The sequence below is a fragment of the Gordonia soli NBRC 108243 genome, from assembly GCF_000334455.1.
GTDB classification, from domain to species: Bacteria; Actinomycetota; Actinomycetes; order Mycobacteriales; family Mycobacteriaceae; genus Gordonia; species Gordonia soli.
In genome coordinates this window covers 1-57671 of sequence record NZ_BANX01000035.1, presented here as the reverse complement: position 1 = coordinate 57671, position 57671 = coordinate 1, and the positions used below count along the sequence as shown (strand labels likewise).

General features: G+C 67.1%; 50 protein-coding genes, 1 tRNA gene and 1 riboswitch (1 of these 52 running past the window's edge). Of the genes, 23 read left to right on the top strand and 28 right to left on the bottom strand.

Annotated features, from left to right (window positions below):
- From GS4_RS21450 to GS4_RS21430, 5 genes are all read right to left on the bottom strand, one after another.
- Nucleotides 1-574, bottom strand: the 5' portion of a protein-coding gene (locus GS4_RS21450; protein ID WP_040511394.1) for a L,D-transpeptidase family protein. The gene continues 386 nt to the left of window position 1, outside the view; only the first 574 of its 960 coding nucleotides appear in the window; the start codon lies at nt 572-574; its stop codon lies beyond the left edge, outside the window.
- 253 nt (nt 575-827) lie between these two features.
- The gene (gene phoH2, locus GS4_RS21445) at nt 828-2126 is read right to left on the bottom strand and encodes an RNA 5'-3' helicase PhoH2 (protein ID WP_007624528.1); all 1299 of its coding nucleotides are present in this window, start codon (nt 2124-2126) and stop codon (nt 828-830) included.
- Nucleotides 2127-2397: 271 nt separating this feature from the next.
- Nucleotides 2398-3264, bottom strand: coding sequence for an acyl-ACP desaturase (locus GS4_RS21440; RefSeq protein ID WP_007624527.1), 867 nt, complete (start codon nt 3262-3264; stop codon nt 2398-2400).
- Between the two features lie 55 nt (nt 3265-3319).
- Entirely contained in the window at nt 3320-4627 is a 1308-nt protein-coding gene (gene glyA, locus GS4_RS21435) for a serine hydroxymethyltransferase (protein ID WP_007624526.1), read from the bottom strand.
- A 10-nt stretch (nt 4628-4637) separates the two neighbouring features.
- Entirely contained in the window at nt 4638-5846 is a 1209-nt protein-coding gene (locus tag GS4_RS21430; RefSeq protein ID WP_007624525.1) for a hypothetical protein, read from the bottom strand.
- Between the two features lie 101 nt (nt 5847-5947).
- Here GS4_RS21430 and coaA point away from each other — a divergent pair, with 101 nt between their 5' ends.
- Complete coding sequence (coaA, locus tag GS4_RS21425) at nt 5948-6886, top strand: type I pantothenate kinase (protein WP_007624524.1); 939 nt, start codon at nt 5948-5950, stop codon at nt 6884-6886.
- 18 nt (nt 6887-6904) lie between these two features.
- On the opposite strand, the gene GS4_RS21420 is transcribed toward coaA, so the two are convergent.
- Nucleotides 6905-7687: an isoprenyl transferase gene (locus tag GS4_RS21420; protein WP_007624523.1), complete on the bottom strand. Its 783-nt coding sequence runs from the start codon at nt 7685-7687 to the stop codon at nt 6905-6907.
- A gap of 129 nt (nt 7688-7816) precedes the next feature.
- On the opposite strand from GS4_RS21420, the gene trhA reads away from it, so the two are divergent.
- A complete protein-coding gene (gene trhA, locus GS4_RS21415) occupies nt 7817-8488 on the top strand; it encodes a PAQR family membrane homeostasis protein TrhA (RefSeq protein WP_007624522.1) in 672 nt (223 codons plus the stop codon).
- 46 nt (nt 8489-8534) lie between these two features.
- On the opposite strand, the gene GS4_RS21410 is transcribed toward trhA, so the two are convergent.
- The 4 genes from GS4_RS21410 to GS4_RS21395 all read right to left on the bottom strand — a co-directional run bounded on the left by GS4_RS21410 (nt 8535) and on the right by GS4_RS21395 (nt 12842).
- The gene (locus tag GS4_RS21410; protein ID WP_007624521.1) at nt 8535-9347 is read right to left on the bottom strand and encodes an ankyrin repeat domain-containing protein; all 813 of its coding nucleotides are present in this window, start codon (nt 9345-9347) and stop codon (nt 8535-8537) included.
- Nucleotides 9348-9949: 602 nt separating this feature from the next.
- Nucleotides 9950-10960 carry an ABC transporter substrate-binding protein gene (locus GS4_RS21405; protein ID WP_040511392.1) on the bottom strand — a complete coding sequence of 337 codons (1011 nt, stop codon included), beginning with the start codon at nt 10958-10960 and terminating at the stop codon, nt 9950-9952.
- On the bottom strand, nt 10957-11730 hold the full coding sequence (locus tag GS4_RS21400) for an ABC transporter ATP-binding protein (protein ID WP_007624519.1): 774 nt from the start codon (nt 11728-11730) through the stop codon (nt 10957-10959). Before GS4_RS21400 ends, GS4_RS21405 begins: the two co-directional genes overlap by 4 nt.
- Nucleotides 11727-12842 (bottom strand): FecCD family ABC transporter permease, encoded by a 1116-nt coding sequence (locus tag GS4_RS21395; protein ID WP_083862822.1) that lies wholly within the window; start codon nt 12840-12842, stop codon nt 11727-11729. The genes GS4_RS21400 and GS4_RS21395 overlap by 4 nt, the downstream gene beginning before the upstream one ends.
- Nucleotides 12843-12873: 31 nt before the next feature.
- A riboswitch (cobalamin riboswitch) is annotated at nt 12874-13096 on the bottom strand.
- 46 nt (nt 13097-13142) lie between these two features.
- On the opposite strand from GS4_RS21395, the gene GS4_RS21390 reads away from it, so the two are divergent.
- Nucleotides 13143-13673, top strand: coding sequence for a hypothetical protein (locus tag GS4_RS21390; RefSeq protein ID WP_007624517.1), 531 nt, complete (start codon nt 13143-13145; stop codon nt 13671-13673).
- 119 nt (nt 13674-13792) lie between these two features.
- Nucleotides 13793-15271: a PepSY-associated TM helix domain-containing protein gene (locus GS4_RS21385; protein WP_007624516.1), complete on the top strand. Its 1479-nt coding sequence runs from the start codon at nt 13793-13795 to the stop codon at nt 15269-15271.
- Nucleotides 15272-15345: 74 nt separating this feature from the next.
- On the opposite strand, the gene GS4_RS21380 is transcribed toward GS4_RS21385, so the two are convergent.
- Nucleotides 15346-16443: a 3-deoxy-7-phosphoheptulonate synthase gene (locus GS4_RS21380; RefSeq protein WP_007624515.1), complete on the bottom strand. Its 1098-nt coding sequence runs from the start codon at nt 16441-16443 to the stop codon at nt 15346-15348.
- A 276-nt stretch (nt 16444-16719) separates the two neighbouring features.
- On the opposite strand from GS4_RS21380, the gene GS4_RS21375 reads away from it, so the two are divergent.
- Nucleotides 16720-17301 carry a histidine phosphatase family protein gene (locus GS4_RS21375; RefSeq protein ID WP_007624513.1) on the top strand — a complete coding sequence of 194 codons (582 nt, stop codon included), beginning with the start codon at nt 16720-16722 and terminating at the stop codon, nt 17299-17301.
- 2 nt (nt 17302-17303) lie between these two features.
- On the opposite strand, the gene GS4_RS21370 is transcribed toward GS4_RS21375, so the two are convergent.
- Genes GS4_RS21370 through mca form a run of 3 tightly spaced genes read right to left on the bottom strand, consistent with a single transcriptional unit; the run spans nt 17304 to nt 20492 of the window.
- Entirely contained in the window at nt 17304-19322 is a 2019-nt protein-coding gene (locus GS4_RS21370) for a thioredoxin domain-containing protein (RefSeq protein ID WP_007624511.1), read from the bottom strand.
- Nucleotides 19297-19644 carry a hypothetical protein gene (locus GS4_RS21365; RefSeq protein ID WP_007624510.1) on the bottom strand — a complete coding sequence of 116 codons (348 nt, stop codon included), beginning with the start codon at nt 19642-19644 and terminating at the stop codon, nt 19297-19299. The genes GS4_RS21370 and GS4_RS21365 overlap by 26 nt, the downstream gene beginning before the upstream one ends.
- Nucleotides 19641-20492 (bottom strand): mycothiol conjugate amidase Mca, encoded by an 852-nt coding sequence (gene mca / locus GS4_RS21360; protein ID WP_051989812.1) that lies wholly within the window; start codon nt 20490-20492, stop codon nt 19641-19643. The genes GS4_RS21365 and mca overlap by 4 nt, the downstream gene beginning before the upstream one ends.
- A gap of 111 nt (nt 20493-20603) precedes the next feature.
- Here mca and GS4_RS21355 point away from each other — a divergent pair, with 111 nt between their 5' ends.
- From GS4_RS21355 to greA, 3 genes are all read left to right on the top strand, one after another.
- On the top strand, nt 20604-21062 hold the full coding sequence (locus GS4_RS21355) for a DUF4307 domain-containing protein (protein WP_007624508.1): 459 nt from the start codon (nt 20604-20606) through the stop codon (nt 21060-21062).
- A 7-nt stretch (nt 21063-21069) separates the two neighbouring features.
- A complete protein-coding gene (locus tag GS4_RS21350) occupies nt 21070-21864 on the top strand; it encodes a queuosine precursor transporter (RefSeq protein ID WP_007624504.1) in 795 nt (264 codons plus the stop codon).
- 127 nt (nt 21865-21991) lie between these two features.
- Nucleotides 21992-22486, top strand: coding sequence for a transcription elongation factor GreA (gene greA, locus GS4_RS21345; RefSeq protein ID WP_007624502.1), 495 nt, complete (start codon nt 21992-21994; stop codon nt 22484-22486).
- Between the two features lie 75 nt (nt 22487-22561).
- Here greA and lppU read toward each other — a convergent pair whose 3' ends face one another.
- Complete coding sequence (gene lppU / locus GS4_RS21340) at nt 22562-23140, bottom strand: LppU family putative lipoprotein (RefSeq protein ID WP_245555795.1); 579 nt, start codon at nt 23138-23140, stop codon at nt 22562-22564.
- Between the two features lie 388 nt (nt 23141-23528).
- On the opposite strand from lppU, the gene GS4_RS21335 reads away from it, so the two are divergent.
- The 3 genes from GS4_RS21335 to GS4_RS21325 all read left to right on the top strand — a co-directional run bounded on the left by GS4_RS21335 (nt 23529) and on the right by GS4_RS21325 (nt 25856).
- Entirely contained in the window at nt 23529-23846 is a 318-nt protein-coding gene (locus GS4_RS21335) for a hypothetical protein (RefSeq protein ID WP_007624499.1), read from the top strand.
- Between the two features lie 112 nt (nt 23847-23958).
- The gene (locus tag GS4_RS21330; protein ID WP_040511404.1) at nt 23959-25017 is read left to right on the top strand and encodes a daunorubicin resistance protein DrrA family ABC transporter ATP-binding protein; all 1059 of its coding nucleotides are present in this window, start codon (nt 23959-23961) and stop codon (nt 25015-25017) included.
- Nucleotides 25014-25856, top strand: coding sequence for an ABC transporter permease (locus GS4_RS21325; protein ID WP_007624496.1), 843 nt, complete (start codon nt 25014-25016; stop codon nt 25854-25856). Before GS4_RS21330 ends, GS4_RS21325 begins: the two co-directional genes overlap by 4 nt.
- On the opposite strand, the gene GS4_RS21320 is transcribed toward GS4_RS21325, so the two are convergent.
- Genes GS4_RS21320 through GS4_RS21300 form a run of 5 tightly spaced genes read right to left on the bottom strand, consistent with a single transcriptional unit; the run spans nt 25838 to nt 34128 of the window.
- Entirely contained in the window at nt 25838-29158 is a 3321-nt protein-coding gene (locus tag GS4_RS21320; protein ID WP_040511386.1) for an AfsR/SARP family transcriptional regulator, read from the bottom strand. The two genes, GS4_RS21325 and GS4_RS21320, sit on opposite strands and share 19 nt — an antisense overlap.
- 39 nt (nt 29159-29197) lie before the next feature.
- The gene (locus GS4_RS21315; RefSeq protein ID WP_007624494.1) at nt 29198-30769 is read right to left on the bottom strand and encodes an ABC transporter substrate-binding protein; all 1572 of its coding nucleotides are present in this window, start codon (nt 30767-30769) and stop codon (nt 29198-29200) included.
- The gene (locus GS4_RS21310) at nt 30766-32313 is read right to left on the bottom strand and encodes an ATP-binding cassette domain-containing protein (RefSeq protein ID WP_007624493.1); all 1548 of its coding nucleotides are present in this window, start codon (nt 32311-32313) and stop codon (nt 30766-30768) included. The genes GS4_RS21315 and GS4_RS21310 overlap by 4 nt, the downstream gene beginning before the upstream one ends.
- Nucleotides 32306-33130, bottom strand: coding sequence for an ABC transporter permease (locus GS4_RS21305; protein ID WP_007624492.1), 825 nt, complete (start codon nt 33128-33130; stop codon nt 32306-32308). Before GS4_RS21305 ends, GS4_RS21310 begins: the two co-directional genes overlap by 8 nt.
- Nucleotides 33127-34128, bottom strand: a complete 1002-nt coding sequence (locus GS4_RS21300; RefSeq protein WP_007624490.1) for an ABC transporter permease — start codon at nt 34126-34128, stop codon at nt 33127-33129. The genes GS4_RS21305 and GS4_RS21300 overlap by 4 nt, the downstream gene beginning before the upstream one ends.
- A gap of 126 nt (nt 34129-34254) precedes the next feature.
- On the opposite strand from GS4_RS21300, the gene GS4_RS21295 reads away from it, so the two are divergent.
- Nucleotides 34255-34773 carry an SRPBCC family protein gene (locus GS4_RS21295; protein WP_007624489.1) on the top strand — a complete coding sequence of 173 codons (519 nt, stop codon included), beginning with the start codon at nt 34255-34257 and terminating at the stop codon, nt 34771-34773.
- 27 nt (nt 34774-34800) lie between these two features.
- Here GS4_RS21295 and ilvA read toward each other — a convergent pair whose 3' ends face one another.
- From ilvA to GS4_RS21280, 3 genes are all read right to left on the bottom strand, one after another.
- On the bottom strand, nt 34801-35946 hold the full coding sequence (ilvA, locus tag GS4_RS21290; protein ID WP_439644635.1) for a threonine ammonia-lyase: 1146 nt from the start codon (nt 35944-35946) through the stop codon (nt 34801-34803).
- Nucleotides 35947-36028: 82 nt separating this feature from the next.
- Nucleotides 36029-37201, bottom strand: coding sequence for a cystathionine gamma-synthase (locus GS4_RS21285; RefSeq protein WP_007624487.1), 1173 nt, complete (start codon nt 37199-37201; stop codon nt 36029-36031).
- 75 nt (nt 37202-37276) lie between these two features.
- Nucleotides 37277-38674: a cystathionine beta-synthase gene (locus GS4_RS21280; protein WP_007624486.1), complete on the bottom strand. Its 1398-nt coding sequence runs from the start codon at nt 38672-38674 to the stop codon at nt 37277-37279.
- A 119-nt stretch (nt 38675-38793) separates the two neighbouring features.
- Between GS4_RS21280 and GS4_RS21275 the strand changes: the two genes are divergently transcribed.
- The gene (locus tag GS4_RS21275) at nt 38794-39744 is read left to right on the top strand and encodes an SGNH/GDSL hydrolase family protein (RefSeq protein ID WP_439644634.1); all 951 of its coding nucleotides are present in this window, start codon (nt 38794-38796) and stop codon (nt 39742-39744) included.
- A gap of 10 nt (nt 39745-39754) precedes the next feature.
- Nucleotides 39755-40978: an acetyl-CoA C-acetyltransferase gene (locus GS4_RS21270; RefSeq protein ID WP_007624483.1), complete on the top strand. Its 1224-nt coding sequence runs from the start codon at nt 39755-39757 to the stop codon at nt 40976-40978.
- 88 nt (nt 40979-41066) lie between these two features.
- Here the strand turns inward: GS4_RS21270 and GS4_RS21265 are convergent, their stop codons facing one another.
- The 5 genes from GS4_RS21265 to GS4_RS21245 all read right to left on the bottom strand — a co-directional run bounded on the left by GS4_RS21265 (nt 41067) and on the right by GS4_RS21245 (nt 48167).
- Nucleotides 41067-42701: an MDR family MFS transporter gene (locus GS4_RS21265; RefSeq protein WP_007624481.1), complete on the bottom strand. Its 1635-nt coding sequence runs from the start codon at nt 42699-42701 to the stop codon at nt 41067-41069.
- Between the two features lie 257 nt (nt 42702-42958).
- On the bottom strand, nt 42959-43825 hold the full coding sequence (locus GS4_RS21260; RefSeq protein ID WP_007624479.1) for a Bax inhibitor-1/YccA family protein: 867 nt from the start codon (nt 43823-43825) through the stop codon (nt 42959-42961).
- A gap of 31 nt (nt 43826-43856) precedes the next feature.
- Nucleotides 43857-46148 (bottom strand): MMPL family transporter, encoded by a 2292-nt coding sequence (locus GS4_RS21255; RefSeq protein ID WP_007624476.1) that lies wholly within the window; start codon nt 46146-46148, stop codon nt 43857-43859.
- 166 nt (nt 46149-46314) lie between these two features.
- Entirely contained in the window at nt 46315-47562 is a 1248-nt protein-coding gene (locus GS4_RS21250) for an oxygenase MpaB family protein (RefSeq protein WP_157226723.1), read from the bottom strand.
- 32 nt (nt 47563-47594) lie between these two features.
- Nucleotides 47595-48167 carry a TetR/AcrR family transcriptional regulator gene (locus GS4_RS21245; RefSeq protein WP_083862819.1) on the bottom strand — a complete coding sequence of 191 codons (573 nt, stop codon included), beginning with the start codon at nt 48165-48167 and terminating at the stop codon, nt 47595-47597.
- A gap of 125 nt (nt 48168-48292) precedes the next feature.
- Between GS4_RS21245 and GS4_RS21240 the strand changes: the two genes are divergently transcribed.
- The 9 genes from GS4_RS21240 to GS4_RS21200 all read left to right on the top strand — a co-directional run bounded on the left by GS4_RS21240 (nt 48293) and on the right by GS4_RS21200 (nt 57665).
- On the top strand, nt 48293-49828 hold the full coding sequence (locus GS4_RS21240; RefSeq protein WP_007624473.1) for a phospholipase C: 1536 nt from the start codon (nt 48293-48295) through the stop codon (nt 49826-49828).
- Between the two features lie 133 nt (nt 49829-49961).
- Nucleotides 49962-50035 (top strand) — tRNA-Leu (locus GS4_RS21235).
- A 153-nt stretch (nt 50036-50188) separates the two neighbouring features.
- On the top strand, nt 50189-50908 hold the full coding sequence (locus GS4_RS21230; protein WP_007624472.1) for a class I SAM-dependent DNA methyltransferase: 720 nt from the start codon (nt 50189-50191) through the stop codon (nt 50906-50908).
- Complete coding sequence (locus tag GS4_RS21225) at nt 50901-51734, top strand: hypothetical protein (protein WP_007624471.1); 834 nt, start codon at nt 50901-50903, stop codon at nt 51732-51734. Before GS4_RS21230 ends, GS4_RS21225 begins: the two co-directional genes overlap by 8 nt.
- The gene (locus tag GS4_RS21220) at nt 51731-53602 is read left to right on the top strand and encodes a KAP family P-loop NTPase fold protein (protein WP_007624470.1); all 1872 of its coding nucleotides are present in this window, start codon (nt 51731-51733) and stop codon (nt 53600-53602) included. Before GS4_RS21225 ends, GS4_RS21220 begins: the two co-directional genes overlap by 4 nt.
- Before the next feature lie 334 nt (nt 53603-53936).
- Nucleotides 53937-54413: a hypothetical protein gene (locus GS4_RS26025; RefSeq protein ID WP_217997702.1), complete on the top strand. Its 477-nt coding sequence runs from the start codon at nt 53937-53939 to the stop codon at nt 54411-54413.
- A complete protein-coding gene (locus tag GS4_RS21210) occupies nt 54410-55702 on the top strand; it encodes a hypothetical protein (RefSeq protein WP_007624467.1) in 1293 nt (430 codons plus the stop codon). Before GS4_RS26025 ends, GS4_RS21210 begins: the two co-directional genes overlap by 4 nt.
- Complete coding sequence (locus tag GS4_RS21205) at nt 55699-56475, top strand: TatD family hydrolase (protein ID WP_007624464.1); 777 nt, start codon at nt 55699-55701, stop codon at nt 56473-56475. The genes GS4_RS21210 and GS4_RS21205 overlap by 4 nt, the downstream gene beginning before the upstream one ends.
- Nucleotides 56476-57173: 698 nt before the next feature.
- Complete coding sequence (locus tag GS4_RS21200) at nt 57174-57665, top strand: FBP domain-containing protein (protein ID WP_007624462.1); 492 nt, start codon at nt 57174-57176, stop codon at nt 57663-57665.
- Nucleotides 57666-57671: the final 6 nt, after the last annotated feature.

Below are 57671 nucleotides of genomic sequence, written 5' to 3'. Positions count from 1 at the left end.
TCGCTGCCTGCCGGACATGGGTGTTGTACGTCGGCGACTTGGTGTTCGAGTCCCACCAATCCTGCTGGTCGACCTTGATGTACGGCAGTTTGGTGCCAGGATTCGCCAGTCTGCCGAAGGCCTGATCGAGCGGGAAGGTGCCCTGCGGCGTGCGGTACACGTTGTCCTTGGGCTCGCCCTGTCCGAGCGATCCCAGGAATGCCTTGGTCGGCCCGATGACCGGCTTCCACGAGTTGTCGGTCCCACGCTCGAAGGCGGTCAGGGTCGCGGTCGGGTCACTGGCCTTGGGAGCCGTGACCACGATCATCTGCTTCGTCTGACCCGCGGCCGGTGACGCCGCGCCACCCTGCCCCTGACCGGCGAGCGAGTTCAGGAGATTGTCGAGCACCGGGACGCCGGTGACGCCTCCGGGTGCAGCCGACGTACTCGTCGCTCCCGAGGTCGACGGCGTCGTGGTCCCCGAGGGCGTTCCCGAGGTGGACGGTGTCGTGGTGCCCGGTGCGGCAGATGCGAGCCCGGAACCGAACAGGACAGCCACCAGCGCGACCGCCGATGCGAGTCCCACAGACCTCATACGCCTCATCAGTAACTTCAGCACCACAACAGTGTGCCAGTTGGCAAGGGTTCATGAGTCTCGGCCTGGTCACGGTGGGGTACGGATCCGATCACCCGGCCCACCCATCTCTCGTGCATCGCACAAGTGCCAGGGACCCCACACATGGAAAGCGGCCCGCCCCTGTAGAAAGAGGGACGGGCCGCTGGTCTCTGAATCGGAGCTCGCCGCCCGCTACGCTCCCGGCGCGACATCTCCGAACTTCGCCCGCTCGCTACGCTCCCGGCGCGAACTCCTCCAACATGTCGGTCACGAGGGCCGCGATCGGCGACCGCTCACTCCGCGTCAACGTGACATGGGCGAAGAGCGGATGCCCCTTCAGCTTCTCGATCACCGCGGCGACACCGTCATGGCGACCGACGCGCAAGTTGTCCCGCTGCGCGACATCGTGGGTCAGCACCACACGCGACCCGGAACCCAGACGGGAGAGCACCGTCAGCAACACATTGCGCTCCAGCGACTGCGCCTCGTCGACGATCACGAAGGAATCGTGCAGCGACCGACCACGGATGTGGGTCAGCGGCAGCACCTCCAACATGCCCCGACTGAGCACCTCCTCGATCACCTCCTGCGAGGCCAACCCCTCCAGCGTGTCGAACACCGCCTGCGCCCACGGCCCCATCTTCTCGGCCTCACCACCGGGCAGGTACCCGAGCTGCTGACCGCCGACGGCATAGAGCGGCCGGAAGACGACGACCTTGCGCTGGGTGCGACGCTCGAGAACCGCCTCGAGACCGGCGCACAACGCCAGCGCCGACTTACCGGTGCCCGCCTTGCCGCCGAGCGAGACGATGCCCACCGACTCGTCGAGCAGCAGGTCGAGGGCGACACGCTGCTCGGCCGAACGTCCGTGCAACCCGAAGGCCTCCCGGTCGCCGCGCACCAGTTGCACCCGTTTGTCGGCGTTCACCCGTCCGAGCGCACTCGAACCATTACCCAAGAGCCGGATTCCGGTGTGGCACGGCAGTTCCCGCGCTTCGTCGAGATCGGCCACCCCCTCGGAATAGAGGGAGTCGACCACCGTCGAGTCGACGTCGATCTCGGTCATCCCGGACCATCCCGAGACCACCACATCCTGCGCGTGGTACTCGTCGGCGGCGAGACCGACGGCACCGGCCTTCACACGCAGTGGCGTGTCCTTGGAGACCAGCGTGACGTCTTTGTCCTCGGCCCGAAGATTCAACGCGCAGGCGAGGATTCGCGAGTCGTTGGTCTCCGTGCGGAATCCGGCAGGCAACACGGTCGGATCGGTGTGGTTGAGCTCCACCTGCAAGGTGCCGCCCTCGTCGCCGATCGGGATGGGCACGTCCAGGCGGCCGTGCACGAGCCGGAGGTCGTCGAGCATCCGCAACGATTCCCGTGCGAACCAACCGAGCTCGTGGTGGTGACGTTTGCCCTCGAGTTCGCCGATGACCACCAACGGGAGGACCACGTTGTGTTCGGCGAAACGTAGTACCGCCCAAGGATCGGACAGCAGCACGGAGGTGTCGAGGACGTAGGTGCGTGTGGTCACGTAGTGCTCCTACATTTGTGCGGCACCCGCACAAACCAGTGTGTGACGACCGGCCGGCTCATGTCCTCGTTCGGCGTCAGCCGAGTAGGACGAGGACCGGGGCCGGCCCTCTCGTGATGCTGGTGCAATCCACGAATCGAACCTCCCGGACGAACCGCTTCCCCGCGGCCCGTCACTCGTCAAAGTACGCCGCGTCACACCCCGCGGCTGTTCGCCACGGGGTGTGTCGGCGTGAAATGTGCGTTAACGAGACCCGACGCGGGCCTGCGTGTCAGCGACCGGCGCGCGCGAAGATGCGCTGGCGTGCGTCCTCTGCCTCGTCGCCGAGTCCGTCGACGCTGTCGAGCTTGAGCTGGTCGACGAGTGCGGCCGCGATCGCAGCGCGGGTGTCGTCGTTCTCGTAGTCGGCGATCAGCGCGAACTCCTCGTCGAAGTCGGCGACGTCGGAGCCGATCGGCTCGATGTTCGCCAGCGCCCGATCGACCGCGACCACGGTGGCTTCCTGATCGGCGACCAGTCCGGCGTTCAGGAACGATCCGAATGTCGTCGCCTGGGCGGCGTCGTCATGCGAGATCTTCGCCAGGATCTGCGAGTAGATGTCATCGGTGACCACCGAGGACAGTCGGCTGATGAAGCCGACGCACTGATGCTCGTGCACGGCCATCAGAGCGAGCACGTCGAGCGGACCCAGATCCTCCTTGACGCCGGGCTCCTGCTTGAAGCCCTGGGTCACGTGGATGCGGCGACGGACCTCGGAATCGACCGGGTCGACGGCGCGGGTCACCACGAGGTAGTCGCGCAGGACGATCGCGTGACGGTTGTCTTCTGCCGTCCACACGCCGACCAGCTGACGCCACTCCGAGAAGGCCGGGAAGTAGAGCGCGATGACGCGGTGGTACGACGGCAGGTTGTCCTTGGTGAGCAGCAGCGCGAGCGTCGCCGCACGCGCCTCACCGCTCAGCGAACCCTGCGACGGGTCCCAGTCCTCGCCACCGAGGAACGCGAAGTTGCGTCCGTCGCCCCACGGGACCCAATCGTGCGGGTTCCACGGCGACGCGATCTCCTGGTGGTCTTCGGCGATCTCCGGCAGCGCCTTCTCAAGCGCGATGATCAAGTCGTCCTCGGTCAATGCGTTCATCGCAGACAGGATAGAGAACGACCGGGGGCTGTGGCCAGTCGCCTCGACCAGGTCGTCAGACCCGGCTCATCAGGCCCCAGTCCTCGAGTCCGTCGTACAGCGGGAAGTCGAGGGCGAGCGCGGAGACCCGGCCGCGGAGCGCGGAGATGTCGGCCTCGGAGCCTGCGGCGAGAGCGGTGCCGATGATGTCGGCGACCTCCCGGAACTGCTCGTCGCCGAAACCACGGGTGGCTAGCGCCGGAGTGCCGATCCGCAGACCGGAGGTGACCATCGGCGGACGGGGGTCGAAGGGCACCGCGTTGCGGTTGACCGTGATGCCGACCTGATGGAGCAGGTCCTCGGCCTGCTGACCGTCGAGCCGGCTGTCACGCAGGTCGACGAGCACGAGGTGGACGTCGGTGCCGCCGGTCAGAACCGAGACACCGGCCTTCTTCACGTCCTCCCCGGTGAGACGCTCGGCGAGCAGCTTCGCCCCGGCCAGCGTGCGACGCTGACGGTCGGCGAACTCCTCGGTGCCGGCGATCTTGAGCGCGACGGCCTTACCTGCGATCGCGTGCATCAGCGGGCCGCCCTGCTGACCCGGGAAGACTGCGGAGTTCAGCTTCTTGGCCCACTCCTGCTTGGCGAGGATCAGACCCGACCGCGGTCCGCCGAGGGTCTTGTGGATGGTCGACGAGACGACGTCGGAATGCGGAACCGGCGACGGGTGCAGGCCGGCCGCGACGAGTCCAGCGAAATGCGCCATGTCGGTCCAGAGGTAGGCGCCGACCTCGTCGGCGATCGAGCGGAACGCCTCGAAGTCCAGGGTGCGCGGGTACGCCGACCAACCGGCGCAGATCACCTTCGGCCGGACGTCGAGGGCGATCTTGCGCACCTCGTCCATGTCGACGCGGAAGTCCTCTTTGCTGACCCCGTAGAAGTGGTTCTCGTAGAGCTTGCCGGAGAAGTTCAACCGCATGCCGTGCGTGAGGTGGCCGCCGTGGGCGAGGTCGAGACCGAGCAGTCGCTCGCCCGGCTCCATCAGTGCCATCAGCACCGCGGCATTGGCCTGCGCACCGGAATGGGGCTGCACATTGGCGAAGTCGGCGCCGAACAGTTCCTTGGCGCGGTTGCGGGCGATGTCCTCCACCACGTCGACGTATTCACAGCCGCCGTAGTAGCGACGGCCCGGGTAGCCCTCGGCGTACTTGTTCGTGAGCACGCTGCCCTGCGCCTGCAGGACGGCGCGCGGGACGAAGTTCTCCGACGCGATCATTTCCAGCGTGTCGCGCTGTCGGCTGAGTTCGCCGTTCATCGCGGCCGCGACATCGGGATCGAGTTCGGCCAGCGATGCGGAGTTCAGGTCCGTGGAGTTCACCGTCATGACCTCGATTCTAGGAGCGCAGTTCCGCACGGAGCAGTGCCGGGGTCAACGGCTCGTCGAGCAGCCGCCCGAATCGTGTTAGCCGGTCGGCCGCGGGCACCTCGTCCAGCCACGTCTGGAGAAGTCGATAGCCCTCCACATAGGTGCTGATGTACGCCCGCCAGAGCGGCGAGGTGAGGAACCGCAACATCTGGCGGGCCCGCGCGTCGGTGGCCAGCAGCCACGTCTGCAGGAAGGCTGCCACCTCGTCGGCATCGCGGCGTGCGTCGTGCAGCAACAGTGCCGCGTCCTGGCGGACCCCGAGCAACCCCGACGTGGCCGATGCCATGCGCTGCGCACGCTCGCCGTCGAAACGGAGTCCGAGGTCGGCGTAGATCTCCTGGGCCCACAGGCCCCAGTCGTCGCCGATGGCGGCGACCAACGCGTGGTCGGCGAGCCCCTCGGCCATCAGGCACTGCGGGGTGTTGACCAGGAAGATCGTCTGCTCGAGTTGCCCACTGCCGACCAGGATCTCCTCCTTGCGACAGTGCTCGGTGTGGTGCCCCGGGTAGGCCTCGTGGGCGATCAGGTGTGGCAGCGACGACATGTATTGCGTCAGGTCGGCATTGATCGCGACCCGGGAACGGTGGTCACCGAGGTAGTAGTTGAACCCCGACCACGGCTTGTCGGTGACCACCTCGAACTCGACGATCTCGTCGTCGGGCAGACCGAAGGTCGACCGGACCCGTTCGCGCAGTGCACCGCTGAACGCCCGCACACACTCGTCGACCTTGGCAGCCGGGATCTCGTCGGCACGTCGATGCGCCGCATAGGCGTCGGACAGCGCGGCACCCGACACCCCCGGACGCTCCAACGCATCGGCGATGCGCTCGTGTGCATCGGCGTAGGTCTGGGTGTCGCCGAGCGCGATGTCGATGTCGAAGTAGGCGCGGACCTCGTCGGGGAATGCGATCTCGTCGCCGGCGAACTTCCGCGCCGAACACTCCAGCGCGCGCAGGTGCGCATCGATGAATGCGGCCCGGTCAGGCGGCAGGTCGGCGGGCAGGTCGGCCCGGAGTCCCCGTGCGCGAGCGGCGAGTTCGGCGGGATCGGGAGCGGGCGCGTTCTCGATCGCACGCCGCAGGGCGGGGTCGCCGGTGTAGGCGTCGACGAACCCCTCCTCCAGGCGGTCGAAGGCGAGGCCGAGGCGCAGGTAGTCGGTGACCGGTGACGAGGTCATGACTGGAGGCTAACCGAGAACCGGTCGCCCGACCGACCTCACAGTCAACGGTCGGAACGTCGGTCCTATGGTGTATCAATGACGACCCGCTGGAACAGCTGATGGCTCGCGACGCCAGCCGGGATCCCAGTCTCTATCTGGAGCTGGATCGCAAGCAGTGGCGCGAACTCCGCGAATCCATGCCGATGGTGCTCACCGAGAACGAGCTCGATCAGCTGGTCGGACTGGGTGAACAGGTGGATCTCGACGAGGTCGCCGACGTCTACCTCCCCCTCTCGCGCCTCATCCACCTGCAGGTGGCCGCACGTCAACGACTGTTCGCCGCGACGTCGACCTTCCTCGGTGACCGCCAGGGCGCCCGCCAGGTGCCGTTCGTCATCGGCATCGCCGGCAGTGTTGCGGTCGGCAAATCGACCACCGCCCGCGTACTCGCCGCACTGCTCGCCCGATGGGAGTCACACCCGAAGGTCGACCTGGTGACCACCGACGGCTTCCTGCTGCCGACCGCGGAGCTCGAGCGTCGGGGCATCATGCACCGCAAGGGCTTTCCCGAGTCCTACGATCGGCGTTCGCTGCTCCGGTTCGTCACCGAGGTGAAGTCGGGTGCGCATGAGGTGAGCGCCCCGGTCTACTCTCACATCACCTACGACATCGTCCCCGACGTCCGACACTTCATCCGGCAGCCCGACATCCTGATCGTCGAGGGACTGAACGTCCTGCAGACCGGTCCGACCCTGATGGTCTCCGATCTCTTCGACTTCTCCATCTACGTGGACGCGAAGATCGACGACATCGAATCCTGGTACATCTCGCGGTTCCTGCAGATGCGGACCACCGCGTTCGCCGACCCGAACTCGCACTTCCACTACTACTCGTCGCTGACCGACGACCAGGCCACCATCGCCGCGCGTGACATCTGGACGTCGATCAACCGCCCCAACCTCATCGAGAACATCCTGCCCAGCCGGCCGCGGGCGACGCTCGTGCTCCGCAAAGATGCCAACCACGCGATCAACCGGGTGCGCCTCCGCAAACTCTGACGGCGCGCGAGACGATGTTCACCGGCCGAATCGTCGGTTGCGTGCGGCGAAGTCGCGCAAGGCACGCAGGAAGTCGACCCGCCGGAACTCCGGCCAGTAGGCATCGGTGAACCAGATCTCCGAATAGGCGCTCTGCCACAACAAGAATCCGGACAGGCGCTGCTCACCCGACGTCCGGATCACCAGGTCCGGGTCGGCTTGCCCGCTGGTGTACAGGTGGGCGTCGATCGCTTCCACCGAGACGGCGTCGATCAACTCGGCCGGGTCGGCGCCCGCGTCGACGCGTTCGCGGAGCAGCGACTGTACGGCGTCGACGATCTCCTGGCGACCGCCGTAGCCGACCGCCACGTTCACGTTCATCCCATCGCGTCCGGCGGTGCGATCGGATGCGGTGCGCAACCGATCGGCCACCGGCGCGGGCAGCCGGTCCAGCGTCCCGACGATCCGCACCCGCCACCGACCGGTCGGACCGGAGATCTCGTCGACGATGTCGGGGACGATCTCCATCAGCGCGTCCAGCTCGTCGGACTCGCGACTGAGGTTCTCGGTGGACAGCAGATAGATGGTGACCGTGTCGATGTCCAATTCGGCACACCAGGTCAACATCTCGGCGATCCGCTGCGCGCCGACCCGATGACCGTGACTCACGTCCTCGAATCCCGCTTCGCGGGCCCACCGCCGGTTACCGTCGCAGATGATCGCGACGTGATGCGGGATACGCGCGGTGTCCATGAGCTGGATCAACCGCTTCTCGTAGACGCGCAGCAACGGTGAACGCACGTTGTCGGGGAGGATCTTCATCGCAGCCGCACCCCGGTCACCACTGCCACTCGATCCGCCGCCACGTGGGACACCTTACGCGTCGGCCGGGTGTGAGCCGTGGGTCTCGATACGAGAGCGTCGCACCGAACTTACGGTAGCGTAGGTTACGTGAACAGCCTGACGGATCCGGTGACCGCGCCGGTCAGACCACGTCTGCGCGGGGTGATCCATCACTACTCCGCGTATGTCGCTGCGGTGGCGGGCATCGCCGCCGTGGTCGGTGCCGCGATCCTGCGCGATGTCGGGTCGACCGTCGCGTGCGCGGTCTATGCACTGACCATCGTCGGACTGTTCGGGGTGAGCGCCACCTACCACCGGATCACCTGGCAGAGCGCCCGCACCCGGCTCCTGATGAAGCGCGCCGATCACTCGATGATCTTCCTGTTCATCGCCGGCACGTACACCCCGTTCTGCGCCATGGCCCTGTCCGGCGCGACGAGATGGTGGGTACTCGGGCTGGTCTGGGTTGGCGCACTGTCCGGCGTCGCACTCAAGGTCGCCTGGCCGGGCGCACCCCGCTGGCTCGGTGTGGCGCTCTACATCCTGCTCGGCTGGGTGATCGTCGTCGTCGCGCCGACGTTGACGGCCCAGACCGGCCTGACGGTGATGGTGCTCCTCGCGCTCGGCGGAGTCTTCTACAGCGTCGGCGGAATCCTGTACGCCCTACGCTGGCCCGACCCGTGGCCGACCACCTTCGGCCACCACGAGGTCTTCCACGTGTGTACGGCCATCGCCGCAGTGTTGCACTACATCGCGGTCTGGCTGGTCATCGCGGCCTGATCGGGCTGCGCCTCGGAATCTTTCCGCGGTCAGCATCTTTCCGCCGTCAGCGACCTGTTTCGACCGGGAATCCGCGGGAGCGGAGTTCATCCTCGAGATCGTCGCGATCGCCCAAGAACTCGCGGGTCCGGACCGAGTCCTTCGCCAGATAGAGACTCGACAGGAACGTGTCACCGCGGTGGTCGCGGTGACCACCGTCGGCGCCGGCGCGGATCAGCACCAGACAGGCCGCGACGTTCTGGACCGAGGCGGCCGTGAAGATCGGTGTCCGCCCGCCGGGGTCCTCGGCGTCCAGATCGGCGTCGGCGTCGATCAACATCTCGACGGCATCGGCCCGATAGTGCAGCACGGCGACGTGCAAGATCACTCCGCCACCACGACCCGGCGCGTCGGCAAGGCTCGGGTCGACGTCGATCAGCGCGCGCAGCGAGTCGGTCTTGTCCCGGAGAAGTGCGTAGGAGGCCGCGTTGTAGCCGCCCGACCCGACCAAGGGATCGGCCCCGCCGCGGAGCAGGGTCTCGACGGTCCGCGGCCGCCCGAACTCCACCGCCCATTGCAGCGGTGTGATGCCGGAGCGTCGCGCATCGTGATCGTTGGCAGGGGTGTTCGGGTCCTGGCCCTCGCGGATGAGCTGACGGATGCGCTCGACATCACCATCGCGAGCGGCCTGCAGGACACGGACCGTCCCCGCATCGAAGTAGTCGGCGGGATCCGGGCCGCCGAGCGGGCTGCCGGGCGCGCAACCGGCGAGGCCGACGGCGACCATTCCGACGGTCAGCAGGCTCACGGCGATCGACCGGATCGATCTGCGATGGCGTAGGGCCGGCACGGTCTCCCCCAGCACGGTCTCTCCCGGCACGGTCTCCCCCCGTCCTGGTCCTCGTCCGATCGGCGTCGACCCCGTCCGTTATGTCCGGGTTGGCGTCGATCCTAATGTGCCCGGACGATCAGGTCGGTCAACCGGAGGACCCCCGGGGCCGGGGTGGGGCGGAGTGGACGGCGGCGCGCCTGAGCGTCGCGAGCGCCCCGGTCATCGCGCGATTTCCTATGACGTCGGCCCGTTGCGTGTCCACAATCTGCCGCCCAGCGCGGGGTCACGTGGATATCGCACGCGCCGCCTCAGAGGCGGGCAGATTTTCGCCACGCGCACCCGACCCAGGCACCCGGGTCTCCGAAAACTGCTCTGTACCAACCGAAAACCGCCCACAACACCCGACCCACTGCCAATACGGTCGACGCACCCTCCACCCGGGCAGATCTCGGGACAACCGGGGCTGATTTCGGGCGACGACGCCCGGCTCCCTGCCGACAATCCGACCACAATCTGCCGCCCAGCGCGGGACCACGTGGATATCGCACGCGCCTCCCCGGAGGAGGGCAGATTTTGGTCGGGGAGCGCCCCAGACCAAGCCAGCCGCCCCAAGCCAGACCCAGGCCCCCAGCTCCGAGCACCTCAGCCGATCAGTGCCCGACGGACCTCAGGTACTGGGCCACCTTCGTGATCGCCGCCGGATTCCGCGGACCCTCCACCAGCGCGGCGTAGGGCAACGCCAGGAACCGACCTTCCCGCACTGCGTCCGTTCCCGACATCAGGGGATGCGTCTGCAACTGTCGGATCTTGGCCGCGACCGTGTTCGCCGGGCCGGCTCCGTAGTCGACGATGAGGATGACCTGCGGGTTCCGTTGTGCCGCAGCCTCCCAGGACGTCGATGTCCACGAGTCCTCGAGGTCACCGAAGATGTTGGAGCCGCCGGCCTCGGTGATGATCTGCTCGGGTGCTGCGAACCTGCCCGACGTGAACGGCGTCGGGTCGGCACTGTCGAAGAGGAACACCCGCGCGCGCCGATCCTCCGTCGGCGCAGTGGCGTTCGCCTTCCGGACCTCCGCCTTGTACTCCGATATCAGCGACGTCGCACGGTTCTGGACGCCGAAGATCTCGCCGATGTTCGCCAGATCCTCGTACAGCGCGTCGAGCGGGGCGACGATGCCCCGTTCGGTGCTTCCGGGCTGTCGGCATGCCTCCGTGAGCTGGTACGGCGTGGCCCCGAGGGATCGGATCCAGTCCGGCGTGACGCCGGTCGACTTCTTGAACCCGTAATTCCATCCGGCGAAGACGAAGTCGGGGTCGGCGGACTGGATCGCCTCGCGGGTGAAGGCATCGCCCAGCGACCGGGTCCGCTCGAAGTCCGCCCGCCAGGGTGACGACGCGATGTCGCGCTCCTTGCCCGCATAGGTGGTGTACCCGGCGAGTGTGTCGGCCAGTCCGAGCGCGAACATGATCTCGGTGATCCCGGTGTCGTTCACCACCACTCGGCTCGGACGACCGGGCACGGTCAGCGGTTCCCGACAGTTGTCGACGGTCACGGCCTGTCCGGCGGGAGCCGTGGCATCGTCCTCCACGTCCGCGCCACATGCCGTGGCGAACAGCATCACCGTCGCCGACACCGCGGCGACCATCGATCTCGTTCTCATCCGGTCTCTTTCTCGTCGAAGATGATCTGTGGGACGCCCAGTCTCGGATGGTCGAAGACGTGGCACCCGATCCCGAACCACCGGCGGATCGCCGACGGTGTGAACAGCTCACGCGGAGTGCCGGTCTGCACGACCCGACCGTCGACGAGCACGGCCAGGCGGTCACAGAACTGCGCCGCGATGTTGAGGTCGTGGAGTGCGGCGACCACGGTGACACCGCGGTCGGTGGCCGCGCGCAGGACCGCGTACTGGTGCCGCACATCGAGGTGGTTGGTCGGCTCGTCGAGGACCAGCACCTGCGGCTGTTGCGCGAATGCCCGCGCGATCAGGACCCGTTGCGCTTCACCGCCGGACAACGAGGTGAAGTTCCGGTCGGACAGGTGCGACACCCCGGCGTCGCGCATCGCAGCGGCGCAGATGTCGCGATCGCGCTGCGCGGTCCGCGTGGTCAGCGACCGATGTGGGAGCCGACCGGTCGCCACCACCTCCGCGGCCGAGAACTCGAAGTCCAACGCCGTACGTTGGGTCAGCGCCGCGACCTGCTGTGCGTTGACGCGCATGCTGATCGACGTCACGTCCCGCTCCGCCACCGCAACCGACCCCGACGTCGGATCGATTGCGCGGTACAGACATCGCAGCATCGTCGACTTGCCACTCCCGTTGGGGCCGATGACGCCCAGGAAGCTCCCCGCCGGCGCGTGCACCGTCACGTTCCGCAGGATCTCCACACCCCCGATGTGGACATCGACGCCGTGATAGTCGACGGTCACAGCGACTGCGCTCGCTCGTTGCGTCGCATGAGGACCAGGAACGCCGGCACCCCGACCGCGGCCGTGATGGCTCCCAGCGGCAGTTCTTGCGGTGGGACCACGGTCCGCGCCAGCAGGTCCGCCGCGACCAGGAACACCGCGCCGATCACCGGGGTGACCACCACGAGTCGCCGATGGTCGGCGCCGACGAGCAATCTGGCGATGTGCGGAACGACGAGTCCGACGAAGCCGATGGCGCCGCACACCGAGACCATCACGCCGGTCATCAGGGCCGCCACCACGAACAACATGAGCCGGAAGCGCGACGCACGCAGACCGAGCGACGCCGCGACCTCGTCCCCCATCGCGAGTGCGTTGAGATGGCGGGCCAGGGCGACGATCACGACCAGGCCGAATCCCACCACCACCGCCACGAGCCACACCGAACGCCAACTCGTGGCCGCGAGGCTACCCAGCAGCCAGAACATCACACTCCGGGCTGCGTCACCCATCGGTGCGAGGAACACCAGAACAGTGGTCAATGCCGAGAAGCCGTAGCCGAGAGCAGTTCCGGTGAGCACCAGTCGCAGCGGTGTGAGGCCACCACCCGCCGAGCGGGCCACCGCGAACACGATGATCGTGGCGATCAGTGCGCCGAGAAACGCCGCGGTGGGCAACGCGTAGATGCCGACCCCTGCGAAGACGCCGAACAGGACCACCGCCGTCGCGCCCACCGACGCACCGGACGAGATGCCGAGCACGTAGGGGTCGGCGAGGGCATTGCGCACCATTGCCTGCACCACCAGCCCGACCATGCCGAGCCCGGCCCCGACCAGGGCGCCGGTCAAGACGCGCGGCAGCCTGGAATCCACCACGATCCGATAGTCGGCGGCGTGATCAGCGCTGACGACGCCACCGGTGACATCTGCCCAGAGGTAGCCGAGCGCGTCCTGCCACGCAATGTCGGCGGTGCCGAAGACCAGCCCGAGCAGTGCGACCACGAGGAGTGCCGGGGTCCCGACCACCACGAGCGCGATGACGCGCCCCCACTGGCCGACAGCCGGTACCACCGCGCCCACTCCGGTCCCATCCCGCGGACACGACGACGCCGACCGACGGGCGGCACCGACCATGTCCCACGAAGTCGATGTCGGCCACGGCTTTCCGCCGCAGCCGCGTTCGGCAGGTCTTCGGACTCCCGGACACGGCACCCCCTCCGGGGTCGTGCCACCTACTGACGGCCGCTTCCCAGGTCTTGTCGGACCCAGTGCTCTTGGCCGCTGTCGTTTCCGGTCACCGCTGCGGGGCAGCTCTGGATTCACACCAGATTCCCTCTCACGCTCGAATCCGGACGAACCGGACCGAGACCGACGCAGGACGAACATAGCAAGACGCGCTTCGGACGAGAGAACTCGCCGGTCTAAACTGCAGCGATGCACCCGCTGACCCGCACCCTGGACCAGGTCCGGGGCAGCGTGGTCGGTACGTCGTCGGCGGTCACCGCCATCGTGGGGCACGCGGTCGCCGGGGGCGGCCTCCCCGACACCACCTCGGCGGCGATCGTCGTGGCTGTGTGCGCCGCGCTCGGTTGGGCAGTCGCCGCCCTGGGTTCGGCGTCGACGTCAGGACCGGTGACGCTCGTCGTCACCCTGGTCGGCGGCCAAGCCATCGCCCACCTCGCGCTCACCGCGATGGCGCATCATCACGCCGCGGTGTGGACGAGCGCGATGCTGGGCTGTCACGTCGCCGCCACCATCATCGCCGCGGGACTGGCCATGGGTCTCGAGTCGGCGGCGGTCGCGGTGCTCTGCGCCATCGTCCGGTCGCTGATGCACCTGCGCACGGCGCCACTGGGCGCCGCCCCGATGTGGGTCGCGCACATCGCTTCCGGTCCGATGTCGGGCCGCTCCCGGCTGCGTGCCCGCCCGGTGGGTACCCGCGGCCCACCCGCGCCGGTGTTCTGACCCGACTCGACTTCTGCTGACCTGCTCCGACATCGCGTCCGGACCGGTCGGCTCCTTCGCGTATGCGCACGCCGCACGGTGGTCGCTGCTGCGCGCCTCAGTCCGAAAGGCGGACACACGTGTCCCTCACCCAAGAACCTCCGATCCCACCTCCCACCACCGCGGCGGATTCGTCGCCACCCACACCGAGTCGACCGACGCGTCTCGGCTGGCAACCGCTCCTCCGCCGGCTGCACTTCTATGCCGGCATCCTCGTCGCCCCGTTCCTGGTGGTGGCGGTGGTCAGCGGCGGCCTGTACGCCATCGCACCCACGTTGGAAAAGCTGGTCTACCGGGCTGAGCTGCACACCGACAGCTACACCACCGGGCCCGAGCGTCCGCTGTCCGACCAGGTACGGGTCGCCATGGCCACCCGTCCCGACCTCACGGTGTCGGCGGTCCGGCCCGCCGCCGAACCGGGCGACACCACCCGGGTGCTGTTCGACGATCCGTCACTGGGGCCGTCGGAGCGGCGAGCGGTCTTCATCGACCCCGTCACCACCCGCCCCACCGGGGAACTCGTGAGTTACGGCGGCAGCGGATCGCTACCGATGCGGACCTGGATCAGTCAGCTGCACCGGCACCTGCATCTCGGCGAGCCCGGACGGATCTACAGCGAGATGGCGGCATCGTGGCTGTGGGTCATCGCGCTGGCCGGACTGGCGATGTGGATCAGTCGCTATCGACGGCGTCGGTCCGGCGGGGACGCCCGGTTGGCAACGGTGAACCGCAAAGCAACGGGCCGCGCACGCAATCTCAACTGGCATGGCGCGGTGGGTGTCTGGATCGTGGTCGGTCTGGTCTTCCTCTCGGCCACCGGACTCACCTGGTCCAAGTACGCCGGGGAGAACATCGGCGAGCTCCGGCAGGCATTGAGCTGGACGACGCCGAGCGTCGACACGGCTCTCGGCGCCGCAGCACCCGCGTCTGACGACGGCCACAGCGGTCATGCCGGTCACGGCGGATCAGCGAGCGCTGCATCGGATCCCGACGTCATCGACACCAACGTCGGACGTCTCGATGCGGTGGTCGCCGCGGCTCGTGGGATCGGCGTGACCGACGCGGCCGAGGTGTCGATTCCGGCCGACGCCGAGACCGCCTTCACCGTCAGCGAGACCGGTGAGCCCTTCCAGTTCTCGGCCAACACCGTTGCGGTGAACGGCGCGACCGGGGCGGTCACCGGCACATCCTGGTTCGCCGATTGGCCGCTGCCGGCGAAGCTGACCGACTGGGGCATCTCGCTGCACATGGGTCTGTTGTTCGGATTGGTGAATCAGATCGTGTTGCTGCTCATCGCGATCGGGCTCTTGGTGCTCATCGTTCGCGGATACGTGATGTGGTGGCAGCGGCGCCCGCGACGAGGCGGACGTCCGGTCGGACGGCCACCCCTGCGCGGTGCGCTACGACACCTGCCGATACCGACTGTCATCGCGGTCGTGGTGGTGGCCGGCCTGATCGGCTGGTTCGTGCCGCTGCTCGGGATCAGCTTGCTGGGCTTCCTGGTCGTCGACGCCGCGATCGGCGCGTCCACCCGATGGCGCGGGGCTCGAACCCCCTGACCGCCGTCTGCAGAGACGAGCAGGCGCGCTCCGAAGAGGAGCGCGCCTGCTCGTGACCACGTGTCTCGGCTGCGTCAGCTGCGAGCGAGTGCCGCCAACACCGTGGCGCTGGCCTCCCAGCCCATGCACTTGTCGGTCACCGACTTCCCGTACACGAGTTCGTGCTCGTCACCCGGCTTCACGCTCTGCGCACCGGGTTCCAGGAAGCTCTCCAGCATCACACCACTGATCACCGGCGAGTCGCCGGCGGCCCGACGCTGCCGGACGGATGCGGCGATCTCGGTGGCGACCTCGGCCTGTCGGTTATGGTCCTTGCCCGAGTTCGCGTGCGAGCAGTCGATCATCACGCGCTCGGGCAGACCCGCTTTCGCCAACGCCGCGACCGCGGACGCGACCGACTCGTCGTCGAAGTTCGGTCCGCCGGTGCCGCCGCGCAGGATGATGTGACAGTCCTCGTTGCCGACGGTCTCCACCACGGCGCCGTGACCGAAGTCGTCGACGCCGAAGAACACGTGCTGCGCCGCAGCGGCATTCACGCCGTCCACGGCGACCTGGACGTTGCCGTCGGTGCCGTTCTTGAACCCGATCGGCATCGACAGACCGGACGCCAGCTGGCGATGGACCTGCGACTCGGTGGTGCGGGCGCCGATCGCGCCCCAGGCGACGGTGTCGGCGATGTACTGCGGGCTGGTGGGCTCCAGGAATTCGCACCCCACCGGCAGACCGAGGTCGATGATGTCGAGCAGCAGCGAACGTGCGGTGCGCAGGCCGCGCTCGACGTCGTAGCTCCCGTCCATCCCCGGGTCGTTGATGAGTCCCTTCCACCCGACCGTGGTGCGCGGCTTCTCGAAGTAGACGCGCATGACGATCTTCAGGCGGTCCGCGTACTCGGCGGCCAGCGGCGCGAGGCGACGCGCGTAGTCGATCGCGGCGATCGGATCGTGCACGGAACACGGACCGACGACGACGAGGAGCCGGTCGTCGCGGCCGGCCAGGATGTCTGCGATCTGATCGCGATCGGCCTGCACGGCGAGGGCGCGGCGCGCGGTCAGCGGGAGTTCGTTGCGGATGGTGTCCGGCGACGGGATGGAGCGGAACGACTTGATCCGCCGGTCCGAGGTGGAAGCACCGGGTTTCGACTCACCGGATCGGGAGTCCAGGCTGATGGTCACGAGCTGCCTTTCGGGTTGTGCCCTGATGTCAGGGGGACACGCCCTGCGCGCGGAGCCCCTGAAATGACGAAAGCAGCAACCGCATGGTCGCTGCTCGGGCTCCGGGTGTTCTGCGCGCGTGCGTCAGTGCTTCATCGCGGCCCCACCCGGAGCCTCGATAAAGCGCCAATACGCGCGCACGGTGGTGATCACGGCGTCCACGCTAGCACGGTCGCGCCGACCACCGGCAATCCCGGGTGTCCCGGGTCACCGCACCGGTGTCCTAGGCTCGGGGACATGGCTGCCCGCGCGGATCGTCGTATCGTCCTCATCCGGCACGGTCAGACGGAGTGGTCGGCCACCGACCGACACACCGGGCGGACCGACATCGACCTGACGACGGTCGGCGAGGAGCAGGCGGCGGCGCTGGCCCCGACCATCGCGTCGCTCGGTCTCGCCGATCCGTATGTCATCTGTTCGCCCCGCCACCGCACGCAGCGCACCGCCCAGCTGGCCGGCCTCACCGTGGACGAGACATCGGACCTGTTCGCCGAATGGGACTACGGCGATTACGAGGGACTGACCCGCGTGGAGATCCACGAGCGTCACGACCCCGATTGGCTGGTGTGGACCGGCGGCGGGCCGGGCGGGGAGTCGGTGCAGGCGATGTCGGACCGCGTCGACCGGGCCGTCGCGCACGTGCTGGCCGCATCCGACGGAGACCTGGTGGTGGTGTCACACGGCCACTTCTCGCGAGCCTTCATCGCGCGATTCCTCGGCACCCCCATCGGGTTCGGCGCGCACATCGCTTTCGCCGCAGCGGGTTACGCGGTGCTGGACGAGGTGGACGGTCACCGGCTCCGCCGTCTGGCGGAGTGAGGTCAGCGGGCCTCGAGCAGCGCTCGCAGATCGTCGACACTGCCCACCGGTAGCGAACACGTGGTCTCCCGACAGACCATCACGGTGTCGGTGGGCTGACCCGCCGACTCGGCGGCAGCGGACGACTCGGTGATGACCGCACCACCGGGCGCCAGTGCCCGTGCAGCCGAGAGCAGCGTCGGCGAGGTGGCGGTCAGATGCAGTGGCCCCATCCGTCGGGCCGCGGCGACGGCGAGCCAGTGCCCGGCCGCGCGTGGTGCCCGTTCGATGACCACCGCGGCTCGTCCCAGTGATTCGTCGGCGAGACCGAGGTAGCGGCCGGCCCGCGCGCCGTCGGCCAGTGTCGACGCAATCAGCAGGGCCTCGGCGAGCAGCGCACCACCGGATGGGGTCGCCCCGTCCATCGGATCACGTGGTCGGGTGATCAGACCTGTTGCGTCGGAACGGGTGTCGAACCAGGAACCCGCCACCTGGGGATCACCGAACTCCGCGATCGTGGTGTCGAGCAGGTCCAGTCCGGCACTGCGATACCGCTCCACACCGGTGGCCTGGTGGACGGCGAACAGCGCGGTGACGAGTGCCGCGTGGTCTTCGAGGACACCGTCGGGTGCACCGACGACGCCGCCGAGCGAACTGCGGCGGACCCGACCGTCGACGACGTGCCGGTCGAGGAGACCGTCGACGACGTCGGCGGCCGTCAGCACCCAGTCACGCTCGTCGAGAGCTGTACCCGCCTCGGCGAGTGCGGTGACCGCCAACGCATTCCAGGCCGTCACCACCTTGTCGTCCCGCGCAGGCTGCACCCGCTCGGCACGAGCCGCGAGGAGCAGTGATCGCACCCGTTCGGTCCGTTCCGGATCCTCCGGGTGACCCGGACCGGTCACGTGGCGACGAAGCGTCGAGGTGCCGTGTTCGAAGGTGCCGTCTGCGGTCACGCCATAGAGGTCGGCAGCCCATCGGCCGTCCTCGACGCCGAGTACCGCGACCAGCTGGTCGGGCGTCCACACATAGGTCGATCCCTCCACGCCGTCCGCGTCCGCGTCCAGCGATGACGCGAACCCGCCCGCCACGGACAGATCGGACCGCAGGAACGAGACGATCTCGCGGGTGACCCGGGTGGCCGTCGGATCGCCGGTGGCCCGAGCGAGATGGGCGTAGAACCGCAGCAGAAGGGCATTGTCGTACAGCATCTTCTCGAAATGCGGTACCACCCAGGCACTGTCGACCGCGTAGCGCGCGAACCCGCCGGCAAGTTGATCGTAGATGCCGCCGTGCGCCATCGCGGTCGCGGCGCGACGGGCCATCGCGAGCGAGTCGTCGTCACGCAGATGCTCGTGAACGCGGAGCAATGCCTCCAGGTGCGCCGAAGGTGGGAACTTCGGCGCATCACCGAAACCGCCGTTGGCAGCGTCTTCTTCGTCGGCCAGCAGGTGGACCGACCGACGTAGGAGATCGTCGTCGAGTACGACAGTGGCATCGGGCAGACCGGACGTCGCGGCGGTCAGGTTCTGCGCCACCGCCTCGCCGACCCGGTCGACCTCGTCCCGACGCTCGGTCCATGTGGTCGAGATCGCCGCGAGGATCTCGTCGAAACCGGGCATGCCTCCGCGGCGCGTCGGTGGAAAGTATGTGCCGCAGTAGAACGGACGCCCCTCCGGGGTCAGGAAGCTGGTCATCGGCCAACCACCCTGGCCGGTCATCGACACCGTCGCGTTCATGTAGATCGCGTCGATGTCCGGTCGTTCCTCCCGATCGACCTTGATGCACACGAAGTTCTCGTTCATCAGGGACGCGATGCGGGAGTCCTCGAAGGACTCGTGCGCCATCACGTGACACCAGTGACAGGCGGCGTAGCCGATCGACAGCAGGACGGGGACGTCGCGCCGACGGGCGGTGGCGAACGCATCGTCGCCCCACTCCTGCCAGTGCACCGGGTTGTCGGCGTGCTGACGGAGATAGGGGCTCGTCGACGAGCCCAGTGCGTTGCGGTCGGCGTCAGGTCCCGGGAGCGGTGGACTCATCGGCGGTACGTTCCTCCGAGTCGTCGGTGGGTCGAGCTTCGGATGGCGGGGCGTCGGCGGGGCGGGCAGGCTGCTCCCCCGCGTCGGGCACGGCATCGGTGCCCTCGTCGAACGCCTGGTCCGGCTCCGGGTGATCGGAGTCGAACGTGGTGGGCAACTTCTTGAGCTGCCGGTTCATCGAGCGGATCAACAGTGCGGTGCCCACCAGGAGCAAGACGATGACCAACAGTCCGAGAGGCGAGGCCTTACCGAACTCAGGCCCCTTGGGCTGCTCGGCGGCGAGGATCTCGGTGACGCCGAGCGCCGCGGTGTGCAGGATCATGATTCCTCGATTCCCGCGAACAGGTCGGTCTCCGGGATCGACGTGGTCACCCGGGTCCGGGCGAGCTCGTACTCCTCCGTGGGCCAGAGGCGCTGCTGCCACTCCAGCGGCACCGCGAAGAACACACCGTTCGGGTCGATCTGGGTCGCGTGGGCACGGAGGGCGTCGTCGCGCTGCGTGAAGTACTTGGCGCACTCGACCTGGGTGGTCACCCGGCCCATCAGGTCACCCCGGCTCGGGTCCCACTTGCTCAGCCACTCGGTGAACGGGCTCTCCTGGCCGTTCTTCTCGAACTCGTCGGAGAAGAGCACCATGCGGTCCCGGATGAACCCGTGGGTGTAGTAGAGCTTCGACACCGTCCACGGCTCGCCGGCGTCCGGGAAGGCCTCGGGATCGCCGGACTGTTCGTACGCCGCGACCGACACCTCGTGACACCGGATGTGGTCCGGATGCGGATATCCGCCGTGCTCGTCGTAGGTGATGATGACGTGCGGTCGGAACTCCCGGACGACCTTGACCAGTGCCTCCGTGGCCACCTCGAGCGGGATCGTCGCGAACGACCCCTCGGGCAGCGGTGGGAGCGGATCGCCCTCGGGCAGTCCGGAGTCGACGAAGCCTAGCCAGGTCTGCCGCACACCGAGTGCGGCGGCGGCCTTGGCCATCTCTTCCTTGCGGATCTCGGTCATCCGCTCTTTGACGCCGGGACGATCCATCGCCGGATTGAGGATGTCGCCACGCTCGCCACCGGTCAGGGTGACGACGAGGACGTCATGTCCCTCCGCGGCATAACGCGCGGTGGTGGCGGCACCCTTGCTCGACTCGTCGTCCGGGTGGGCGTGGACCGCCATCAGGCGGAGACCGCCGTTCTGCGGGGTGCGATGCTCGGGGCCACCCGTGCTGGCTGCGGTCACGCTTCCTCACCTTCGGCTCGATACTGCTCCCATGGTAGGTATTGAGCCGTGCAGAGTTCAGACGGGGGCGTGACGAGTCCGCGCAGCGGGCCGCGAGCGACGTACCCGGAGGAACAATCGCCCCACACCCGACGTCGGTGGTACATCGGATTGTCGGTGCTCGTGGTCGCCGCCGGCCTCGGCCTGGCGGTGCTCGGCTACCAGAAGTTCGCCGACCCCCCGGTGTCCGGACAGGTCACCGGCTACCAGATCCTCAGCCCCTCGCGGGTCGCCGTGCAGTTCACCGTGACGCGCAGCGACCCAGGCCAGTCCGTCGCGTGCGTGGTCCGCGGACGGTCGGCCGACGGCGGCGAGACCGGCCGACGAGAGATCCTCATCCCACCGGCCTCCGAAAGCCAGGTCGGCGTACGGACCGAGGTCACCACGTCCCGTGCACCGGTCATCGGAGAGGTGTTCGGTTGCACCGCAGACGTACCCGCGTACCTGACCGCCACCGACGAATCGTGAGCGTCACGTGACGACACCCGAGAACACCTCCGGCTCCACCTCGCCCGCTCCGCGGGCCACATCTCCCACGGTTGCCTTCGCGTCGGTCGGCAGCAGGTACTTCCCGCTGCTGGTCGCGCTGTTCGTCGGAGTGATGCTGATCAGCAACATCACCGGCACCAAGGGTGTCGTGCTGTTCGACGACTGGCTGCATCTCTCCGCGGGACCGATCCAGCTCGACGGTCTGGTCACCGACGGTGCGTTCTACCTGTTTCCGCTCGCGTATGTGCTCGGCGACGTGATCAGCGAGGTATACGGGTTCCGCGCGATGCGCCGCGTCATCTTCTCCGGCTTCGCGGTCCTGCTCATCGCCTCACTGTGCTTCTGGCTCACCATCCACCTGCCGGCGGCCGAGTTCTACGACGGTCAGGAGTCCTTCGAGCGCGTCGCCGGAGTGGTCCCCCAGTTCCTGCTGGCCGGTCTCGCCGGTTATGTGGTCGGCGAGTTCCTCAACTCCTTCGTCCTGGTCAAGATGAAGGAGCGCGCCGGCGAGAAGCGGCTGTGGGCGCGCCTGATCAGCTCGACCGTGGTCGGCGAGTTCTTCGACACGCTGGTGTTCTGCGCCATCGCAGCATCGGCGCTGGGCATCTCCACGTGGTCGGATTTCGTCAACTACACCGTGGTCGGTTTCGTCTGGAAGACGCTGGTCGAGATCGTCGTCATGCCGCTGACGTACTTCGTCGTCGGGCGTCTGAAGAAGGCCGAGCCGAGTTACCAGCAGGCCCTTCGTGGTGGTGAAGCACAAACAACCGATGTGCTTTGACACACATCGACTGCTATCCTGGATCGATGCACGGCTCCGCGAGGGGTCGTGTTGCTGCATTTTGAGCAGTCCACATGCCCTGGTCGAAGCCATCGTGCGGGGTGCGGACAACACGAAGGAGTGACAGATGACCGACACACAGGTGACGTGGCTGACCCAGGAGTCCCATGACCGCCTCAAGACCGAGTTGGACTCTCTGATCGCCAACCGGCCGGTCATTGCCGCCGAGATCAACGAGCGTCGCGAAGAGGGCGATCTCAAGGAGAACGGCGGCTACCACGCGGCGCGCGAGGAGCAGGGCCAACAGGAGGCTCGCATCCGCCAGCTGCAGGAACTCCTCAACAACGCCAAGGTCGGCGAGGCGCCGACGCAGTCCGGCGTCGCGTTGCCCGGTTCCGTCGTCACCGTCTACTACGACGACGACGAGAAGGACACCGAGACCTTCCTCATCGCCACCCGCGAGGAGGGCGGCCAGGACGGCAAGCTGGAGAGCTACTCGCCCAGCTCCCCCCTCGGCTCGGCCCTCATCGACGCGAAGGTCGGCGAGACCCACGAGTACACCGTCCCCAGCGGCGCGGTGATCAAGGTGACGCTGGTCAGCGCGGAGCCATACCACAGCTGATCTGCACCGATCTGATCTGATCCACCATTCGGCGGGCCGTCCATGGACGGCCCGCCGAGTGCGTCGATAGGGCGATCAGACCTCTGCCACGCAGGCGACGATCTTGCGCTCGTCGTAGGTGTAGTACTTGGTCGTGTCGTCCGGGCACCGGTTTTCGTCGGTCGTCCCGGTGAGGATCTTGAGCACCCGAACCGTGCTCGCCTTGCCCGGCGTACACGGGCTGTGGGTCGGGCTCTCGGTGCCGGACGGGATGGTCATGCAGCTGTTCTCGACCCAGTCGATGTCGAGGCACAGCGCGCCCTGCTCGCGGCCCGCGAAGGTGACGTAGTAACTCTGGTCGACGTCGGATGCGCAGGCGTCCTTGTTCTCGACTTTGGCGACGACCTTGTAGTTGGACGTCGGACTGCCGCACACGGCATGGTCGATCTTGGCGTCCAGCATCGTCCCCGACAGGTTCACACAGTCGCCGATACGCGCATCGAAGTCGACGTCACCGCCCTCATCGGAGCCGTTCTGACCGTCGACTGTCGGCGCCGCACTGGTCGGGGTGCCGACCACCTCACCACTCGAGCCGCAGCCGGCGACCAGTACGGCTGCACCGACCACCGCCAGGCCCATCATTGCCGCCTTCAGACGACGGGATACTCCGAACACGTTCGAACCTCTCTGCCGAACCCGATGGTCGGTGCAGGGGTCCGCACGGTCAGGGCGACCGATACCGACATTCTCCGCAGACCTGACCGATGACCTGAGGAACTCTATCGGGTGGTCAGTGGCGCACGACACGGGGCGTACGCGTACGACCGGTGAACGCGGGGCTACCGGGTTCCGTTCTTCCGCTCCGAACTTCTTCTTCCGCCATCTGCAGGCGGCGGAAGAAGGAGTTCGGGGCGGAATAACGAGAGAATCCGCCGCGCAGGCCGAGCACCCTAGCCATCCGACGCCGATCCGGGAACTCCGCGATCCACAGCGCGCAGTTGTCCACAGCGAACCCACAGCAGTTCTGGAGTCTGGCCTCAACCTGCGGTTTCATCCTTGGTTCATGAGACTCCACCACCACTCCTCCACCCCGACCACCACCGAGGTTCCGCTCGTCGTCCTCGACGACGACTCGGCCGTCCGCGCCATCGCACAACAGATGTTCGCCGACGGTTCGCCGATGGGCATCGTCGGCCGCAGCTACGCCGACGTCGTCCCGTTCATGCTCGGCAACAACGGGCGGGTCGTCGCGCTGATCGCCGACGTCGACGATCCCGACCAACTCGCCGGCGCGATCCGGACCGTCGAATCCCGGCTGGGCACCGTCGGGTCGATCATCCGATTCTCCGCCGATCTACCGTCCACCTCTCATGCTGCGTGACCTGCGCATATCTCGGTCGACCCGCGCGGCCGACACTGCGGTGACAGCGGCCGCGGACGCCGTGTAAGCCGATGTGAGCGTCACGACAGCGTGACCCGGCACCGTGGTCGACATGACCACAGCACTCACCCCCGACACCGCCGCCGTCACGGCATCGGCGCGCTCGCAGCCCGAGCTCGCGATCGACGCCCGCGGCCTGGTGAAGCATTTCGGATCGACCCGCGCCGTCAACGGCGTGGATCTGGCCGTCCCGACCGGTTCGGTGTACGGCGTCCTCGGCCCCAACGGGGCCGGTAAGACCACTACCGTCAGCATGCTGGCAACCCTCCTCCGGCCCGACGCCGGCGACGCGACGGTCTTCGGATACGACGTCGTCCGCGACGCCGTCGCCGTGCGATCGCTGGTCGGTGTCACCGGCCAGTACGCCTCGGTCGACGAGGACCTGACCGCGACCCAGAACCTCGTGCTCTTCGCACGGCTGCTCGGATTCTCCCGGCCGGCCGCCCGATCGCGCGCCGACGAACTCCTGCAGGAGTTCTCGCTCACCGAGGCGGCGAACCGACCTCTGAAGAACTTCTCCGGCGGTATGCGGCGGCGTCTCGACCTCGCCGCCAGCCTCATCGACACCCCGCCGCTGCTGTTCCTCGACGAGCCGACCACCGGCCTCGACCCACGGACACGTGCGCAGATGTGGGAGACCATCCGCCGGCTCGTGTCCGGCGGTTCCACGGTGCTGCTCACCACGCAGTACCTCGACGAGGCCGATCAGCTCGCCGACCGCATCGCGGTCATCGACCACGGTCGCGTCATCGCCGACGGCACCGCCGACGAGCTCAAACACTCGGTCGGGGCCAGCACCCTGCAACTCATCCCAGCCGATCGCGCCGACGCCCCGCGCGTCGCCGAGATCACCGAGCAGGTCCTCGGCGAACCCGCGACCCTGAGTCCCGAGGCCGCGCGCGTCTCCGCGTCGCTGCGCCGGTCCGATCTCGTCCCCGATGTCCTGATCGCGCTGCGCGAGAACGGTATCGACGTCGATGAGATCACCGTCCAGAAGCCGAGCCTCGACGAGGTGTTCCTCACCATCACCGGCCGTCCGGCCGACGAGGACAGCACATCTGCATCAACAGACACCGCGTCCACCAGCACCCCCGAGGGAGCACAGCCATGACCACCACCACTCTCGACCGCTCGACCACCCGCTCTCCGGTCATCACCACCCGCGCCAAGCGGGCCGAGGCCAAACGATCGATCAGCCTCGTCGAGACCATCACCCAGTCGTTCAGCATGGCCTATCGCGGCGTCCTGAAGATCCGGCACAACCCGGAGCAGCTCTTCGACGTCACGATCCAGCCGATCATCTTCACGCTGATGTTCACCTACATCTTCGGTGGCGCGATCAGCGGCAACGTCGCCGCGTACCTGCCGGTGATCATCCCGGGCATCCTGGTGCAGACGGTCGTGATGACCTCGATCGTGACCGGTACCCAATTGCGTGAGGACATGGACAAGGGCGTCTTCGATCGCTTCCGATCGTTGCCGATCGCCCGTATCAGCCCACTCGCCGGAGCCTTGCTCGCCGACGTCATCCGCTACCTCATCGCGACGGTGTTGACCGTCCTGATGGGTGTGATCATGGGGTGGCGCCCCGACCTCTTCGGCGTGGTCGCTTCTGCCCTGCTGGTGATGGTCTGCAGCTTCGCGGTCTCGTGGATCTTCGCGCTGATGGGCTGCCTGATGAGCAAGGCGTCGGCGGTGCAGGGCATCTCGATGCTGATCATGTTCCCGCTGACCTTCATGTCCAATGCCTTCGTGCCGGTCGACACCATGCCGGGCTGGTTGCAGGGCTTCGTCAAGGTCAACCCGGTCAGCCACCTCGTCACCGCGGTCCGCGAGTTGACCGCATCCGGTCATGCCGGCATCCACGTGGTGTGGGCCCTGCTCGGCGCCGCGGTCATCACGATCGTGTTCGCACCGTTGGCGGTTCGCGCCTACATGCGCAACGCGTGACCATCCGGAGCGCAATCAGACAATAGGCGACGGATCTCGGCAAGCGCCCGGTGGCGCGGCATCGACCGATGTCGGGCCACCGGGTTCTCGCTGTCGAGTTCCTGCCCCCCGAATTGCTTACCTGTGGTCCGCCACAAGGTGCCCAATGACGGGTAGTCCTGTCGCGCAGGCAGTTCGTGAGCCAGTTCGAGCAGGCGGGCGCCGACCTCGTCGCCCGGCGTCGACGCCGACCGGAGTGCACCGACCGCGAGCGCGGCGGCGCCGACCTGCGGAAGGTCCTGCCACCCAGGGCCGTACACCATGCTGTCGACACCGCCGACCAGGTGCTGTTCGAGTCCGCGGGCGAGTTCCGGGTGTCCGGCACAGACCAGGCCTGCGACGGTCCCACTCACCACGAGCAGCACCGACGGGTCTGCGGTGCCCAACGGGTGCTGGTCGAGGATCACGTCGGCGGCGCGACGGAACGCTGCCGCGGGCGCCGCTCCTGGGCCGTCGGCGAGCAACAGCGCCTCTGCCCGACACAGCAGCGCCGGACCGATGATCTCCGGATTGCCCTGCGGATCATCGGCATCGAGATCAAGGTCGGCGGTGAGGATCTCCAGTTGTCGGCGCGACTCGTCGGGCCGACCGTCGGCGAGCAGCGAGAGCGAGTAGAAGGCGCGGACCTGGCGGGCGTCCTCGTCTGCCCCCAGGTCGTCCAGCAACTCGACGCCGGCGCCGTACAGTTCGGCCGCCTCGGCGTAGCGCCCCTGCTGGCCGTACAGACTGGCGGTGTTCGAGTGCCACATACCCCGGAACCACGGCGCGTATCGGCTTCCCTCGGCGATCCGCCCCCAGGCCGTCGAATCGGCGAGCGCGGTACGGATCAGCCCACGGTTCTCCCGACTGTTGGATCGCATCGAGACAGCGAGGGTTCGCACCTCCTGGTTGCTCGACAACACGCCCTCGCAGATGATTCGGTATCCGGCGATCTCGTTGCGGGACAGCGCGATCGCCGCCATGAACTCGCCCGGCGCGGAGTTCGCGGAGGCCGGCCGGTGCAGCTGCCGCAGGATGGTCCGGGCCCGGGCGACCACCCGGAGGTCCTGTGTCATCACCGAGTGCAGGATGCCGACGATCGTGGTGATCTGCCAGTGCTCCCGCGTGGTCTCGTCCGGGTGCTGCGGCGGCGACGGCAGAGCCTCGACCACCCGCTTGCCCCATGACCGGGTGTCACCGTGCAGACCGCGGACGGTCCAGAAGTACGAGAGTCCCGGGAACACCGTGATCAGGATTCGCTCGGCGTCGTCAGGCCGCCCGACCGACTCGGGGGGCTCGATCGCCTGCCGCAGGATCCACACGAGGTTGTCGGCTTCGGCGCCGAGACCGGTGAGACCACCGGAGTGGTCGCCGTTCTCGGCGCGATCCTGTAGGCCGTTCACGAGGTCGACCGCCCAGGTGCCCATCCTCGTCACAACCTCGTGCGCGGCCGCGTCGTCCTGGCGCGCCTCGCCGAACTCCCGGACCATCTCCAACATCCGGAATCGGGTGGCACCGGCACGCTCCCCGACCGCGAGCAACGACTGGTTCAGCAGATCCTCCAGTGCGTCGTCGAGTGCGATGCCGGAGAGCCCGGTGACAGCGGCGGCGGCCGACCTGCTGAATCCATCCGGAAAACGACAGAGGGCGATGAGGGTCTCACGTGCGGTGTCGTCGAGGAGTTCCCAGCTCCACTCGATCACCGCCGACAACGTCCGATGCCGATCCGGCGCTGTGCGATCCCCCGACCGGAGCAGCGCGAACCGTTCGGAGAGACGGTCCGCGATCTCGCCGACGGACATGGTGCGCACCCGGGCCGCCGCCAACTCGATCGCGAGCGGTAGCCCGTCCAGTCGCCGACACAGATCGGCCACCTGTTCGCGGGGAAGGGGGACATCGGGCCGGACCGCCGTGGCGCGGAGCCCGAACAGTTCGACTGCGGGAGCGTCCGCCGCGTCGGCCTGCAGCACGGGCAGCGGGTGCACCCGCTCCGCGCCGATAGCGAGCGGCGTCCGGCTCGTGGTCAACACGCGCAGTCGATCGACTCCGGCTACGAGGTCGGCGACCACGCGTGCGCAGCCATCGATGATCTGCTCGCAATTGTCGAGGATCAGCAGGGTGATCCGGCCGCGGAGGACGTCCTCGAGTCGAGCCGTCAGGTCACCCGGTGCCATCCGCGGGCGGCCCGATGGCGTCAACTCGGTCTCGCCGACTCCCAGCGCGGCCGCGATGGACACCACCACGTCCTCGTCGGCGCGCACCGACGCCAGTGGCACGTAGTAGACGGAGACCCCCGCGGCCAGCGCACGATGACCGACCTCGGTGGCGATCCGTGTCTTGCCCACACCGCCGGGCCCCAGCACCGTGACCACCCGTCCACCCGGCGTCGATTCGCCGCGCAGGTCGAGGTGGTCGACGATCGCATCGACCTCACCATCACGGCCGATGAGTTCGCTCGTCGCCGAACGCAGTCCGATCGACCGCCTCGATGCTGGCGTCGTGGTCGCCCACGTCGTCCGCCCCGTCGGGCCCCGGTCAATCGAGGTCGCACCACCGGCTCCCGCCAGCAGATCGACATGGAGGGCGGCGATCTCGACTCCCGGATCGACACCGAGGTCTGCCGACAGTCGGCGTCGCAGTCGGGCGAACACGTCCAGCGCGTCGGCTGTGCGACCGGTTGCGGCCAGGGAGCGCATCAGGTCCGCGTGGGCCGACTCGTCCAGCGGGTCACGCGCACAGCGCCGTTCGGCGATCTCGCGCGCCGTTTCCGGGTCACCGTCGGCAAGTGCCTGTGCGGTCCTCCGCCGATCCACCGAGTCGCGTAGCGCGCGTACACGTTCCACGAGCGCCTCACCGACCGGCGACCCGACTCCGAGATCGTCGCCGGGTTCGCCTCGCCACCACCGCGTGGCGTCCACGAGTGCTGCAGCGCTCCCCTCGGCCACGAGCGCACCAACCACGTCGAGATCGAGAACGTGCGTGGTCAGCCGATATCCGCTGCCGTGCGCCTCGAGCACTCCCGGCGGGAGTGCGTGGCGCAGACGTGAGATCTGGGTGTGTAACGCCGACTGCGGTGAGCCTGGCGGCTCGTCACCCCACACGTCGTCGATGAGTCGGTCCGCCGAACGCACCCGACCGCCGGCCAACGCCAACGCGGCCAGCAACCGTTTTGCCCGAGTTCCCGGGACCTCACGGAGATCTGACACCGACTCCTGCCTCGGCACCGTCAACCCGACCGCGATCGGGCCCAGCAGACCGATCAGGGGAACGCGATCTCCGGACACCCCGTCAGAGTAGTCACCAGGTTGCGCAGGGGTACGCCGTCATCGCACCGTCACGCCGTGGACGTCGATGTACTTGTAGAGATTCGATCGCAGACCGCTCACCCGTGCCGGCGACACATTGGTCCACGAGGTGATCGCCAGGTCGATCAAGAACTGCTCGTCGAGCAGGATGTCGGTGTAGCGCCGGTACACCGCGCGGGCCGCCGGCGACGTCGGATCGACGATCTCGGTGAACCGGGCGACGGCAGCCGTGTAGTCAGCACTGGTGAACCCCGAGAGGTTGCCGGCGGGCTTGAACGGGGCGGCCCCGGTCGCCAGGGTCGCGGGATTCGATTGTCCGAACCCGTGCGGGCTGATCCAGAGCTGGTGGTCTCCGGACTTCAGGAACGGGTTGTAGGAGGCCTGTTCACGTGGGTCGAGCGTGACCGTGACGCCGACCCCGGCGAGGTCGTTCTGCACGATGGCCGCGATGTTGCGTGATGCCGCCGATCCCGAGCCGTACGACAGCAGCAACCGATCGCCCGACCGCCATCCGGCAGCGTCCAGCAACGATCGTGCCCGGTCGGGATCGTGGTCGTAGGCAACGCGCGCAGCCTCGGTGAACGCCGGTGAGGTGCGTGCCCACGGTGCGCTGCTGGCGATCCCGCGTCCGACCAACACCTCATCGACTATCCGCTGCCGGTCGACCGCGTACGAGATCGCCTGCCGCACACGCTTGTCACCCAACCTCTCGTCCGCGACGTTGACGCCCACGTAGTAGGCGACATCGTCGACATCCAACGACTGCACGCGGTAGAGCGCCTCGTCGCGGAACGGCCGCAGGGACTGCGGCGATGCGTCGAGGACGAGATCCGACTGTCGGGCACGCACGGAGGTCAGCAGCGCACCGGGATCGCGTACGACCCGCAGGGTGACGGCGTCGATGGTCGCCGGACCGGCCCAGTACCGATCGTTGCGGGCGAGATTTAGCGTCGACCCGACCTCACGCCCGGTCACCCGGAACGGCCCGGTCCCGACAAACGAGTCCCCCGCGGTCAAGGCGTCGCCGCTCTCACTGTCGGTCAGCAACATGAACTCGAGCAGGTCGAAGATGTTCACGATCGGACGCGCGAAGTGGAGAACGGCGACTCCCGGATCGGAGGTGTCGACCTCACGGATCGCCGCAGCTGTCGACTGCAACTGGGACGCCGACGCCGCGGCCGCGTAGGTCCGGACCGCGTAGGCGACGTCCTCCGACGTGAGCCGACGCCCCGAATGGAAGTGGACGTCGTCGCGCAGGACCAGCCGCATCGACAAGCCGTCGGGGGTCAGGTCCCACGACGTCGCCACAGACGGTGTCGGTGTCAACGTACGGTGGTCGTACCGGATCAGCGTGTCCCACACAAGCAGACCGATGGTCATCGACGTGATCGACTGCGAGTAGACGGTCTTGGGGTCGACGTCGGTCGACGACCCGATGACCAGGCGGCCGCCCGACTCGCCCGATCCGGTACCGGCCTGCTCGGCCTGCCGCACCGCCGACTCGCATCCGGCGAGCACGGCGACCGCTCCCGCGGAACCCGCCGCGAGGGCTGCCCGCAGAAACGCCCGCCGATTCAACGAGGTGCTCATCGGGCCTCCCGGGGGATCGCGATCGGCACCGCAGCCAGCAGTTCGCGGGTGTAGTCGGCGCGTGGGGTGTCGAACACGGTTGCCGCCGTGTCCCATTCGACCAGCCGGCCCTCCCGGAACACGGCGATGCGGTCGGCGACCTGCCCGACCACGGCCAGATCGTGGGTGATGAACACCGCCGCGAACCCCAGCTCACGCTGGAGGTCGGTGAACAGCTGCAGGACGTCGGCCTGCACGGACACGTCGAGAGCACTGGTCGGTTCGTCGGCGACGACGAGGTCGGGCCGCGCAGCAAGCGCCCGCGCCAGTGCCACCCGCTGCCGCTGTCCACCGGACAGATGACGAGGCAGCCGGTCGGCGAGTTCGGCGGGCAGGCGTACGGCGTCGAGCAACTCGAGTACACGGGTCCTCGCTTCCCGGCCGCGGACCTCCCCGGAGACCACCAACGGCTCGGCGACACTGCGCGCCACCGTCCATCGCGGGTCGAGGGAGGCGAAGGGATCCTGATGGACCATCGCCAACCGGTCTGTCCGCCGGTCGACCGATCCGGAGACCACCGGCGCGAGACCGACTAGCGCACGACCGAATGTGGTCTTGCCCGAGCCGGATTCGCCGACCACTCCGAGGACCTCCCCGCGCGCGACCTCGAGATCGATCGACCGCAGCGCCGTGAAGGCGGGCGCCCCCGCCGCTGCGGGGTACCGGACCGTGAGGTCACGCACGGAGACGAGCGTGTCGTCGCCGGGCACGTTGGTCGATGACGGGGACGGTGTGGGGACCGCCGCGAGCAACTCGCGGGTGTACTCGTGAGTGGGATGGGCGAAGAGATCGGCGACCGTCGCCTCCTCGATGAACTCGCCGTTGCGCACCACCACTACCCGGTCGGCACGCTCGGCGACCACCCCCATGTCGTGGGTGATCAGCAGGATGCCCAGATCACGTTCGGTCCGGAGTTGCTCGAAGAGGTCGAGAACGGCCGCCGACACCGTCGCGTCGAGCGCGGTGGTCGGCTCGTCGGCGATGAGCAGGCCCGGGTCGCCGGCCAGTGCGAGAGCGATGACGACCCGTTGCTTCTGCCCGCCGGACAGTTGGTGTGGATACCAGTCGACGCGGGTCCTCGGCTCGGGGATGCCGACGGTCTCGAGCAGGTCGATCGCGGTGGCCCGTGCCTCGGCACGCGAGACCCGCCGGTGCGCCCGCAGGACCTCACGGATCTGGCGGCCCACCCGCTGGGACGGATTGAGGGCCGACTGCGGCTCCTGGAACACCATCGACACCGCGGTGCCCCGCAGTCCGCGCAGCTCTGCCGCAGACGCACCGACGATCTGTCGGTCGGCTACCACGACGGAGCCGGTCGTCGTCAGGGTGTCGGGGACCAGTCCGAGCGCGGCGCGCCCGGTCAGCGATTTGCCGGAGCCCGATTCGCCCACCAGCGCGACGATCTCGCCCGCGTCGACATGTACCGAGAGGCCGTCGACCAGTGTCCGATCCCCGGTGCGGATGACCAGGTCGGTGATGTCGAGTACCCGCGCGCGGTCAGTCACGTCGCCGCCGTCCCAGCCCCTGCGCGATCAGCAGGAACCCCAACGACAGCAGGGCGATCATCACCAGCGGCCCCAGCGGATGTCCCGGGTTGACGTCCCACGCGTACACACCGTCGGCGAGGATCGATCCCAGCGAGGGGTCCGGCGGCCGGACGCCGACCCCGATGAAGCTCATCGCGCTCTCGACGAACACGGCGAGTGACAACGACAGTGCGAACTGCACGACCAGCGGCTCGATCGCGTTGGGCAACACATGTGTGCGCAACGTCCACCACGTAGACGCACCGGACAGGCGCGCGCTCTCGACATAGGGCGCCGCGATCACCCTCGTCGCCTCATTGCGCGCAAGTCGTCCGAAGATCGGGATCTCGGTGATGGCGATCGCGATGATCACCGTTGCCGTGCCCGGGCCACGGATTGCCGCGACGGTGATCGCGAGGATGACCGCGGGAAAGGCCAGCACCACGTCGAAAACGCGCGCCGAGACGGTGTCGGCGATCCCGCTCACCGCAGCGAGCAGTCCGATCGCGATGCCGACGGCCGCACCGATGGGGACCGCGGTCACCAGCACCAGCAGCGTGGTCCGGACGCCGTAGAGCACGCGGCTGAACACATCGCGGTTGAGTTCGTCGGTGCCCAGTAGGTGATCGGCGCCCGGCGGCAGCAGATTGGCACCGGAGATCTGTTCCAGCGGGTCGTGGGAGGCGAGCAGAGGTGCGAGCAGTCCGAGCGCGACGACCACCAGGACGACGGCACCGCCGACCGCGAGTTGCCCCGGACGTCGGATACGGGCAGAGATGCCGACCGCCGGTGTCACGACACACCCGCCCGGGCCGCGGGATCGAGCAGGGTCTGCGCGAGTTCGGTGAGTGTCGCGGTCACGATGAACACCGCGACCGACAACAGCAACAGGACCTGCACCAGCGGATAGTCGCGCGCGTTGATGGCCTGCACCAGCAGTTGCCCGAGCCCCGGCCACGCGAAGATCGCCTCGACCAGCACTGCCGAACCCAACAGTCCGCCGATCTGGAGTCCGAGAACTGTCACGGTCGGTGGCAGCGCGTTGCGGAGCGCACCGTTGAGGACGATGCGGCGTTCGGGCACACCGGCCGCGCGCGCCGTCGTCACGTACGGCTCGGCCAACTCGGTGCGCAATGCCTCGGTGAGGAACCGGGTGAGTGCCGACGCCACCGGGAGTCCGAGACAGATCGACGGCAGGATCAGGTACTGCGCCGTGATCGACAGGTCGTCCAGATAGCCGCGGGGCGGGGTTCCACCGGCAGGCAGCAGGCGGACGGCCACCGCGAACACCGAGACCAGCACCACCCCGGTCACGAAGGTCGGGACCGCGATCGACAACGCCTGGAATCCGTTGACCAGCGCCACGAGCCACGGTCGTGGGAACAGGACCACGGCGAGGGACAGCACCGCGGTGATCACCAGGGCCACCACCAGCGCGCCGACGGCCAGCACGAGCGTGTTCGCCAGTGCATGCCCGACGAGGCCGGCGATGTCGCCCCCGACCACGTAGGCGCGGCCGAGGTCGCCGGTCACCAGCGCCCCGATCCAGTGCAGGTACTGGGCGGGCACAGGCCGGTCGAGGCCGAGTTGCGCACGGATCGCGGCGATGGTGTCGTCATCCGCGTCGGCACCGGCCAGAACTGTCGCCGGGTCGCCGGGCACGAACCGCAGGACCGCGAAGACGACGATGCTGGCGAGGAACAGGGTGAGGACCGCGATCCCGACCACGCGCAGGAGACGGAGTAACAGGGGATGGCCCGGCGACCGGAACTCGCCCTCGGCTGCCGAAGACATCGCATGCCATCTTCGGCGCAGGTGTGGTGTGCCGTCGAGACTTCTGTTCATCGCGAGCGAAACTGTGCGCGATCCGACCACGTGGTCGCGTGACCCGCGGCCTCCCGATGGCTAGGGTCGACGTCCATGGCCCGCACCTATCCCCTGGAAACGATCGACATCGACTTCTTCGACACCGCGCAGATCACGTATCGGATCGACGCCCGCATCCCGGTGTCGCCCGCTCGGGCATGGGCGGAACTGACTCGCCAGAACACCCTCGACTGGTGTCGGGCGATCACCTCCATCGAGTTCACCTCCCCCGCGCCCTACGGAGTCGGCACCACCCGCACGGCGAAACTGGCAAAGGGGCTGACGACCCTGCACGAACACTTCTTCCTGTGGGAGGAGGACGCCGACGCCGAGCGATACCGCAACGCCTTCGGGGTGCTCGATGCCAGCGTGCCCGGCACCAAACGCTTCGGCGAGTACACCGAGATCCAGCCCGCCGATGTCGGGTCCCGGTTGATCTGGACGTTCGCACTCGAGCTGCCGTCGAAGGCCAAGGCGGTCACCGCGTTCTCGGGGCCGACCGCGTCGACGGTCTTCAAGACGGTCGAGGCCGACACACTGGCGCACTTCGCGCATCTCGAGCCCGCGCGGTAGCGATCGGAGCCGGCGCGGACACCTCGTTCAGGAGCGCAGGAACCCCGCCTGCGCCAACGCTTCCCGTACCTCCGACTGATGGTCGGGGCCGCGGGTCTCGGCACTGACGGTCACCTGCACCTCACCGAGTCGGAGCGATCCGGCGACCCGCGAGTGCGTCACGTCGACGACGCTCGCGCCCAGATCCCGCAGGAGTGCCAGGAACTCCATCAGCCCGCCGGGACTGTCGGAGATGGTCGCCGTCACCGTCAGGTAGCGACCCGCGGCGCTCAGTCCGTGCGTCGTGACGTGGGTGAGCAGCAAGGGGTCGATGTTGCCGCCGGAGAGCACGACGCAGACCCGCCCCGACACGTCCACCTGTCCGGACATCACCGCCGCCACCGCGGCGGCCCCGGCCGGTTCCACCACCAGCTTCGCCCGCTCCACCATCAACAGCAACGCGGTGCTGATGGCCTCCTCGCTCACCGTGACGACGTCGTCGACGAGTTCGGACACATGCGCGAACGGGACGGCGCCGGGACGGGCGACGGCGATGCCGTCGGCCATCGTGTCCATCGTGCCGACCGGGGTCGGCTCACCCGCCTGCAGGGACCCCGGCCACGCCGCGGCGCCGGCGGCCTGGACACCGATCACACGGGTGTCGGGGCGGTGGACGGCAGCTGCGGCAGCGATCCCCGCGAGCAGCCCGCCACCACCGAGTGGCACCACGATGGCATCGACATCCGGTACCTGCTCGATGATCTCGGTCCCGACGGTCGCCTGCCCGGCGACGATGTCGGGATGGTCGAAGGGGTGGATGAGGACGGCACCGCTCTCCTCGGCATGGGCATGGGCGGCGGTCAACGCTTCATCGACCGTCTCGCCCTGCAAGATCACCTCGGCGCCATAGGATCTGGTCGCCGAGATCTTCGGTATCGACGCCCCGACCGGCATGTAGACCCGCGATGCGATGCCGAGCTGGGTCGCCGACCACGCGACCCCCTGGGCATGGTTGCCCGCGCTGGCCGCGACCACACCACGCGACCGTTGCTCATCGTCGAGACGTGAGATCCGCAAGTAGGCGCCCCGCGGTTTGAACGAGCCGGTGCGCTGCAGGTTCTCGCATTTGAGCCAGACGTCGGCACTCAACTGCTCCGACAACACCCGAGAGGCGACCACCGGCGTGCGACGCATGACCGGGGCCAGAGCTACCACGGCCGAGTCAATCTCGGCGGAGCTGATGATCACGATGCCAGGCCGATGCGATCCGCGACCGTCAGCGCAGCGCGTTCTCGAGGTCGCCGACCAGGTCGGCGACGTCCTCGATGCCGACCGACAGTCGGACCAGATTGTCGGGCACCTCGAGCAGCGAGCCCGCGGTCGATGCGTGCGTCATGGCACCCGGGTGCTCGATCAACGACTCGATCCCGCCGAGCGACTCGGCGAGCGTGAACACCTCGGTGCGGGCACAGAAGTCCTGTGCGGCATCGAGTCCGCCCTTGACGAGCACCGACACCATGCCGCCGAACCGCTTCATCTGCTTCTCGGCGACCGCGTGCGACGGATGAGAGGAGAGGCCCGGGTAGAGCACTGCGTCGATCTTGGGGTGGGCCTCGAGGAACTCCACGACCCGCTCGGCGTTGTCGCTGTGCCGATCCATCCGCACCCCGAGCGTCTTGATGCCGCGGAGTGTGAGGAACGCGTCGAAGGCTCCCGGGACCGCCCCGGCGCCGTTCTGCAGGAAGGCGACGGCACTGTCGAGTTCTTCGTCATCGGTGACCAGCGCACCGCCGACGACGTCGGAGTGTCCACCGAGGTACTTGGTGGTCGAGTGCAGCACGACGTCGGCGCCCAGCGTGAGTGGCACCTGCAGGTACGGCGACGCGAAGGTGTTGTCCACCACCAGCTTCGTGCCTGCCTCGTGCGCGACACCGGCGAGCGCCGCGATGTCGCCGACGTTGAGCAGCGGGTTGGTCGGGGTCTCGATCCACACCAGCTTGGTGGCCGGGGTGATGGCCGCGCGTACCGCGTCGACGTCGGAGACCGGGGCCACCGAATAGGTGATCCCCCACTGTGAGAACACCTTGTCGATGAGTCGGAATGTGCCGCCGTAGGCGTCGTTCGGGATGACCAGGTGATCGCCGGGTCGCAGCGTCGCACGCAGCAGCGCGTCGGTGGCCGCCATACCGGACGCGAACGCCCGACCATACGTACCCTGTTCGAGCGCAGCGAGATTGGCCTCCAACGCCGACCGTGTCGGATTGCCGGTCCGCGCGTACTCGAACCCGCCGCGCAGACCGCCGACGCCGTCCTGGGCGAAGGTGGAGCTGGCGTAGATCGGCACGTTGACCGCACCGGTCGACGGGTCCGGCTCGTAGCCGGCGTGGATGGCACGGGTCGAGAATCCCTGCCAGCGTGCCGAATCCGCGGCGCTGCGGTGCTCACTCACGGTGCGTGCTCCCTTGCTCGGTCTGATGTGTGTGTCGGTGGGTTGCTGATCTGGCTCGCGACTTCGGCCGCGAGGTCAGCCGGTGATGGGGTGGCTGCTCACGAAGGCGAGCAGATCGTGTCGGGTGATGACGCCGATCGGCTTGCCCTCCTCGACGACCATCAGTGCATCGGACTCACCGAGCGCCTTCGTGGCCGCCGACACCGGCTCACCCGAACCGATCAGCGGGAAGGGCTCACTCATGTGTGCCGACACTGGATCGGCGAGGTTGGCGCGTCCCTCGAAGACCGCGCTGAGCAGATCACGTTCGGTCACCGCCCCCGCGACCTCGCCGGCCATGACCGGCGGCTCGGCACCGACGACCGGCATCTGCGAGACCTCGTACTCGCGCAAGATCTCGATCGCGTCGCGCAGCGTCTCCTGCGGATGTGTGTGGACCAGGTCGGGCAGCGACCCGGTCTTGGCACGCAGCACGTCGCCGACCAGCGGTTCGCCCTTGGACTTGCCGTCGAGCGGCGTCCGCAGGAAGCCGTAACTGCTCATCCACTCGTCGTTGAAGATCTTGGCCATGTAGCCGCGCCCGCCGTCGGGCAGCAACACCACGACCACCGCGTCCGGCCCCTCGCGCTCGGCGACCTGCAGCGCGGCCACCACGGCCATACCGCACGATCCGCCGACCAGCAGCCCCTCTTCGCGGGCGAGCCGTCGGGTCATGTCGAAGGAGTCGGCATCGGAGACGGCGATGATCTCGTCCGGGATGGTCGGGTCGTAGGCGCTCGGCCAGAAGTCCTCACCGACCCCCTCGACCAGGTAGGGACGTCCGGTGCCGCCGGAGTAGACCGATCCCTCTGGATCGACGCCGACGACCTTGACCTTCCCGTCCGACACCTCCTTGAGATAGCGACCGGTACCGGTGATGGTGCCGCCGGTACCGACGCCGGTGACGAAATGCGTGATCTTCCCGTCGGTGTCCGCCCAGATCTCCGGACCGGTGGTCTCGTAGTGACTCTGCGGGCCGGCGGGATTGGCGTACTGGTTCGGCTTCCACGCGCCCTCGATCTCATGGACGAGTCGGTCCGAGACGCTGTAATAGCTGTCAGGATGCTCCGGCGGGACGGCGGTCGGGCACACCACCACCTCGGCGCCGTACGCGCGCAGCACGTTGCGCTTGTCCTCGCCGACCTTGTCCGGGCAGACGAAGACGCACGAATAACCGCGCTGCTGGGCGACCAGGGCCAGCCCGATGCCGGTGTTGCCCGAGGTCGGCTCGACGATGGTGCCGCCCGGCTTCAACTCGCCCGACTCCTCCGCGGCATCGACCATCCGCACCGCGATCCGGTCCTTGGAGCTGCCACCCGGGTTGAGGTACTCGACCTTCGCCGCGACCAGGCCCGAACCGGGTGTCGTGACCGAGTTGAGCTTGACCAGCGGAGTGTTGCCCACGAGGTCGACGACATGATTGGCGATGCGCATGCCTCCATGGTTCCAGAGCGGGCGGCGGTCTTCGAACCCACCGTCGTAATCGGTGACGCGTGATCGATCTCGCCGTCGGCCTGACCGGGGACGCAGCAGGCTCGGTCTAAGCTGGCCTCGTGTCCGGATCGACTCGGAATCTGCCGGTGGACCCGCGGTCCCTGCGCGATTCGCGCATCCTCCGGGACGTCGGCGCGACGCTCGCCGCGACCGCTGCCAGTGCCGGCGCCTCCTGGGCCGCCTACAACTACTTGAGCAGTCAGGCGGCCGCGGCACGCAGTGTCATCCCGCACCGCACCGACAACGCTCCCGACGGCGACGGCCTCTACCTGCCGGACGGCACCGGTCCCCATCGGGTGACCCGCGACGCCCTCATCGACCTGCACCTGACTGTCTTCGGTGACTCGACCGCGGCAGGGTTGGGAGTGGAGACCGCCGACGAGACACCCGGCGTCCTGGTGGCCCGTCGGGTGTCGGCGGAGACCGGCAAGACGATCCGCTACAGCAACAAGGCGATCGTCGGCGCGACGTCCAAGGGGCTGGCCGCCCAGATCGACGCGATGATCATCGCGCACGAGCGGCCCGATGTGGCCGTCATCCTGATCGGCGCCAACGACGTCACCGCGAAGAACGGTGTCCCGTCGTCCGCCAGACGTCTGGGCGCCGCCGTCGCACGACTCGTCGCCATCGACGCCAAGGTGGTCGTCGGCACCTGTCCCGACTTCGGTGTGATCACCGCGATCCCTCAGCCGTTGCGGTCGGTGCTGCGCCGATGGGGACTGCAACTCGCAGCCGCACAGCGCAGCGCGGTCCGGGGAGCGGGCGGTCGGGCGGTCCCACTCGCCGACCTGCTGGCCAAGGAGTTCCTGGCCGAACCGGACAACATGTTCTCCCCGGATCGCTACCACCCGTCCGCGGCCGGCTACGCCCTCGCGGCCGACCTCCTCATCCCGGAGGTGCTCGCCGCCATCGGCGAGTGGGGACCTGCGCCGCTGCCGACGCCCCCGGAGGTCTCCGAGGCCGTCGAGAACAACCGATTGCTTGCTCGGTTCCGGAAGCTCGTGAAGTAACCTCACTCACATGCCTGAAGCAGTGATCGTCGCCCATGCCCGTTCCCCCATCGGCCGCGCCGGCAAGGGGTCCCTCAAGGACATCCGCCCGGATGAGCTGTCCCGGCAGATCGTCGAGACCCTGCTGGCCAAGGTGCCTGCACTCGACTCCGCCGACATCGAGGACATCCACTGGGGCATCGGCCAGCCCGGCGGCCAGGGTGGCTACAACATCGCCCGCGTGATCGCCGTCGAGCTCGGGCTCGACCATGTCCCCGGCGTGACCGTGAACCGCTACTGCTCGTCGTCGTTGCAGACGACGCGGATGGCACTGCATGCCATCAAGGCCGGCGAGGGTGACGTGTTCATCTCCGGCGGTGTCGAGAGCGTGTCGAGCTTCGGCATCTCGGGTGCCGCCGACGGCGCCCCGAACTCCAAGAACCCGATCTTCGACGAGGCACAGGCCCGGACCGAGCAGACCACCCAGGGTGGCGCACCGGCCTGGACCGATCCCCGGGCAGCCGGCCTCATCCCCGACGTCTACATCCCGATGGGCCAGACCGCGGAGAACGTCGCCTCCTTCACCGGCATCTCGCGCGAAGACCAGGACCACTGGGGCGTGCGCAGCCAGAACCGTGCCGAGGAAGCCATCAAGTCAGGCTTCTTCGAGCGTGAGATCGACCCGGTGACCACGCCCGACGGCACCGTCGTCGCCACCGACGACGGCCCGCGCGCCGGCACCACCTACGAGAAGATCTCGCAGCTCAAGCCGGTCTTTCGTCCCGACGGCACCATCACCGCCGGTAACGCCTGCCCGCTCAACGACGGTGCTGCGGCGCTGGTCATCATGAGCGATACCAAGGCCAAGGAACTCGGATTGACCCCGCTGGCCCGCGTCGTCGCCACCGCCGCCACCGGACTGTCGCCGGAGATCATGGGCCTCGGCCCGATCGAGGCGGTCCGCAAGGTCCTCAAGGTGTCGGGTCACTCGATCTCCGACATCGACCTCTTCGAGATCAACGAGGCCTTCGCGGTGCAGGTTCTCGGTTCGGCGAACGAACTGGGCATCGACCACGACAAGCTCAACGTCTCCGGCGGAGCCATCGCGCTTGGCCACCCGTTCGGCATGACCGGTGCTCGCATCACCACCACCCTGCTGAACAACCTCCAGACCCACGACAAGACCTTCGGCATCGAGACGATGTGTGTCGGTGGCGGCCAGGGCATGGCGATGGTGCTCGAGCGCCTGAGCTGATCTGCTCGGAACCACCAGCGAGCGACGCCCGACCGAGATCCTCGGTCAGGCGTCGCTCGTCTCTGTGGGTGGCTTCGGACTCGTCCGGTCAGACGCGCTCGGGCACCTCGGGTTCGGCGCTCGGTGCGATCTCCGCGGTCCCGGTGGCCGTGGTGCTGGTGGCCTCGGTGCTGGTGGCCTCGGTGCTGGTGGCCTCGGTACCGATGGCCTCGGTCACCTCGGGCCCCGGAGCATCCGCCCCTGTTGCGCCGTGCCCGATCGTGACGTCGGGCTCCGCGGGTTTCCGCACGAAGGCCACGACGGCGATCAGCACGAAGCTGAGGAGACCGGCGACCAGGAACACGCGCTGTACACCGTCGCTGATGGCCTCCGCGTTCGCAACCCCCGCCTCGCGCTGACCCGACGCCACGACCGTCATCACGGTGATGAACAACGCGGTTCCGGCTGCGCCGGCGACCTGCTGGAAGGTGCCGAGCACGGCCGAGCCGTGTGAGTACAGGCGCGGCTCCACCGAACCCAGCGCCAGGGTCATCAGTGGCGTGAACGTCGCTGCCAGCCCCAGGCACAGCAATGCGTTCGCACCGAGCAGCAGCCACGGCGACGAGGACGGATCGACGGTGGTCAGCAACCAGACACCGAGGCTCACGATGACGGCACCGGGAACGGTCAGGACGCGCGGTCCGGCGGCGTCGTAGATCCGCCCGACGATCGGTCCGGCGAGACCCATCAGCAGACCACCCGGAAGTGTCAGCAACCCGGTCGTCAGAGGGTCCAGCCCGAGTACTGCCTGCGCGAAGTACGGCACCACGATGAAGGTGCCGAGCATGGTGCCCATCGCGACGACCATCGCGACCATCGCCAGCGAGAACTGCCCCGACTTGAACACGCGGAGATCGAGCAGCGCACGATCGTGTCGCTGTAGTGCGAGCTGCCGACCGAGGAAGGCCGCGAGCGCGACCGCACCGACGGTGAACGGAATCCACAGTGGCACCGCCGCCCCCGACTCCGCGGCCTCACCGATCCCGGCGAGGCCGTAGACGAGTCCACCGAAGCCGAGCACGGCCAACGGGATGGACAGGAAGTCGATGGGGGTCTTGATCCGCTCGCCGACCGGCTTGACCAACACGGATCCGACGATGAGCGCGACGGCTGCGATGGGTCCGACGAAGCCGAAGATCCACCGCCACCCGAAGTGGTCGAGGATGAAGCCGGAGACGGTCGGGCCGAGCGCGGGTGCGACGGCGATGACCACCGAGATGTTGCCCATCATGACACCCCGACGATGTTCGGGAACGACCGTCATGACGGTGGTCATCAGCAGCGGCAGCATGATCGCCGTGCCCAAGGCCTGGATCACCCGGGCGACGAGCAGCACCTGGAAGTTCGGCGCGAAGAACGCCACCGCGGTCCCAGCGGTGAACGCGGACATCGCCGCGATGAAGAGGACCCGGGCGCCTGCTCGCTGGATGAGGAATCCGGTGAGCGGGATGACCACGGCCATCGTCAGGAGAAAGGCCGTCGTCAGCCACTGGCCGACGCTGGGGTCGACGCCGAGGTCTTCCTGGAGTACCGGGATCGCGATACTCATCACGGTCTCGTTGAGGATCACGACGAACGACGCGACCAGCAGTACGGCGATCAACAGCAGGTTGGCACGCGACAATCGGTCACCCGGAGGTGGCGTCTCCGGTGCTGCGGCGTCGGAGTTGGCATGTGCGGTCACAGTGTTTCCTTTCGCATCTGTTCTGAGGTGCTGACTCGGTGCGACCGTCGAACTCATCGCGGATGCGACACCGACGGGCGACTGTGACCTTCACTTCATGCCGGGGACGCTATCAACACGCAACGACAACCCGCGACGGATTATTCGCCGGTGAGATACCGGACCGGGACATGCGAGAGGCCCCGCACCGTTGTCGGTGCGGGGCCTCTCGGACGATCGGGGTGTCACCGGTCCGCGTGTGACCGATCCAGGTCTGACTAATCCGAGTTGAAGTAGCTCAGCAGTCGCAGGATCTCGATGTACAGCCAGACCAGCGTGACGGTCAGGCCGAGGGCGACGCCCCAGGCAGCCTTGGCCGGTGCGCCGGCGCGGATCAGGCGATCAGCCGAATCGAAGTCGAGCAGGAAGCTGAACGCCGCGAGCGCGATGCAGACCAGGGAGAAGATGATCGCCAGCGGGCCGCCGTTGCGGAGGCCGAAGCCCTCGCCCTCGTTGAAGAAGCCGACGACCAGGTTGCCCAGCATGAGCACGATCACGCCGATCATGCCGGCGAACAGCATGCGGGTGAAGCGCGGGGTGACGCGGATGGCGCCGACCTTGTAGACGAGCAGCATGCCGAAGAACACGCCGAACGTTCCGAGCACGGCCTGCCCGATGAGGGCACCCGCCGACGTGTCGCCGGTGACGACCACGTTGGCGAAGACGAAAGAGATCGCACCGACGAAGAGTCCTTCGAATGCGGCATAGGCCAGGACGATCGCCGGGTTGTCCTGCTTGCGACCGAACGATGCGACCAGCACCAGTCCGAGGCCGACGAGCGCGCCCACCAGCATCAGCGGCATGGCGATCGCGGTCGGGTTGGAACTCTCGTTGATCACGAAGTAGGTGGCGATCGCCGAGATCGTCAGCACACCGAGGGTGATCGCGGTCTTGGTGACCACGTCGTCGATGGTGAGCTGACGGCCGACCGGCGGCGCCGCCGGGGTCTGCGCATAGGGATCGGTCTGCTGTTGGCCGAACATGGCGCCCTGACCGGCTCCCGCCAGCCCAGCGCCGAATCCGGCGTATCCGGTCTGGTTGTCGCGGACCACGCCGCGCATGACCGGGTTGCTGCTCTCTCGCACCAAGGGCTCCTTTTTCGTGGGTCTCACCGGTTCAACGGAGATGCGGTGGATCAGGTTCCGACTTTACCTTTTCTTGACCAACTTTGTCGCCGGGGTCCACCGGCGCCTCCTCCGACAGTCCGAACCTGTCGTGCAGCGCCCGCAGCGGCCCAGGCGCCCACCAGTTGGCCCGCCCCGCCAGCCGCATGAACGCGGGTACCAGGAGCATGCGGATCAGGGTCGCGTCCATCAGCACCGCGAGGGCCAGGCCCACGCCGAACATCCGCATGAACGAGACCTGCGACGCCGCGATCCCGGCGAACACGATGCTCATCAGCAACGCCGCGGCGGTGATCACCCGACCGGTCCGGGCCAGCCCCACCGCGACGGCGTGGTCGGAGGCCTCACGACTCCGATCCGAGGCGAGCCACTCCTCGCGGATCCGTCCGAGCAAGAAGACCTCGTAGTCCATCGACAATCCGAAGGCGATGCAGAACATCAGCACCGGGATCGTCGCGACGAGCGACCCGGTCGCCGTGGTGCCGAGACCGCCGAAGTTGCCGTCCTGGAAAAAGAAGACCATCGCACCGAAGGTCGCCGACAACGACAGGACATTGAGCACCAGGGCCTTCACCGGGAGAACCACACTCCCGGTGAAGAGGAACAGCAAGACCAGCGTGGCGATCGCGATGATGGTGAACACCCACGGGAGGTGGCCGTAGATCGAGTCGACGGTGTCGGCGTTGGTCGCCGCGAGCCCGGTGAACGACGTCGACACGCCGTTCGGTACCGGGACGGCGCGCAACGCGTCGAGCTGGTCACGCCCCTCCTGTTGCATGGGCTCCACCGGCGTCGACACGGTGATCAGCGCGGTGTCCCCTCTCGTCACCGCCGGATCGCCGGGCGCCACCAGGCGCCCCTCGGCGTAGGTGCCGGTCGCCACACTAACCGAGTTGACCTGCTCCACCCGAGAGAGCCGGGCTGCATAGGCGTCGAGCGCGTCTCCCCCGACATCGCCTTCGGCCACGACGGTGACCGTCGAGGACAGGTCTTCCCGGAAGTCCTGTCGGATCTCCTCCTGGACGGAATGCGAACTCGCACTGGGTGGCAGCACGCGGTCGTCGGGGAAGCCGAACGAGATGGACAGGAACGGCGCTCCGAGTACCAGCAACAACGCGATCACGCCGAGCGCGACCGGCAACGCGTGGCGGAGCACCCACTGGACGAGGCGGTACCACCAGGTGTTCTCGGGCGGCACGTCCGCGGACGGGGCGGCGGCCCGACCGAACAGTCGTCGCAGCGGTCGGCGGACGTCGACCGAGTCGATCCGCGCACCGAGGACCGCCAACAGGGCCGGCGTCACCACCAAGGCTGCGACGGCGGCCACGGCCACCACCCCTACTCCGGCGTAGGCGAACGACCGCAGGAAGTACATCGGGAAGATCGCGAGGGCGACGAGTGAGAGTGCCACCGTGACAGCCGAGAACGCCACGGTACGGCCGGCGGTGGCCATCGTCACGGCGATCGCATCGGGTCTGTCCCGACCCCGGGCGACCTCCTCGCGATAGCGCGTGACGATCAGGAGCGTGTAGTCGATGGCCAGCGCCAGCCCCATGGCGGTCGTCAGGTTCAGCGCGAAGATCGAGACGTCGGCGAAGGCCGAGATCAGGCGCAGCAGAGCGAATGTGGCGATGATCGCCACGACCCCGATGACGATCGGGACAGCCGCCGCGACGACCCCGCCGAACACGACGATGAGCACGAGGAAGCTGATCGGGATGGCGATGCCCTCGGCCACCGCGAGATCCTTTGTCGTCTGTTCGTTCACCTGCGAGTAGACGAGTGCGCGACCCCCCACCCGGATGGTGAATCCGTCGCGCTCGCCGGTGAACTCCTCGGATATCTGGTCGGCGTACCCGGGCGCATCGTTCTCACCGCCGTCGAGTGTCGCGATGATCAGGGCAGACGAACGGTCCTGCGAAACCAACGCCGGTGCCGCACTGGGGTTCTGCCACACAGACAGCACCCCTGGCTGTACACGATCACGTTCGGAGAGTTCGCGGACGATCGACTGCCCGATGCCGACGGCGAGCGGATCGGACGTCATGTCGACCCCTGCGGGTGCGTCGACCTTGATCACCACCTGCAACCCGCCGCGGCCGAACTGCTGGTCGATGATCGTGTCGGCGCGTGCGGATTCCGAGTTCGGGTCGGAGTACCCACCCGCCAGGAGGTGCGACGCCGCTGTCGCACCGTAGGCGCCGCTGAGGGCGAGCAGGACGACGGCCGCCCCCAGCACGACCCAGGGAAGTCGGATGATCGCGCTGGTCAGACGGTTGGGCATGAACGCCTCCGGTCGCACGGGCTCGGATGTCGGCGCTCAGTGTCCAGCATCGACGGGTACCGGTCAACGACACCGATCACACGGCGGCACAAGACGACCGGGCCGCTGGACCCCGACGTCCGACTTGCCCGACTCCGGTCCGTAGGCGCTACCCGGCTCGGCGTCGTCAGCCGGCCCGCGACAACAGCCGCATCGGCGACGGGATGCGTGAGGTGCGGGTCGACGGTTCGGTCGGCGGGGCCGACTCGGCGAGCGTCGGCGGCAACCCGAGTCCGCGTCGGACGGTGCGCAACTCGCGGTCGACGACCCGACTCTCCGAGCCCAGGAACCCCATCACCCGGACCACCTCACGGAGGCGGACCGCGGGACGGGCGACGTCCACGAGGTGGTGCAGCGGGGTACGTCGCAGGCCGAGTTTGCCGGCGACCGGGTCCTCGACCCACCGCGTGCTGATCGCCGAGAAGGACGACGACAGCAGCGGTCTCATCACCAGGTCCATCGCGGAGATCATCGGTCCCGGCAGCGGGATCGGCATGGCGCTGCGCAGGTCGAACCCCTCGCGGAGCAACGCCCTGGTCAGGTCGCGGGAGTCGGAGTCGGGTTCCAGCTCGAAATCGGCTGCGACCGCGAACAGATCCTGCGCCTCGGCATAGCACGTCGGGAGCAGATCGGGATCGACCCCGATCACCCATCCGATCCAGCGCCACAGATGGGTGATTGCCTCGCGGTCGGCACTGCTGTACTGGATGCCGAAGTCGTGGGCGACGATGAGCGGCAACGCCAGGAACCCGCCACTGATCGTCAGCGCAGAGTAGGTCTGGTTGATCGGGACGCCCCACTCCTCGACGTCCCAGGGCGCACCGGTACCCGAACGGTCGGCCACCAGATGATCGCGGATCAGGGCGTGCAGCAGACGGATTCGGATGGTCGCCACCCACCCCGGCGCGCCCGGTGCCATGGAGCCCGGTGTCGTCGCCTCGGCAACCCAGCGCCCGGTGCCCTGCACACGGTCGGCGACCTGACCGGTGAGGCGTCCGGTCGCGACGAGGGGACGGACGAAGCCCTGGGCCTTGTAGCCGTAGATCAGCGATTGATACAGCGTCGACGACTGGAGGGTGCCGAACCGCCACCAGGCGCGCGCACCCGCACGCGCGACGGCGGAATCGAACCACGGCGGCGGTGTCGAGACCTCCACGTACAGGCGGCGGGCGGCGGGCGGCAGATCCCCGGAGTCGGATTCGACCATCGCGATCAGCTGAGGCCACGTGAGACCCAACTCGTGCATCTCGGCGATCACCGCATCGGCCGCCGGATCGCCGTGACCGAGTCCGAGCTCGAGTCGGCCCACGAGTTCGGGGTGATTCGCTCGCACCCCGGCCCAGTTACGCGCTCCGGTGACGACTGTCGGGTCCATAAAAGACATGGTGTCTTTTGAATCCGGGCCGGTCAAGGCCCCTCGCCGGGCGGAAAGTTCAACCGCGCGCCACCGGCGCCGGCGAACCCCGACCAGATCAGTGCGGTGAGGTCGTCGACGAGGTCGTCGCGACCGAGCGTCGACCGTCCGCGCACCCGCCCCCGAGCCCACCATCCGACCGCCCCGACCACGGCTCCGAGCAGGGCCCGCGACCATGACGCCGCCGGTCGGGTGCTGGCTCCCAGTTCGGTGAACCCGGCAGCCAGCAGCGCTTCCACGTGGTCGGCGACGGCGACCGTCTCACCGGTGAACGACTGCATCCGCGGGATCAGTGTGAGCGCCAGAGTCGGGTCATCGTCCGCCCATCCGACGAGAACGTCGACGAGGGCGCGGGTCCGTTCGCGCGCGTCGCCGACCCCGGCGACCACCGCGTCCATCTGTTCCACGATCCGCGCCGTGTGCCGACGGACGATCTCGTCGACCAGGTCGTCCTTGTCCCGGAACATCGCATATACGGCGGACCGGGTGAATCCGGCACGCGCTGCGACATCGGCCATCGCGAACGCATCCCCCTGCTCGGAGATGGCGTTCTCGGCCGCACTCATCAGCGCGGCCCGTCGAGCCGACGGGTCCACACCCGGCCCGGGCGGTCTCCCCCGACCTCGCGACCTCGTAACCACGCGCCAATCCTGACACGCGGGTTACCCTTCGCCGGACGAAAGGGATTTCCATGGACCAAGCGCCGTTCGCCGGCCTGTCGCGGCGTGAGTTCCTGACCCGGGTCGGGGCCGTCGGCGGCGGAGCGCTGCTGACCTCCTGGGCTGCCCCGATCATCGACCGCGCCTACGCGTCCGCAGACCCCGCCGGCACCGGATCGCTGGACGACATCGAACACATCGTCCTGTTCATGCAGGAGAACCGGTCGTTCGACCACTACTTCGGCAGCTACTCGGGTGTCCGCGGATTCGGCGACACGTCGTCGGCGTGGCGCCAGTACGGATGGGCGCCCGGCGTCGGGCCGTCGCGCAGCGGCTACACGATGCCCTTCCGGTTGGACACCACCCTGGGCCCGAACCTCGACGGCGAGTGCATCAACGATCCGGATCACTCGTGGGCGGGCATGCACCGCGCCTGGAATGGCGGCCGCAACGACGGCTGGCTGCCGATGTCGATCGGCGCGGTGGGCCCCGCGAACGCCCCTGCGCTGATGGGCTACTACGAGCGCGAGGACATCCCCGTACACCGCTCGCTGGCCGAGGCGTTCACGCTCTGCGACAACTACCACTGCTCGGTGCTGGGTCCCACCGACCCCAACCGGCTGTACTGGATGAGCGCGTCCATCGACCCGGATGGCACCCATGGCGGTCCGCTGCTGGAGACGCCGACCCTCATCCCGAAGAACGTCTACAGCTGGCGCACGATGCCGGAGAACCTCCGCGACGCCGGGGTCAGCTGGAAGATCTACAACAACCGCGACATCGGGCCGGTGTCGTCGGTGATCCTCGACGGCATGATGGGTTGCTTCCGACAGGCGAGCAACCCGAGATCCGAACTCGCCCGGCGCGGAATCGATCCCGTCTACCCGCAGGGGTTCGCCGCCGACGTCGCCGCCGACCGGTTGCCGAAGGTCTCCTGGGTGGTCCCACCGGCGATGGAGTGCGAGCACCCGGCACTGCCCGCGGCACTGGGAGCGGTCGGGATAGTGCAGTTGCTCGACATCCTGACCTCCAACCCGGCCGTCTGGGAGAAGACCGCGCTGATCATCAGCTACGACGAGAACGGCGGCTTCTTCGACCACGTGACCCCGCCGACCGCCCCGGCCGGGACCAAGGGCGAGTACGTCAGCGTGCCGAACATCGGAAAGGTCGCGTCGTCCAAGGGCATCCGTGGCCCGATCGGACTCGGCTACCGCGTGCCCTGTTTCGTGATCTCGCCCTACAGCCGCGGCGGACTCGTCGCCTCGGAGACCTTCGACCACACCTCGCAATTGCGGTTGATCGAGAAGCGCTTCGGTGTCGACGTGCCCAACCTGACCGCCTGGCGCCGCGGGGTCACCGGTGACATGACCTCGGCCTTCGACTTCTCGCACCGTCCCGACGCATCCCACCCCCGGTTCGGCGACCCGAACCCGGACGCCCAGAACGCCCTCGTCCAGTGCGGTCCGAATCTGGTCGCCGGGTTCCTGCAGCGCGGACGCCCCTACCCGGTCCCACCGAACCGGATGCCCACGCAACAGCCCGGCAGCCGTCGAGCGCCGAGCGGGTAGGTCCCCGGCCCGGCCGGGCGGCCCACCGTTCCCGCGACCTCATTCCGTTCCTGCGACCTCCTCTGAGGTCGCATCGTCGAAGCGAGGTCGCGCCGACGGTCGGGGCGTAGGCACATGGCATGCTGATCGGCACGCCCCTATAGCCCAATTGGCAGAGGCAGCGGACTTAAAATCCGCCCAGTGTCGGTTCGAGTCCGACTGGGGGCACCGCAACGTTTTTACTCGAACCGACACGGAACATGTCCGCGAGCCGGAAACCGATGGTTCAAATCCAGACCGCCGCAAAGTTCTCGTACAAATGTTCTAGTAATGGTACAATGGGCATCACAAATGCCTGCAGACACAACAGGAAGACCAGCTGTGGCGCTTAAGAAGTCGGATCTCTACTCATCACTGTGGGCAAGTTGCGACCAGCTTCGTGGCGGCATGGACGCCAGCCAGTACAAGGACTGCATCCTGACGCTGCTGTTCGTGAAGTACGTGTCCGACAAAGCTAAGACCGACGCCAGCAGCCTCATTGAGGTGCCTGAGGGTGGCTCATTCGACGACATACTCGCCGCCAAAAGCGACAAGGCGATCGGCGACCGCTTCAACAAGATCATCGCCAAGCTGGCCGACGCCAACGATCTGCGCAATGTCATCGACCAGGCCGACTTCAACGACGAAGAGAAGCTCGGCAAGGGCAAGGAGATGCAGCACCGCCTCTCCAAGCTGGTCCCCATCTTCACCGATCTCGACTTCCGTGGCTCGCGCGCTGAGGGCGACGACCTACTCGGCGACGCCTATGAGTACCTGATGCGCCACTTCGCCACCGAGTCCGGCAAGAGCAAGGGGCAGTTCTCCACGCCGGCCGAGGTCTCCCGGATCCTCGCCAAGGTGGTCGGTATCGGCCCGAACACCCGCCAGGACCAGACCGTCTACGACCCGGCGTGTGGGTCCGGCTCCCTGCTGCTCAAGGCTGCCGCCGAGGCACCGCGCGGCATGACGATCTACGGCCAGGAGAAGGACAACGCCACCTGGGCGCGAGACAAGCTCAATGCGGCACCGCCTGGTGCTGAGGAGTGGCACGGACGTGGCTAATCTCGACAACCCCACCAAACGCAAACTTGAGGTCTTGCTGGGCATGAGTGGCGGCGGGGTCCTGGACTTTCCGAACGCGACGTTCAAGGACTTCGTTGTCACGGCTGTTGGTGTTGACCCCTATGCCGGAAATTACGAGTCCAAGGCGAAACTGCTACGTCGAATGTGGCAGGAGCTCCCGGATGCGACCATTGCCAAGCTCAATCTCGAACTGCTCGACTACTGGAAAGATGGCAAGCTCACTGCCGACGAGTCGATTGGCGAGGCCGAGCAACGCGTGCACGACCACCTCCGATCTGAGTTTAGTGCAGCCAGGGAATCCGGCGTCTCGGTTGATACCGCCTTCCTGAACAAGAATTTCGGCACGGTCGACCTCTCCGCGCTCCCGAGCGCACTCACGGCAACCGACGTTGTACAGGCGCGGCTGGCCGAGATTGATCGGGCGATGAAAGCTGATGCGCCGCTCTCCGTGATCTTCCTCGTAGGAAGCACGCTCGAAGGGTTGCTGGCGGAACTTGCGGTAGCACAGGCGCCGACCTTCGCCACCAGTGGTGCGGCCCCCAGGGGTCGGGATCAGAAGGTCAAACCGACACAGAGCTGGACACTGTCTGAGCTTATTGCTGTAGCCAAGGATATTGGCGTGCTGAGTACCGATGTCGCTGAGCACGCTGATCAGGTGCGACGTTTCCGCAACTACATCCATCCCCGACAACAACTTCGGGAGAACTTCGCGCCACGTATTGAGACGGCGCGGATCGCTCAACAAGTGCTAGTCGGAGCTCTGAAGGACTTGGAGTCGCTGCACTCCAGCAAGGGGGAAGAATGACCGATTCCAGATACCCGCTGTGGTCCGATGAACCCGCGGATCGAGACCTCCTTTCCTTTGATGCTGTCGCCACGACGATCGTGGATGCGGTACTCGATGACACGCTTGATCCGATTGCACTCGGCCTGTCTGGGGCATGGGGTAGCGGGAAGACAAGTGTCTTGGAGCTTGTACAGCGTGAAATTAACGTGCGCAACGATTCCGAGCAAGACCGAGTTCTCGTCATTCCGACGCAGCCGTGGAGCTACGACCCGGCAGTCGGACCGAAAGAGAGCCTCATTACCGAGGTGCTTGATGGCCTCGCTGGGGAGATCAAGACCGATACCGGAGATGCAGCTAAGAGTCTGCTCAAGCGTCTGACTGGCCGGGTGCACTGGGCGAAAGCATTCAAGGTGGCCGCGAAGGCAGGTATCGCACTGCAACTTCCGTCTGTCGACGACGTCCTCGGGCTTATCAAAGAGGAGCCGGACAAAGAAGACTCCCCCGACCGTGGCCTTGCAGGCTTCCGCGAGGACTTCGAGGAGCTGCTCGCCTCGGATGGCCTCCAGCACATCTCCCGTGTGGTCGTCCTGGTCGATGACCTCGATAGATGTCTGCCGGAAACGGTGGTTGAAACCTTGGAGGCGATCCGCCTCTTTCTGTCTGCTAAAGGGATGTCATTCGTGATCGCGGCAGATGAGGACCGGGTCGCCGACGCCATCCAGCAACGGTTGAAGGCGTCGGATGGGAAGGACGCAGGGGCTGAGAGCCCAGCCAAGCTCTACCTGCACAAGATTGTCCAGACGACTATTCCGCTACCCGGACTCAGTCGGTTCGATACTCATGCGTACCTGTTCTTGCTGCTATCGGAAGGCAAGACGACCTCTGAGGTTCACGACGCGCTCGTGGCCTCCTGCGCCGAGCTTCGCCGATCGAGCGGCTCGCTGGATGACGTGGCCATCCCGGAGGGTGTTGACCTTGCCGAGGAGCTAGCCGTCGCTGCGCGTTTGACTCCGATCCTGTACGAGAAATTCCGGGGGAACCCTCGCCGCATCAAGCGCTTCCTGAACGATTTGAACGTCCGGCAGAGCGTGTCTCATCGCCGCGGCATCACGCTGCCATCCGACGCGGTCGCCAAGTTGATGGTGCTTGAACGGCTGTTTCGTCCCGACTTCGAGACCGTGCTCCAATGGCTGGCGCAGAACAAGCTCCGTGATCAGCTCGACGCCCTTGAGCTGGCTGCCAACGCACCCACCTCGGTCCCCGAGGAGGAGACGAATGAGGAGGAATCTTCCAAACCAAAGCCAAAGGGCAAGACAGCGACCGAGTCAGGCGAGGATGCTCCGAAAGTCGAGGGTGGATTCAGCGACACCCTTATCCGCTGGGCTAAACTGCCACCCGTTCTCGACGCGTCCGACGTCCATGGTTATCTATTTCTCGCCGCCTCGTTTGCAGGCATCGAACTGATTGACGATGGGCTGCCGGAGCGAATCCGGGACATCGCAAGTGCGCTGACCTCATCGCTGAGGACGGAACGATCCACCATCAATGACGACGCCCTGCGCGCGCTCGATACACAGGATGCCCGGACGCTCATCACCCACCTTGGCAGGCAGACCCGTGATCAGCCGAGCATTCAGAAGTACTCAGTCGCCGGCATGCTGCGTCTCGCCATCACTCATACGGGGATCGATGACGCCGTGATCGCGGCATTGAGACTTCTTCCGCCGGCGGCCGTCCAAGTTGCCACGGTAATGCTCCTCAAGCCTGAGAGCGGCGCCGTTTACGACCCGGTGCTCGCTGTGTGGAATACGGATGCAGCCTCGGAGCAGGTAAGGCAGACGATCACGACCGTCCGCCAGTCATGGGGCAATTCGAATGGGAACTAGTGGAGCATTTGGCGGCAGTGGCGGTAAGGATGCCAAGGATCTGCGCGACAACATCGCGGACTGGCTGACCGACGCTCCTGCGCCAGCCCCGACTGGGGATGGAGAGACCGCACCGAACGGTGACGGCATCCCAGGTGTGCCGACTGTACCGGTACCGAATGTCGACCTGCGCCCCACGATCCGAATTCTTGCCGGACGCGGTGGCGGGGGTGATGGCCCGGGTGGCGGGGGTAATGGCGCATCGTCGGGCGGCAATGGAGCCGGCGGTCGCTCCAGCGGTGGCGCACAACGATCGGTCCGCTCAACTTCTCGTGCTGCCGGTCGAGCCGGAGCGTTGGCGCGGGCCTATGCGTCTGGTGACCGGGCGACACTTGAGGATGCCGGGCTGGACTACGACGAACTACTCGCGTTAGGTGACATGGTCGCCGTTGGCACTCGCATTGTTGAAGCGGCTTTCGAGAGTCAGGCGGACAGCACTCTCGCCGATGACGAGTCTAGGGAAACGGTAGCCGAGATCGTCGAATGGATTCTTGAGGCGCCGGCTGATCACACCCCAGCACCTGACGACATTGTGCGACGATCCATCGAGCTCATCATCACCAACGTGACACTCACCGAAGTCGGAGAGCGTATCCGGGCTGAGTCCTCACGTGAGAAACGGCGTGCAGCCGAGCAGGAGATCCGAGACGCGGCCGAGGTTTATGCCGGCCAAGTCTCCCTCACAACTACAGGTGCGTCGGCTCAAGAAATCTCCGGTGCCATCGAGGCTGGCATCAAAGAACTCGGGCAGATCTTCGGGGGTGGCAAGTGACCAGCTTTCTCCTGACCGTCGACAAACAGACAGCGAATGCTGCATCCACCTTCGATGAGGTCTTCCTGTGGACGCGCTCAGCCAAGTCGACCTACACGGGAACACTTGATCCGTATCTGACCGCCTTTGGCCCGGTACGTCAGGAGAATGTTGATTTCGTTAGGATCGCGCTCGCCGTGTTCTCCGCGGATCGATCGGTACGTCGCAAAGCGCGAGGCTCCGATTGGAATGACCGCGACTTCGAGTTGACCGTAGAAGTCAGTAATCCGGCTGCGTGGCAGACCTACGCCTCCGAGCTTGCCCAGGCTATCGGCTTCCTTAGTGGTGATCACTGGAGCTTCATCTTCACTCAAGCAGCTGACAGTGCGACTGCTGACCTTGAACTGGAGGAGGCGACGCCTACAGCAACTGTGCTATTAAGTGGCGGTGCGGATTCGGCAGCAGGCGCGCTCGTCACAGCGCTGAGTCTCGACAAGGGTTCGACCCTCGAGCTCGTCTCGCATTTCAGCGCCATGTCAATTTCACCGTTCCAGAAGGATCTGGTGAAGCGGATCAAGAAGGCCGCGCCGGACATCACGGTCATTCACCGACAGACGCACCTCAACCGGACGGCAAAGCGACTGGACGGCACCGACTTCAAGAGCGAACCGTCGAGCCGCTCCCGGTCCCTTCTGTTTCTCGCACTTGGTCTTGCTACAGCCGAGCGCTCCGGCCAGCCACTCCTGATCCCTGAGAACGGGTTTGCATCGTTGAACCCTCCGCTTGGCCCTGAGCGTCGAGGCTCTCTATCAACCCATACCACCCACCCACGGTTCCTCGCCGAACTGCAGGAGGTACTCACGAAGGTCGGCGCTCACGGCATCATCCGGAACCCCTTCCGGAACCTCACCAAAGGTCAGATGTTTGCCCAGGTCGCCGACAAGATCGGTGCGAATGAGGCGTCCGAGTACCTGAGCGCCACCAACTCCTGTTCACATACCGACGCCCGCTACAGCGGTGTGGCGCCTGGATCGTCATGCGGTGTCTGCTTCGGGTGTCTCGTGCGCCGCGCCTCCTTTCATGCAGCTGGCATCATCGATGCGACCGAGTATCTCTCCAATGACGCGGCCAATCGATACGCGACCTTCGTCAGTCAGAAGTCCATCGTTGAGGCGATGCATGACTTTGCAGCCGAGGAGCCGAAGCCCCGCATGGTCATGAAGATGTCACTTCCTGAGGACTACCCGCCGAGAGAAGCTCTCGCCCTCTGTCGAGCGGGAGTGGGGGAATTGAGGGCATTCCTGGCATGAGTCAGACGCTTCCACCTCTTGACCTGCACGCCCATGTCGTCGCCGACATCGCACCGCGCACCCTGGAAGGGCTTGGCGCTGTTGTATTCGCCGTGACGAGGTCGCTCGACGAGTACGTTGAGGTTAGCCGTCGATCCGACGCGGTCACCGTATGGGGAGTGGGCTGCCACCCTGGACTGGTAGCGGCGCAAAAAGGCTACGACGCGGGCCGTTTCGTAGCGCTACTAGAGAATGCAGCTTTCGTCGGGGAGGTCGGACTCGACGGAGCTTCCCGCGTTCCGATCAAACGGCAGATAGGGGTACTTGAGTCGGTACTCTCGACCACTGCGGCCACCCCACGCCTGATCTCTGTTCACAGTTACAAGGCGACCAAACTCGTCCTCGACTTGATTGAGCAGACCGGTGCGGAACGCGTGATCCTGCACTGGTGGCTCGGGTCCGAATCGGAGACCAAGCGGGCGCTCGAACTCGGCTGTTTGTTCTCAGTCAACCAGGGCATGGACCCAACCAAATTGCGGATGGCGGGTGTCCCAATCACGTTGCTCCTGCCTGAAACCGATCATCCAAGTGGGAATCGTCGAGGCGCCTCACCAAGGCAACCGGGGCAGACTCTAGATGTTGAGCGAGCTGTCGGGCGAGCGTATGGGATTGACTCCGCCGAGGTTCGTAGAATCTTCTGGAAGAACTTCTCTTCCCAGGTTGATTCAAAGGGGGTGTTCGCATTACTTCCTCCTGCCGTTCAGAGGATGGTTCGCTTTGCCCAAGCGAAGTAACGACATCACGCTCGGTTCGGATGGGCTTGTCACTGACAGCCCAATCGACAGAATCCTGGCTGGCACTGAACCGTCTAGTCAGCTATTCCTGCGACGATCAACCGCACACTTGCATGTCCCATCCCAACCTCCATCGCGATTACCTCGGGCTTCAAACCTTCCGCCCACAACTCGCGAACCCGAGCCATCTGCTCGTCGGTCGCCTTGCGGCGCTGGGATTCCGGCTTCGCGCAGAATCATGCGGATCGAATAGTCACTGACGCCGTACCGTTCCGCAAGTTGAGGAAGGCTCGTGTCTTCTGTGATGTACACGGCGACGATGGCCTCGCGGTACGCGTCGCTGAGCTTGCTCGTGAGTCGACGACCGGTAGGACGAGCCGGGAGCGCAACCGGTTCACGGTCGCGCAGGGCCAGGCACCTCTCAAGGAGAGACGGTGCCTCGTGGGTGCTTGAGTACCGTCCCAGCGTGTGCGCCACGAAACTCGATTGCACACATCGCCGAGGTGCGGCATCATGCGGCTCATGTCGTTGTACAGGTGGACGCCCGCTGGGCGCGAGGAGGTTGCCGGCGTCATCGCTGGCCTCGCTTGAGGGCCTTGCCCCGTAGGCACGTGCATCCGTCGACCATTGCGTCGCCGACGGTCCGTGCCGGGTCACGCATACCTCCACCACCCGCACGACATTCAAGGACTCTTCTCATGCACGCCCTCACCGAGGCGCAGATCCGCGCCGCCTTCGTCAATGCCACGCGCCGTGAGCGCAAGTCGCTGACGCTGCCCCCCGACTTCGATGAGATCGATTGGGAGAAGCGCGACTTCATCGGCTGGCGCGATCCCAAGTTGCCGCTCGTCGCATATCTGATCGCCATCGTCGACGACGAGCCCGTCGGGGTCATGCTCCGACTCGGCGCGAAGCAACCTCGCCGGCGCCCGCAGTGCTCGCTCTGCGAGGACGTCCAACTGCCCAACGAGGTGGTGTTCTACAGCGCGAAACGCGGTGGCGCCGCCGGACGCAAGGGTGACACCCTCGGCACGCTGATCTGCTCAGATTTCCAGTGCAACGCCAACGTCCGCGCCAAGCCGTCGAAGATCTTCGCCGGCGAAGACCCCGAAGCCGTACGCCTGGCACGCATCGAGAGCCTGCGAACGCGAACAGAGGGCTTTGCGCGGCGCGTGATCGGCGAGGACTGATCATGT

What these genes read in the sequence shown, in the direction of transcription:
- GS4_RS21440 (WP_007624527.1), bottom strand. Translation starts at nt 3,264, where the DNA reads ATGAACGCATTGACCGAGGACGACTTGATCATCGCGCTTGAGAAGGCG.
- glyA (WP_007624526.1), bottom strand. Translation starts at nt 4,627, where the DNA reads ATGACGGTGAACTCCACGGACCTGAACTCCGCATCGCTGGCCGAACTC.
- GS4_RS21430 (WP_007624525.1), bottom strand. Translation starts at nt 5,846, where the DNA reads ATGACCTCGTCACCGGTCACCGACTACCTGCGCCTCGGCCTCGCCTTC.
- coaA (WP_007624524.1), top strand. Translation starts at nt 5,948, where the DNA reads ATGGCTCGCGACGCCAGCCGGGATCCCAGTCTCTATCTGGAGCTGGAT.
- GS4_RS21420 (WP_007624523.1), bottom strand. Translation starts at nt 7,687, where the DNA reads ATGAAGATCCTCCCCGACAACGTGCGTTCACCGTTGCTGCGCGTCTAC.
- GS4_RS21405 (WP_040511392.1), bottom strand. Translation starts at nt 10,960, where the DNA reads ATGAGAACGAGATCGATGGTCGCCGCGGTGTCGGCGACGGTGATGCTG.
- GS4_RS21395 (WP_083862822.1), bottom strand. Translation starts at nt 12,842, where the DNA reads ATGGTCGGTGCCGCCCGTCGGTCGGCGTCGTCGTGTCCGCGGGATGGG.
- GS4_RS21390 (WP_007624517.1), top strand. Translation starts at nt 13,143, where the DNA reads ATGCACCCGCTGACCCGCACCCTGGACCAGGTCCGGGGCAGCGTGGTC.
- GS4_RS21375 (WP_007624513.1), top strand. Translation starts at nt 16,720, where the DNA reads ATGGCTGCCCGCGCGGATCGTCGTATCGTCCTCATCCGGCACGGTCAG.
- GS4_RS21370 (WP_007624511.1), bottom strand. Translation starts at nt 19,322, where the DNA reads ATGAGTCCACCGCTCCCGGGACCTGACGCCGACCGCAACGCACTGGGC.
- GS4_RS21365 (WP_007624510.1), bottom strand. Translation starts at nt 19,644, where the DNA reads ATGATCCTGCACACCGCGGCGCTCGGCGTCACCGAGATCCTCGCCGCC.
- mca (WP_051989812.1), bottom strand. Translation starts at nt 20,492, where the DNA reads ATGGCGGTCCACGCCCACCCGGACGACGAGTCGAGCAAGGGTGCCGCC.
- greA (WP_007624502.1), top strand. Translation starts at nt 21,992, where the DNA reads ATGACCGACACACAGGTGACGTGGCTGACCCAGGAGTCCCATGACCGC.
- GS4_RS21335 (WP_007624499.1), top strand. Translation starts at nt 23,529, where the DNA reads ATGAGACTCCACCACCACTCCTCCACCCCGACCACCACCGAGGTTCCG.
- GS4_RS21330 (WP_040511404.1), top strand. Translation starts at nt 23,959, where the DNA reads ATGACCACAGCACTCACCCCCGACACCGCCGCCGTCACGGCATCGGCG.
- GS4_RS21325 (WP_007624496.1), top strand. Translation starts at nt 25,014, where the DNA reads ATGACCACCACCACTCTCGACCGCTCGACCACCCGCTCTCCGGTCATC.
- GS4_RS21315 (WP_007624494.1), bottom strand. Translation starts at nt 30,769, where the DNA reads ATGAGCACCTCGTTGAATCGGCGGGCGTTTCTGCGGGCAGCCCTCGCG.
- GS4_RS21300 (WP_007624490.1), bottom strand. Translation starts at nt 34,128, where the DNA reads ATGTCTTCGGCAGCCGAGGGCGAGTTCCGGTCGCCGGGCCATCCCCTG.
- GS4_RS21295 (WP_007624489.1), top strand. Translation starts at nt 34,255, where the DNA reads ATGGCCCGCACCTATCCCCTGGAAACGATCGACATCGACTTCTTCGAC.
- ilvA (WP_439644635.1), bottom strand. Translation starts at nt 35,946, where the DNA reads ATGCGTCGCACGCCGGTGGTCGCCTCTCGGGTGTTGTCGGAGCAGTTG.
- GS4_RS21280 (WP_007624486.1), bottom strand. Translation starts at nt 38,674, where the DNA reads ATGCGCATCGCCAATCATGTCGTCGACCTCGTGGGCAACACTCCGCTG.
- GS4_RS21270 (WP_007624483.1), top strand. Translation starts at nt 39,755, where the DNA reads ATGCCTGAAGCAGTGATCGTCGCCCATGCCCGTTCCCCCATCGGCCGC.
- GS4_RS21255 (WP_007624476.1), bottom strand. Translation starts at nt 46,148, where the DNA reads ATGCCCAACCGTCTGACCAGCGCGATCATCCGACTTCCCTGGGTCGTG.
- GS4_RS21250 (WP_157226723.1), bottom strand. Translation starts at nt 47,562, where the DNA reads ATGGACCCGACAGTCGTCACCGGAGCGCGTAACTGGGCCGGGGTGCGA.
- GS4_RS21245 (WP_083862819.1), bottom strand. Translation starts at nt 48,167, where the DNA reads ATGAGTGCGGCCGAGAACGCCATCTCCGAGCAGGGGGATGCGTTCGCG.
- GS4_RS21240 (WP_007624473.1), top strand. Translation starts at nt 48,293, where the DNA reads ATGGACCAAGCGCCGTTCGCCGGCCTGTCGCGGCGTGAGTTCCTGACC.
- GS4_RS21220 (WP_007624470.1), top strand. Translation starts at nt 51,731, where the DNA reads ATGACCGATTCCAGATACCCGCTGTGGTCCGATGAACCCGCGGATCGA.
- GS4_RS21205 (WP_007624464.1), top strand. Translation starts at nt 55,699, where the DNA reads ATGAGTCAGACGCTTCCACCTCTTGACCTGCACGCCCATGTCGTCGCC.
- GS4_RS21200 (WP_007624462.1), top strand. Translation starts at nt 57,174, where the DNA reads ATGCACGCCCTCACCGAGGCGCAGATCCGCGCCGCCTTCGTCAATGCC.